Raw genomic sequence first — 56734 nt, forward strand, 5'->3', positions numbered from 1 at the left:
TGCGCGAGATTGCGGATATCGGTGCTGACGACCATGAAACCCTTGCCGAACTCGCCGGCGCGGGCGGCCTCGACCGAGCCGTTGACGGCGAGCATGTTGGTCTGCACGGACACCATCGTGATGGAATCCACGATCTTGTCGATGCGACGGGAGACCTCGGAAAGCCCGCCGATCTTCGCGCGGGTCTGGGCATTGGCGTCGAGCGAGGCGGAGACGCCCGCGATCAGGCCGTCGATCCCGGCGCTCGCCTCGCCGAGCAGCCGTTCGAGAGCGGTCCCGCGCTCCAGCGCGGCGCCGGCCCTCTGGCGGGTGACGTCGATGCCCTTGCGGATCTGCTCGATCGCGGCGCTCGACTGTTCGGCAGCGGCGCTCTGCGCATCGGCCCCTTGCGAGATCTGGTTGATCGCGACGAGGATCTGGGACGACGCGCGGTTGAGCTCCTCGACCGTGACCGACAGCTCCTCGGCGGTCGACGCGACCTCCTGGGCGCTCTTGGCGATATCCGTCGAGGTGCGCAGCTCGTCGGCGACCTCGCCGAGATTCTCCGCGGCCTTCTCGGCCTCGATCAGCGCGGCGGACTGCTCCTTCAGCGCGTTGAGGCTTTCCTCGCACGCCGCCGACTGTTCCTCCGCGCCGGCTGCGATCTGCTCGGCGCCCTTCTGGCTTTCCCGTGCCGCCAGCTCGGACTCCGTCGCGTATTTGGCGATCTCACGGCTTCCGTCCGCGATGACCGTCATGTCCTGGCGGACGCGGCTGATGTGCCCGCTGACGGTCTTGCCGCTCTCGACCTCGGCGCGGACCGCGTCGCTGGCCGCGCGGATGCCTTCGGCGATCGCCTGCACTTCGGACTGGATCTGCCCGATCAGGGCCGAGATCTCGCGGGCGCTCTTCTCCGAGACCTCGGCGAGGGTGCGCACCTCGTCGGCGACGACGGCGAAGCCGCGCCCGTGCTCTCCGGCGCGCGCCGCCTCGATGGCGGCGTTCAAGGCGAGGAGATTGGTCTGATCCGCGATGTGCGCGACCGTCTTGACGATCTCGCCGATGGCTCCGGCCTGCCGCTCGAGCTCCTCGACCACCCGAACCGAGGCGGCTTGCCGCTCCGAGGATGCGGAGATCGCGGAAATGGAGGCCTCGATCTGCTCGCGCACGGCACCCAGCTGGGTCTGCAGCTGCTCCGTGCCCAGCACCGATTCGTCGGCGGCAGCCCGACACCGCGCCACGATCTGGCTGAGGGTGGTCATGGCCTTGAGGGAGGATTGGGAACTGCCCGACGCCTCCTCGGCGGCCTGCGCGATCTGGTCCATCGCCTGCTTCAGTTGCTCGGAGGCGGCGGCGGCCTCCGTCACGCCCGATGCCAGCTCCGTCGTCGCGGAGGCGATGCGCTCCGCGGCCTGCTGCTGCCGGGCGAAGGTGCGGGCCCGCTTCTTCTGGGCATCCGCGGCACCGGCCGTCCCGCGGTTCCTCTCCGAAGCCGTCGACGCCGGCAGACGCTGCGCGACGTCGCGGACCATGTCGCCGACCGGGCCGCCCTGTCCTGCGCCCAGAGCCGAAGAGGTCGCCGGATGCTTCGTTCCCAGAGAATGCGTCTTTACCAGTGCCATTGCGGCCCCCTGCCACGGAAGAGGCGCCGAGAGCCCCCGTGGCCTCTGAACACCCAGGACAAAATGCGCCGGGGAGGATTAACGGAAGGTTTAACTGACAGTATTGCCATGTTTCTATATCATAAGTAATTATTCTTATTGGCTTACCATCTCGTATAATCCAACAAAAAATATGTAGAGTTTGATCATAATGCCTGATTGCTTCCAATTTTTGGTAGACATCAACAACGATCTAAAAGACATTTGCCCTAAACTGATGTCATCCCCGCGAGCATGACTGCAGATCACCCTTCGTGTCCGTCAAATTCCGATCGGACAGTCCTCGCGCAGGACGACCGGTTGCGCTCGCCAACTTTACAACCGGACGGCTTCTTCTAAGATCATGGCTCTCCGCCCCGGATCGACGTCGCGACGGGAACCCGCGAGATGCGATCGCCTCCCGGTTCTGGGATCCGTCGCGATGGCATCGACGCTTTGCGACAAGCCATTGCAGGATTCGCCACCGCCGGTCGCAGACCCTCTGGACATGCGCCCCGGGGGATGGCGACCTCGATTTCGGCTCGACGATGGAGCATCCGTGACCAAGCCCTCCCTGCCGTTCGATCTCGATCTTCTCCGCGTCTTCGAAGCGGTCGCCGAATGTGGAGGCTTCACGCGGGCGGCGACGTGCATCGGGCGAACGCAGTCGACCGTCAGTCTCGCGATCAAGCGGCTGGAGGATCGCCTTGGGCGACGCGTGTTCGAACGCGCCGGCGGCGGTCTCCATCTGACGGAAGCCGGCGAGACCCTTCTCCCCTATGCCAAGGCGATGCTGAAGCTCGGCGAGGATGCACGCCTGCGCCTCTCGGAACCGGCGGTCGCGGGCAAGGTTCGCCTGGGAACGCCGGAGGACTTCGCGACCGTCCACCTGCCCGAGGTTCTCGCGCGCTTCGCCTCGGCGCATCCCGGCGTCGTCCTCGACGTCACCTGCGACTTCACGCTGCATCTTCTCGACGGCTTCTCGAAGGGCCAGTACGACCTCGTGCTCCTCAAGCGCGAGCCGCAGGGTCCATCCGGCGGCGTCTCCATCTGGCGCGAGGTCCTGATCTGGACGGCGTCCGCCAGCTTCCAGCTGCGACCCGACGAGCCGCTGCCCCTGGTGCTGGCCCCGGCGCCGGACCTCTATCGCAAGCGCGCGCTCGCCAGCCTCGATGCGATCGGCCGTCCCTGGCGCGTCGTCTACACCAGTTCCAGTCTGGCCGGGCTGCAGGCGGCGGTGCGCGCGGGACTGGGGCTGACCGTGCTTCCCAAGGAGATGGTGCCGCCGGGTTTCCTCGATCTTGGACCGGAACACGGCCTACCCATCCTCCCGGATGCCGAGATCGCCCTCTACCGCGCTCCGGGAAGCCCCTCCAAGGCCACCGTCCTCCTCGCCGAGCACATCGTTCACTGCCTGGAGGTGGCGATCCCGCGGGGGCATTGACGACATCAATGGGCATCATCGGCCGTTGCAATCTCGCAGAGACCGGCAAGACCCCCCATATCCGGATCAACCCGGGTCCGGGCCCCTCTGGCGAGCCGACATGCCGGCCACCTCGCGATGTCGGACCGTTTCAGTCGCTTCGCCGGCGCGCGAGACCATCGACATGCAGGACATCATCGCATCCCTCATTTCGTTCTTCCTGATCCAGCCGATCCAGGCGGAGATGACCGAGCGTCTCTCCGCCGCGAGAGCGCCGGTCGAGCTGGTCGAGACGTTGACGGGCTGCATCGCGGATGCGGGACCCGCGGTCGTGCGACGCGCGAGCGACGATCCGCTCTGGGCGATCGGCAGCGCGGCCGGCATCCTCGTCGGCCTGACCGCGCCGGACGCGGTTCTCGTCGAGGCAGCGCCGGGCTGCGCGCAGGCCGTCTCGGCCGTGCGCCCCTATCTCGACGAGGGCGAGGCCTGATCGCGGCCGGCGCATCGCGCTGACGCAGGCGCAAGGGGCGGCCGAAGATCTTCGCCGCACCTGATCCTCGCGGGGTCGGGTGACCGATCCCCTCGTCTCAATCCCTGATCCGGGCCCCTCTGGCGGGAGCCGTCGGCTCTCTCGCCATGTCGGATCGCTCTTCGACGCAACGGTCGACACGGAGCAGATCGAATGGACCTCGCTTTCCTTTTCCTCGACTGGCTGGGCAAGCCGGCCTGGATGTGGCTCGCCTTCCTGGCGATCGTCATCGCCCTTCTCGTCTTCGACCTCGGCGTCCTCAACAAGACGGACCACGAGATCGGAGTCGCGGAAAGCCTCACATTGTCGTCCCTGTACATCGGGCTCGGCCTCGCCTTCGGCGCGTGGGTCTGGTGGTATCTCGGGGCCGAGTCCGGCATGAACTACCTGACGGGATTCGTCGTCGAGAAGACGCTGGCGATGGACAACGTCTTCGTCATCGCGATGATCTTCTCCTTCTTCGCGGTTCCGCGCATGTACCAGCACCGCGTCCTGTTCTGGGGCATTCTCGGCGTCATCGTGCTGCGGGCCATCATGATCGGGTTCGGCGCGGCGATCGTGACGAACTTCTCCTGGGTGCTCTACGTCTTCGCCGCCTTCCTCGTGGCCACCGGCGTCAAGATGCTGATGTTCGGCGAGAAGGAGCGTCCGCTCGGCGACAATCCGCTGGTCCGGCTGATGAAGCGCCGGCTCAACGTCGCCGGGGAGCACCACGGCGAGCGGTTCTTCGTGCGACTGCCCCATCCCGTGACGGGCCGGTCGACCTGGTTCGTCACACCGCTCTTCATGGCGCTGGTGATGGTCGAGGTGGCGGACGTCATCTTCGCGGTCGACTCCGTGCCTGCGATCTTCGCGATCACCACGGACCCGTTCATCGTCTACACGTCGAACATCTTCGCCATCCTCGGCCTGCGCGCGCTCTACTTCGCCCTGGCCGCCATGATACACCGCTTCAGCTACCTCAAGCCGGCGCTCGCCTTCGTGCTGATCTTCATCGGCTCCAAGATCTTCCTCGCCGACCTTCTCGGCATCGAAAAATTCCCGCCGCAGGTCTCGCTCGGGGTCACCTTCGCCATTCTCGCCGCGGGCATCGCCTACAGCCTGTGGAAGACGCGCGGGACGAACGGGGAAGGCCGGGCCGAGACCGCCTGACGAGGATGTAAGCCGCAGGAATGATCATCGACCGCTCCCCGTCCGCCAGCGCACGGGGAGCGACATGGCGGGCAGCCGCCCGCCCGCCGGCCCGACGCCGCGAAGCCTTCCAGCCATCCCTGGGCCGAGCGCGCCGCCGCCGGGCCGGACGAGATCGTGGACGATGACGGATATGATGGCGGGAACCGGTTGCGACCCGTTGACTATGCCCGCGCGACGGAGCGCAATGCCGGCGGATTTCGGGTGGACGGAATTCGGGTGGACGGGATCGTCGGTGCGACGTGGGACGCATCGGCCATCGTCTTGCGATGGAACGGGTCGTGATGTCGGATGCTCCGGCCAGCGAACGTCCGGGAGCTTGCGGGACGCCATCGCTGAGGACGGGAACGGCGCGCGCGCGCGAAAGAGAGAGCATGTGACCAAGGATCGTCGCTTCAGGGGAATCTCGCTGGCGCAGGTGGAGAGCGTCCAAGCGCTGGAGGACGGCTCGATCAGCGTTCTCGGCGTGAGCGGTTCGGGAGATGCCGTCGTCCTGACGGTCCACCGGGCCGCCCTCGACGAACTCCTGTCGGGCCTTGATCATCCCAAGCCCGCCCCCTCTCACGAGGGCGGGCAGTAGGACCTTCGCTCACCCGGCGCCTTTCGCGCGCGTTTCAGGCGCGGCGTCCGTTGCTCCGGGCCCGGTCTTTCCCAAAGCCTCCAGGCGCCCGGACGATCAGCGCCTCGCGGCAGCGGATCGCAACTCGTCCGAGAGCCGGGACAATCCCGGAACGAGGGGCAGCAGCGTCGCCTGGACGGAGTGGTAGATGTCGGGCTTGCCCGCGAACTGCCGGGCGACGGGTCGTCCTTCGTCGTCGATCTCGGGAAACCAGCCGCCATGCTCGTGGTCGATGAGGCTGCGATCGGCAAACCGCCAGAGCCGCCGATAGCGCTCCTCGTCGGCGGGCTGGGGCGCGAGCTTCATCAGCGCCGACAGCGCGCCGATCGCCTCGGTCACCGGCCACCAGTAGCGGTCCGAGACGAGCGGGCGTCCGTCGCCCGCGACCGTGTAGACGAAGCCGCCGTCGGCCTCGCGCCACGCGTCGGAAAAGGCCTGCTCGAACAGGCGGCGGGCCCGCGCGGGCGCCTCGGCGTCGCGGCGTCCGGCGAGATCCCAGTGCTGGAGCGTGAGGCGAGACAATTCGAAGGAATGGCCCGGCGTCGTCCCGGCCGGCCGGAACATCGGATTGCCGCGATAGTCGGGATCGGGCGTCCAGTCTTCGTTGTAATGTTCCGGCAATCGGAGGCCATGGGCCGGACCGATGCGACCGACGAAGAAATCGAGGATGCGGCCCGCCCGATCGAGAAAGAGCGTCTCGCCGGTCGCCTCGTAGGCGGTCACCAGCGCTTCGACGCCGTGCATGTTGGCGTTCATGCCGCGATAGGTCGAGAACGGCGTCCAGTCCCGGTTGAACTCGTCGCGGAAGAGGCCGGTCGCCTCGTCCCAATAGTGCCGGTCCAGCACCTCGGCCGCATCGGCGAGGAGCCGGTCGGCGTCGGGATGGCCGACGAGCTTGGCGCTTGCGGCGGCAAGCAGCACGAAGACATGGCCATAGGCGAGCTTCACCCCGTCCACGATCTCGCGGCCGCGGATCGAGGCGGCATAGCCGCCGTGCAGATCGTCGCGGTGCCCGTTCCAGAGATGGTCCATGCCGCCGTCGATCACGGCGTCGGCGCCTTCGAGGCCGAACGCCTTTCCCAGCGCGTAGGAATGGACGAGACGGGTCGTCGAATGCAGTTCCTGGAGCGCATCGGGAAAGGGCGTGCCGTCGCGATCGAGGACGTCGAAGCCGCCGTCGGCTCTCAGGCTTTTGCGAAAGAACGCGAACTGGCGCTCCGCATCCGCGGCGAGCCAGCGGCGGTGCGTCTCATCCTGCCGCCAGACTCCGCCCGGTCCCGGCGTTCCCAGCCGATCCCCGCTCGGCGATGACGCCTCCGTCCGTTCCACCATCGGTCCCTCCCCCGTCGAACCCCTATGTCGTCCGCCGGATCGGCGGACATCGGTTCGCCCCCGTCGATGCCATTCCCCGGCCGGCCGGCGCAAGACCCGCCGGGGCGAGCTGGCGCCCACCGGCACGCCCGGCGGGTCTTGGGCTTCCCCGCCCCGGCGGCGATTCCGGCTCGAAGCGCGTCAAGACGCTTCGTCCCCTCGCAAACTTCGGCTAGGATGCCGCGATGAGCAACGTGCACAAGTTTCAGCCCCGCAAGCCGGGCGACAAGACGCGCGGAGCGGCCGGCGCCCCGCCCAAGGGGCCGTCCTCCGGCCGACCCGAAGCTTCGACACCGGGCCGTCCGGGCGCCGCGCGACGCGTCGACCCGACCGGGCGACCCGGTCCGGCGAAGCGCCCCGATCCCGCCCAGCGCAATGCGGCGGTCGTCATGATCGGCATCGGGCTGATCATCGGGATCTCCCTTCTCGCCGGCAATCTCGCGCCCTGACGGAACGTCGGGCGAGGCAGCGACCCTCGGGCGATTCTCGGGTGGACGGATCCTCTCGGGAGCCGGCCGGAGCCGGGACCGGTCCCTCGCCTCGCGGAACGGTATCCGGGCCTACTCCGCCGCGACGAGATGCCCGCCGCCGACGTCGCGAAGATCGAAGCGCGCGGGCGGATCGTTCGGGCGCCGAACGGCGCTCGGAATGTCGCCCGCCATCCGCGCGAAGGCCGGGCGTCGACGCGAGGGATCGGGAACCGGCACGGCATCGATCAGTCGGCGCGTGTAGGAATGGCGGGGATCGCCGAAGATCTGAGCGCGCGTGCCCGTCTCCACGATCTGCCCGAGATACATGACCGCGACCCGGTCGGAGATGTTCTCGACGACGGCCATGTCGTGGCTGATGAAGAGATAGGCGATGCCGAACTCGGCCTGGAGCTCCTTCAGGAGTTCGAGCACGCGCTTCTGCACCGACACGTCCAGCGCCGAGACGCTCTCGTCGGCGATGATGAGCTTGGGGCGGAGCGCCAGCGCCCGCGCGATGCAGATGCGCTGGCGCTGGCCGCCGGAGAACTGGTGCGGATAGCGCCGCATCGCATCGGGCTGAAGCCCGACGCGCTCGAAGAGGGAGGCGACGCGCTCGCGGCGCTCGCCTGCCGAACCGATTTTATGGATGACGAGCGGCTCGCCGACGAGATCGCCCACGCGGCAGCGCGGATCAAGCGAGGCGAACGGATCCTGGAAGATCATCTGCACGTCGCGGCGGAGCGCCTTGCGCTCGGGCACCGTCAGGTCTTGCGCGGAGCGCCCGGCGACCGCGAGCCGGCCGTCATAGGCGACGAGCCCGGCGATCGCCTTGGCCGTCGTCGACTTGCCGCAACCCGATTCCCCGACGAGGCTGAGCGTCCGGTTCGCCTCGATGTCGAAGGAAATGCCTGCGACGGCATGGACCTCCGCCACGGTGCGGCCGAACAGCCCGCCCTTCAGCGGGAAGCGCACCGTGAGGTCCCGGATCTCGGCGACGGGCGCGGTGCGCCCCGCGCCCGGTGTCCCGTTCGCGCTTCCGCCGGCCTCGTCCTGGAGGCCGCCCGTGCCCATGCGCGGCACCGCCGCGAGGAGGGCCCTCGTGTAGTCCTCCTGCGGCCGGGCGAAGAGCGGCGCGACCGCGCCGGTCTCGACCATGCGCCCCTCGCGCATCACGACGACGCGGTCCGCCATTTCCGCGACGACGCCCATGTCGTGCGTGATGAGGATGATCGCCGTGCCGCGCTCGGCCTGGATCTCCTTGAGGAGGCCGAGCACCTCGGCCTGGATGGTGACGTCGAGCGCGGTCGTCGGCTCGTCGGCGATCAGGACGTCCGGCTCCAGCGCCAGCGCCATGGCGATCATCACGCGCTGGCGCATGCCACCCGACAGCTCGTGCGGATATTGCCCCATCCGCCGCTCGGCCTCGGGAATGCGCACCGCCTTCAACGCGGCAAGCGCCAGACCGCGCGCCTCGCCGGAGCGAAGCGGCCGATGCGCCTCGATCGCCTCCGTCAGCTGGCGGCCGATGGTCAGAACCGGATTGAGCGAGGTCATCGGCTCCTGGAAGATCATCGCGATCCGGTCGCCCCGCACCCGCCGCATCGCCCGCTCGTCGAGCGCCACGAGATCCTCGCCGCCCAGACGGATCGCGCCCCTCGCCACCACGGGTCCCGGCTGCGGCAGGAGACCCATGATCGCGAGCGAGGTCAGCGACTTGCCCGAACCCGATTCACCCGCGATGCAGAGCGTCTCGCCGCGCCCGAGCGTGAAAGACAGGCCATCCACGAGCACGCGGCGCCGCTCGCCCGTCCCGACCGCGATCGTCAGGCCCTCGACGGACAGGACTCGATCCGAGGACGCCGCCGAAGCGCCGTCCCCGCGCGCAAGAGCCGGCACGCTCGTCACTCGAACACGACCCGCGGGAAGTAGAACGAGACGACCCAGTTCGGCATGTCGACGATCTCGGAAATGCGCAGGTCGCCGCACGTCGAGACGAGCATGTAGGCGTCGACGGGGGCCAGATTGTAGCGCCCCGCCAGAAGCTCCACCATGTCGGCCACCGCCTGCCGCGCGCCGGTCATGAGGTCCGGGCCGACGCCCGTCGTCACCTCGTATCCCTTCGCGTCGAGATGGCGCGTGACCGGCCCCGCCGTCGTGAAGCGCGGCATCTTGAGGTTCGCGCCCTTCACGAGATCGAGCGTCAGGACCGTGTTCATCGGGCTTTCGATCGCCGTGCCGCAGACCTCCCCGTCGCCTTGCGCGGCATGGGTGTCGCCGACCGAAAAGAGCGCGCCCGCCACCTCCACCGGCAGGTAGAGGACGGTGCCCGCGCTGAGATCCCGAATGTCGAGATTGCCGCCGACCCGGCGCGGGGGAACGACCGAATGGTGCCCCGCCTCTGCCGGCGCATTGCCGATCGTTCCCGCGAAGGGCTTCAGCGGAACCCGCCCGTGCGGACCGAAGGCCGCCGGCGAAAGGCTCTGGGGATCATAGGACCAGATCGTCAACGCCGGATTGGTGAACTGGTCGGCGAGGAGGCCGAAGCCCGGAATGTTCGCCGTCCAGCCGAAGCCGGACGGCTTGAAGCCCTCGATCGTGACCTTCAGCGCGTCGCCGAGCTCGGCCCCCTCCACGAAGATCGGTCCGGAGACCGGATTGATCCGCGAGAAGTCGAGCGTCTTCACGTCCTCGACGGTCGAAGCCGGCGTCAGCTGTCCGGCCGAGGAATCCCGGCACTCGAACTCGATCGTGGCTCCCGGCGCCACACGCAGCGCCGGCTCGATCGTGTTGTCCCAGCCGAAATGATGCTGCCGGCCGTGGATCGTATAATCGCAGGCTTTGCACATCTCACTTGGTCTCGACGTACTTGTAGTTCATCGGCGTGTTGACCGGATCGATGTAGAGCGCGTCGTCGCCGCCCATCTTGTCCGAGCGCATCGTGTAGCGCTTCTCGTTGAAGACGGGGACCCAGGGCGCGTCCGCCATCACGCCCTTGTAGACCTCGCCCCAGGCCTTGGCCCGGTCGGCGGCCTTGGCGGGATCGACCATCGCGTCGGCCTCGGCGGCCTTGGCGTCGAGATCGGCATTGCAGTACTTCGCCCAATTCCAGCCGCCCTCGGCCGCGCCCGAGCAGCCGAGGATCGGGCCGTAGAAGTTGGACGGGTCGGGGAAGTCGGCGATCCAGGCCATGCCGCCCGACCAGATCATCGGCGCGCCCTCGGCCGAGCCGCCGGCGGCGATGACGTTCGCCTGGGCAAGCGACTGGATGGAGGCCTTGATGCCGACCGCGGCGAGATCCTGCTGGATCGCCTGCGCGATGCGCGGCTGCGGATCGACATTGGCGACGAAGAGCTCGGTCTCGAAGCCGCCCTCGTGGCCGGCCTCCGCGAGCAGCTTCTTGGCCGCCTCGACGTCGTACTTGTAGCCCTCAAAGCCCTCGACATAGCCGGGCATGGTGGGCGGCAGCGGCTGGTTGGCAGGCGTCGCGCGGCCATTGATGATCTGCACGATGCGATCCTTGTTGATCGCCATGTTGACGGCCTGACGCACCTTCAGATCGTCGAAGGGCGCGGCCTTGGTGTTCATGGTGATGTAGCCGGTGTGGAGCTGCACGCCCTCCACGACCCGGCCGGCCTCGGTCGGATTGCCCATCACCTCGCGGAACTTCGCCGGCGGAATGCCGTCGCCGGGAACGTCGACCTCGCCGTTCTGGACGCGCAGCAGCGAGACGACCGGCTCCTGGCCGATCTCGAAATTGATCTCGTCGAGCTTGGGCGCGCCCTCGCGGTAGTAGTCGGGATTCTTCACCAGCTGCAGCTTCTGCCCGAGCGTCCATTCGGCGAGCTTGAAGGCGCCCGTCCCGACGGGCTTGCGGCCGAAATCGGCGCCGGACGCCTCGACCTCCTCCTTCGGCACGATGAAGGCGAAGTTCAGCGCCATGACCGACAGGAAGGTCGCGTCGGGGCGCGACAGCGTCACCTCCACCGTCTTCGGGTCGACGATCTTGACGCCGGAGAGCTCGGTCGACTCGCCCGACTGCATCTTGTCGAAGCCCGCGATCGAGCCGAGGAAGCCCGCGCCCGGCGACTGCGTCTTCGGGTTGGTCGTCCGCTCGAAGGAGTATTTGACGTCCTCGGCCGTCATCGTCCGGCCGTTGTGGAATTTCACGCCGTCCCGCAGCTTGAACGTGAAGACCGTGCCGTCGGCGGAGATCTCGTAGCTCTCGGCGAGGCCCGGCCGGAGGGTCGCGGTGCCCGGTTCGTAGTCCATGAGGCCGTCGAAGATCGCCTTGATCATCGAGAAGTTCTGCCAGTCGTAGCCGATCGCGGGATCGAGGGTCGCGATGTCGTCCTTGTAGGTGACCGTGATCGAGCCGCCTTCGGCCGCCGGCGCGACGGACGGCAGGGCGAGAAGCGAGACGGAGAGAGCGAGCGCGGCGAGGCTATGCTTCAGAAGAGACGTCATGGATCGGTCCTTTCCCATGGGGCGACGAGGGTCACTGGAGCTTGATGCGGGGGTCGACGAAGGGTGCGACGAGGTCGGCGAGGAGATTGCCGAGGACGATGGCGACGGCCGAGACCAGCGTGACGCCCATGATGATGGGAAGGTCGACGCGCTGGATCGCCTGCCAGGCGAGCTGTCCGATGCCGGGCCAGCCGAAGACGCTCTCCACGACCACGATGCCGCTCATGAAGAGGCCGATGTCGATGCCGATCATCGCGATGACGGGCAGGATCGCGTTCGGGAGCGCATGGCGCAGGAGGATGGTCCAGCGGCGCAGGCCCTTGGCGCGCGCGGTGCGGATGTAGTCCTGGCGCAGGACGTCCACCATCGAGGAGCGCATCATCCGCGAATACCAGCCCGCGCCGAGAAGGCCGAGCGTCAGGGCCGGCAGGACGAGATGCGAGACCGTGCCGTAGCCGCCGATCGGAAACCAGCCGAGCTTCACCGCGAAGACGTAGAGGAGGAGGAGGCCGACCACGAACTGCGGCGCCGACACCGTGACGAAGGAGCCGACCATCAGCGCGTGATCGCTCGCCCGGCCCCGCCGCACGGCCGCCGCGATGCCCATGGTGAGGCCGATGGCGAGTTCGCAGAGGATCGCGGCGACCATCAGGAGAAGGCTCGCCGGCAGACGCGATCCGATGAGGGCCGAGACCTCCGAGCGCTGGAGATAGGAGCGCCCGAGATCGCCCTGGAGGAGCTGGGCGAGATAGCGCCCGTACTGGACGAGGAAGGGCTGGTCGAGGCCGAGCTGCGTGCGGATGTTGGCGACCTGCGCGGCGCTCGCCGTTCGCCCCGCGATCTGCCGGGCGGGATCGGCCGGCAGGAGGTACAGGAGCGCGAAGGTGATCAGCGAGACGCCGAGGAGGATGAGCGCGGCCTGGAACAGCCGGCGCAGGAGATAGATCGCCATCAGTCGCGTCCCTCCTCGGTCGGATCGAGCGCGTCGCGCAACCCGTCGCCGACGAGATTGAAGGCGAGCGCGAGGAGAAGGATCGCCGCGCCGGGGAAGAAGACGAGCCAGGGCGCGGACTGGAAGTAGGTCTGGTTCTCGAAGATGATGTTGCCCCAGGAGGCGTCCGGCGGCTGCACGCCGACGCCGAGGAAGGACAGGGTCGCCTCCAGAAGCACCGTCGTCGAGATGCCGAGCGTGCCGTAGACGATGACGGTCGAGGTGAGATGCGGCAGGATGTGGCGGAAGAGGATGCGCGCCGAGCCCGCGCCCAGCGTCTTCTCCGCCGCGATGAACTCGCGCTCGCCGAGCGATCGCGTCTCGGAATAGACGACCCGCGCCACCTGAACCCAGTTCACCAGCGCGATGACGAGCGCGACGATCCAGAGGCTCGGCCGCAGCACCGCGGCGAGGCAGATGGCGAGGAGGAGAGCGGGAAACGCCATCATCAGGTCGGTGAAGCGCATCAGGACCGTGCCGACGATTCCTCGGAAATAGCCGGCGACGACGCCGACGAAGGTGCCGATGAGGAGCGCCGCGCCGTTGGCGACGACGCCGATGATCAGCGAGTTCCGCGCGCCGTAGAGGATGCGCGAAAGGAGATCGCGGCCGAGGAGATCGGTGCCGAGCCAGTAGGTCGACGAGGGCGGCAGCGGCGAGCCTTCCAGCGTCAGGCCGTCGAAGAACTGCTCGTTGGGATCGAAGGGCGCGACATGCGGCGCCAGAACGGCCGAGACGACGACGACCGTGATGATGAGAAGCCCGAGCACGGCGAGCTTGCGCTGGAGGAGCCGGCGCAGGAGGCCGCGCTCGGCAGGTGCGCAGGGCGGCGGAAGCGCGGCCGGGGCGGGCGTGACGAGGGCGCTCATGCCGGAGCTCCCCTGCTCTTGATGTCCCGGCTCTCCGCGTCCCGGCCCTTCAGCTCGACCACCCGCCGCGCGGCCTCCTCCATCGTCACCTGCCACGTGGTGGCGAGCGTGCGCAGCTGTCCGTAGGCTTGGTCCTCTCCCGTCGCGGCGGAGGACAGCGCGACGACGGCGCGCACGATCGTCTGCCGCTCGGCGACGCGGTCCTTCAGGCTGGCGATCTCGGCGGCGAGGCGGCGGCGCTCGTCGAAGGCGCGCCTTGCGATGAGGAGCGCGGAATAGACCCCGGCATTGCCGACGGGCTTCACGATCTGGACGTCGGCCTTCTGCGACAGCGCCCATTCGATCCGGCCGGGCGCTTCCGAGCCGATCAGCGCCACCAGCGGCATCGGCGCCTCGCCCGGGCGCCAGGGAAATTGCTCGTCGAAGCCGAGATCGACGTCGAAGAACAGGAAGTCCGCGCCGGCCGCGGAGGCCGGCAGATCCGGCCAGGCCTGGTCCACGTCGAGCCCGATCGCGGCGAGCTGACGCGCCAGTCCCTCGATGCCGGCATGGGGCCGGTGCAGGATCACCGCCTTCGCGCCGCCGAGATTGGGAATGCGGGCGCGCCGGGTCATCGCACGAGCCTCAAGGGTGCGCGGAAGGTCGCCGCGGGGTCGTAGCGGGAGAGGTAGGGATCCGGCTCGACGAGGCTCGGAGCCTCCTCGATGACGTCGAAACGCTCCCCCCGGATGCGGCCGATCTTGACGGGAAGACTGGCGTGCTGCGTGGCGGGATCGATGCGGATCGTGCCGAGCACGGTCGCGATCGGCCGCCCCGAAACGGCGCGCCGCACGGCGGCGGGATCGTCCGTGCCGGCTATCTCGATCGCGTCCGCGAGCGCGATCACCGCGGCATGGGCCGCCGCCTCGAAGCTCGATCGGGGACCCGAACCGCCGTCATGGATGAAGGGAAGGCAGGACAGATGCCCCTCCCCATGCGGGACGATCGAGGGAAGCTCCTGTTCGGTGAGATTGCAGGAGACGATCGGCCGGCGCTCCGCGCGGAACCGCTCGTCCTCCCGCCCGAGCGCGGCATAGGCCTCGAAGAAGGCGTAGGAGGACGGACCGATGAGCGTGTTGAGAACGAAGTCCGGCACCGTCGCGCGGATCTCCTCGATGAGGCGGGAGACGTCGGTGTCGCCGAGCGGCAAATAGCGCTCGCCCCGGATCTCGCCGCCCGCATCGGCGACGAGATCGCGCGCGATGCGGTTCATCTCCCAGCCCCAGATGTAGTTCGAGCCGACCAGGAACGGGCTGCGGCCGTGGCGGGCCGCGACATGGGCGACGAGCGGCACGAGGTGCTGGTTCGGCGAGGCGTTCATGTAGACGACGTGGTCGTTGGTCTCGAACCCCTCGTAGGGCGCGCCGTACCAGAGCAGCCCGCCATGCCGCTCCAGGGCCGGAATGACCTCCTTCCGGCTCCAGGAGGTGATGCAGCCGACGACGTGACGCGCCTGCGTCCTCGTCAGGAGTTCGGTGCAGAGCGGCGCATAGGCATCGATGCGCCCTTCCGGATCGCGCTCGATCGCCCGGAAGGCGACCGCCCGCCCGGCATCGGCATTGACGGCCTCGATCCCGCCGAGAGCGCCGGCGCGCCCCGCCCGTCCGAGCAGCTCGTAGCTGCCGGAGCGCGAGAAGAGAACGCCGATGTCGATCTGCCGCTTCACTCGAAAGAAACCCCGAAACGAAAAAGCCCCGTGATCGCGCCACCCGATGAAGGGAAGACGGAGATCGACGGGGCTTGATTGCCGTCCGGCATCCAAGGCCGGTATGTGAGGAGAGCTTACTGGCTGCCATGGCCAAGTCAAGCAGTCCTGATGCGACAATACACATGCTCAAATCATAGGCGGCCGATCGTCGGGGGGTGCGGGACCAGACGGCGGGAACACCGTCAGTCGAGGGCCGCGTTGCGCGATTCCACGTCGACCAGCGCCACGCAGAGGGCGGCCGCCGCCAGCACGGCCGAGATGACGACCAGCGCCAGCACGAAGTTCGCGACCATGATCGGCACGATGATCGAGGGCGCGAGAAGGCCGCCGACGCGGGCGACGGCGCCGGCCGTGCCCATGCCGCTCGCGCGCAGATCCGTCGGGTAGATTTCCGGGGTGAAGGCGTAGATCGCGCCCCAGGTGCCGAGGAGCGAGAAGCTCATGAGGAGGGTCGAGCCGACGACGAGGGCCGGGCTCTGTCCGAGGCTGTAGAGGAGGCAGCCCGCCGCGCTGAGGAGGAGGAAACCGATCAGCGTCGGCCTGCGGCCCCAGCGCTCCACACCATAGGCGGCGAGCGCATAGCCGGGAAGCTGCACCAGCGCGATGAGGACGAGGAACATCTGCCCGCGCAGGAAGCCGAAACCCTCTCCGGAGAGGCGCACCGGCAGATAGACGAAGATCCCGTAATAGGAGATCGAGATCAGGAACCAGGCGAGAAGAAGAAAGACCGAGCGGCGGCGCAGGAGCGGCGAGAAGAGCGCCGAAAAGGGCGCCCGCCGGTGCATCTCCGGCGTCAACTCGCCGATCACCGCGCCGCTGCCGTTCGCCGTGGCCACCCGCTGCAGAACGGCGCGCGCTTCGGCCGAGCGACCCTGCCGGTTGAGATAGCGCGGCGATTCCGGGATCTGGAGGCGCAGGACGACGCCGATGAGAGCGGGAATGCCGGTGAAGAAGAAGATCGTGCGCCAGGCTTCGCCGCCCTGCGAGCCCGCGCCCAGCGCCAGCAGCGCCAGCAGCACCGTGCCGAGCGCCCAGAAGGATTCCAGCAGCACCAGCCAGCGCCCGCGCCGGTCGGCGGGCAGGAACTCGGCGAGCATCGTGTAGTCCACCGGCAGGGTCGCCCCGACGCCGATGCCGGTGAGGAAGCGCAGCGCCAGAAGCCAGCCCAGATCGGGCGCGAAGGCCGAGGCGATGCCGAAGACGGCATCGATCAGGATCGCGATCATCAGGACCGGCCGGCGGCCGATCCGGTCGGCGAGCCGGCCGAATACGAAGGCGCCGATCAGCATGCCGACGAAGAACAGCGTTCCCGTCTGCAGCGCCTGCGGAATGGTGACGCCGAAGCTCTTGGCGATCGAGGGCGCGCTGAAGCCGATGGCGAGGACCTGCATCGCATCGGCCGCCCAGACGAGGCCGAAGATCACGAAGAGGCGTTGCTGGAACCGGCCGACGCCGGCGGCGCCGATGCCCTCTTCGACGGTGATGGTGCTGGTCGACATGGACGATCCGATCCCGTGACGCTCTGACTTCGAGATCGCGGCGCGACTCGATGATGCCCCTCTAGCAGCCGAACGAGACGCAGAGAAACTGACGATCGACCCATCGCGTCGACGCCGCGAAGCCGTCGGCCGACCTCTCGGTCCGCCTCACGTCCCCAGCGAGGGCCACGTATCGGAGAGCCGATAGCCGTCCGGCCAGGGATCGTCGGGGTCGAGCATCAGTTGGCTCGTGCCCGTGATCCAACCGCGACCGGATATCTCCGGAAGGATCGCGGGCCGGCCGCCGAGCACCGTTTCCCCGACGATCCGGCAGTGAAACTCCGAGTCCATGACGGAGACGCCGACGAAGGTCTCGCCGAGGCCGAGTTCGCCCCGCGCCCGAAGGACCGCCATTCGCGCGGAGCATCCGGTGCCGGTCGGCGAACGGTCGAGCTTGCCCGGCCGGATCGCGACGGTGTTGCGCCCCCGCGCCACGCCGCCCTCGCGCGTCACCGGCGCGGTGAACTGGCAGAAGGAAATGTGATCCCAGCCGGGATTCTCGGGATGGACGAAGCCGATCTGCTCGTTCGCCGCCCGCGTGATGCGCATGCCGGTCTCGGCGAGATCGCGCGCCTCGTCCGGCCGGATCTGAAAGCCCAGCGCTGCGGCATCGACGAGAACGAAGCTGTCGCCGCCATAGGCCGTGTCCACCGCGAGCGAGCCGATCCCCTCGACCTCGATTCTCTGGTCCAGCCTGTCGGCGAAGGAGGGCACGTTGCGCACCGCGATGCGCACCGCCTTGCCGTCCCGGCAATGTGCGGTGATCGCGACCGGACCGCCCGGCGCCTCGAGGACGAAGCGCGTTTCCGGCTCCTCCATCGGGATGATGCCGCTGTCGAGGAGGACGGTCGCCACGCAGATCGCGTTCGAGCCCGACATGGGCGGCGTGTCGGCGGGCTCCATGATGATGAAGCCCATCGCCGCGTCCGGATGCTTCGGCGGGACGAGGAGGTTCACATGCCGGAAGACACCGCCGCGCGGCTCGTTGAGGACGAAGCGGCGAAGCCGGTCGTCCCTTGCGATGAAGCGCGACTGCTCCCAGAGCGTTTCGCCCGGCGGCGGGGCGACGCCGCCGACGATGACGTCCCCGACCTCCCCTTCCGCATGGCAGCCGACGATGTGGATGACCTTGGTCGAGCGCATGGGCGGCACCTCGCAGGCGTCGGAAGGACCGATCGGGATCGGACGGACTGAGCGGGCCTCAGGCCGTCCAGCCGCCGTCGACGATGTGGATGTGTCCGGTCGTGTAGGTCGCGCCGAGGAGATAGACGACGAGGTCGGCGATCTCGGCGGGCTGCCCGATGCGACCGATCGGCTGGCGGGCGATGAAGGCCGCGCGGGCGCCCTCGTAGTCGCCGCCGGCCGAAAGACGCTGCTGGAGCGAGGGACTTTCCACCGTGCCGGGGCAGATGGCGTTGCAGCGGATGCCGCGGCCGACGAAATCCGCCGAGACCGACTTCGTCAGGCCGATGACGGCCGCCTTGGTGGCGGAATAGGCGAAGCGGTTCGGCACCGCCTTCACCGAGGAGGCGACCGAGGCCATGTTGACGATCGCGCCCTGGCCGCGCTCCAGCATGCCGGGGAGCACCGCCTGGATCGTGCGGACCATCGCCTTCACGTTGAGGTCGAAGGCGAAGTCGAGATCGGCGTCGGAGGTTTCGAGGATCGAGCCGCCATGCACGACGCCCGCGCAGTTGAAGAGCCCGTCGACCGTGCCGATCTCGGCGACCAGCGCCTCGACGGCCGCGCGGTCGAGAACGTCGAGCCGCGCCGTCCGGATGTTGGCAAGTCCCGAAAGCTCGGCCAGCGCGGCTTCGTTGATGTCGGTCGCGACGACCTGACCGCCCGCGGCGGCGATGGCCTCGGCGCTCGCCCGCCCGATGCCCTGGCCGGCGGCGGTGACGAGAATGGTCTGACCCGACAGGTCCGTCATGTCTGTTCCTTCCAGGACAAGCGTCGAAACGGTTCGAGGCCGCGCGGGTGGCGGCTCACGCAGCGCGGGATACTAGAAGACCAAGCGCTGAGCGAGCGCAATCCGCCGCCGTGCCTGCACCGTCCCGAACCTTGTTCCTGTCCGTGCCGGACCGGAACCGGCCGCAAGATGCCGAGCCCCTTCGCGCGACGGCCCGGCATCGCGGCCGGGCCATCGTTGAAGGACGATCTTCGGCGGGCGGCTTTTGCCGCGTCCTATTGCGGCATCTCGATCTGCATCTTGACCTCGCCCTTCGGCGCGGACGCGGCGATCTCGAAGGCATGCACGCTCTCGTCGAAGGAAAAGCGGCGCGTGATCAGCGGCTTCACGTCGATCGAGCCCGACGACAGCATGGCGACGCAGCGCGGGAAGACATGGGCATAGCGGAAGACATGCTCGACGCGCGCCTCGCGCACCATGGCCTTGCCGACGTCGTAGGCGACGCTCTCGGTCTGCGAGCCGATGAAGACGACGCGGCCCGCCGGGCAGAGCGGATCGAAGACGCCGGCCGCGGCCCGGGCATTGCCCGAACATTCGAAGACGATCTCGACGCCCCAATGGTCGGTTGCCGAAAGGATCGCCTTCGCGGCGTCCTCGCGCGCGACGTTGATCGGCGTGATCGGCCCCAGGGAGGCCGCGATCTCCAGCTTGCTGTCGTCGACATCGGTGACGAAGACGCGCGCGCAGCCGGCCGCGAGCGCCGAAAGCGCCGTGACGAGGCCGATCGGGCCGGCGCCGATCACGAGCGCGTTGTCGCCGGGCTTCACCTGTGCCTTCGTCGCGGCGTGAACGCCGACCGCCAGCGGCTCGACCATCGCGGCTTCCGCGAAGGAGACGTTGTCGGGCAGCTTGAAGGTAAAGGCTTCAGGATGCACGACGGTCGGGCGCAGCACGCCGTGGATCGGCGGCGTCGCCCAGAAGCGCACCGCGGGATCGACGTTGTACTGCCCCATCCGCGTCGCGCGGCTCATCGGATCGGGAATGCCGGGTTCCATGCAGACGCGGTCGCCGACCTTCAGCGTCGTGACCTCGGAGCCCGCCTCGATGACCGTTCCGGACGCTTCGTGGCCGAGGATCATCGGCGCCTTCACCTGGAAGACGCCCGTGCCGCCATGCGTGTAATAGTGGACGTCCGAGCCGCAGATGCCGACGGTATGGAGCTTGATGCGCACGTCGCGCGGCCCCATCGTCTCGTCGGCCTCGATCGGGAAATCGCGAAGCGAGAGCTTCATCTTCTCTTCGAGCACCAGTGCCTTCATGAGGCCTCTCCCATGTTCAGTTCGGCGTCGGCGCCGGGAGCGAGGCCCGGCGACGGGACCTTTCCGGAGCGTCAGCCCTTCCAGATGATCAGGACGCCGACGACGAGCGACAGGATATGCGCGCCGGTCAGCGGGATCGACGCTTCGAGGAATCGCATCCAGAAGAGTTCGATCGCGACGAACAGATAGATGCCGATGAAGAGCCGGTCGAACCAATTGGTGACGATCGGCAGGAATCCGTGCCGGGGTGCGGCGGCCTTGATGCCGCGCGCCTCCTCGTCCGCGGCGTCGAGATCGACGAGATGGTCCATCGCATCACTCCTTGACGGCGCCGAAGGTCAGGCCGGCCACGATGTGCCGCTGCACGACGGAGAAGATGACGAGCGCGGGAATGAGCGTGATGATGGCGATGGAGGCCATCGTGCCCCATTCCGTGCCGGTGGAGGTCACGTATTCGGACAGGCCCGTCGTGATCGTGCGCGCGTTGAAGCTCGTCAGCGTCGCGGCGAGCAGGAACTCGTTCCACGCGAAGACCCAGGTGAGGATCAGCGTCACCGCCAGGCCCGGCCGCGCCAGCGGGAAGATCACCTTCGAGACGACCTGCCAGGTCGTCGCGCCGTCGATGGCGGCGGCCTCGTCGAGCTCCTTCGGGATGCCGTCGATCGTCGGCCGGAGCGTCCAGATGGCGAAGGGCAGGTTGAAGGTGCAGTAGAGGAGGATCATGCCGATCCGCGTGTCGTAAAGCTTCCAGTCCCCGATCGTGAAGACCTGCGTGAACAGGAGGAAGAACGGCAGGAGGAAGACGGCTGCCGGCGCCATGCGGTTGGTGATCGTCCAGAAGAAGATGTTCTCCTTGCCCGGCAGGTCGTAGCGCGAGAGCGCATAGCAGGCCATGAAGGCGAGCAGCGTGACGAGCACCGCATTGCCCGACGAGATGATGATCGAGTTGATCATGTAGCGCTGCAGCGTCGGGTTGTTGAGGACGTTGACGTAGTTCTTCCAGTAGATCGTGTCGAGGAAGACGCTGGGCGTCGTGAAGAGGTCGACCGCCGGCTTCACGGAGATGACGAAGAGCCAGTAGATCGGAAACAGCGTCGCCAGGCTGAGAAGGGTCCAGCAGACGATCGAGAGAAGCGGACGGTCCTTGCGCATCAGGCTCGGCTCCGGGAGGTGCGAGGCGCGACGAGGCCGACATAGAGGAGCCAGCACATGACGAGCGTGAGATAGAGGACGATGATCGAGATCGCCGAGCCGTAGCCGTAGTCGGTCTTGGGGAAGACCACCTTCCAGATGTGGAGGCCGAGATAGCGCGTGGCGGCGCCCGGGCCCCCGCCGGTCAGCATCCAGACCTCGTCGACGGTGCGCAGCGCGTCCATCATGCGGATGAAGACGGTGGCGAGGATCGCCGGCCGGATCATCGGAAGCGTGATGTACCAGAAGATCTGCCGCCGGCTGGCCCCGTCGATCTGCGCCTGCTCGAAAGGCTCCTTCGGCAGCGACACGAGGGCGGCGAGCAAGGTCAGCGTGACCAGCGGCGTCCAGTGCCAGATGTCCATCACGACGGTGAGGATGAAGGCCGCGTTCGCATCGCGCCCGATGTTCAGGTCGTAGCCGAACCAGGCCTGCACGTAATAGGGAATGATGCCGATCGACGGCGTCGTCATCAGGCGCCAGACCGAGCCCACGACGATCGGCGCGACGATCAGGGGCAGCGTGTGGATCGTGCGGAAGAAACCCTTGCCGGGAAAATCGCGCATGAACATCTGCGCCAGGAAATAGCCGATCACCACCTCGCTGAAGACCGCGAAGAAGGCGAATTTCAACGTGTAGAGGATCGAGGTCAGGAATTCCTGGTCGAAGACGAGGCGTCGGAAGTTCCGCGCCCCGTTGTAGATCATGTCCGGGCTCGCGCCGAACGGGTTCCATTGGTGGAACGCGACATAGAGGACGTAGATGAAGGGAAGGATCCCGAACAAGGCGAGGATCAGTATCGTGGGGGCCAGCAGAAGCCATCCCACTCTGTTGGAACGCATGAGGACCACCCTTGGCGAGGACGCTTCGTCGCGACGATCCGCGCGGCCGGCGCGCGGCGGGAGGATCGCCGCCTCGAGGGCGGCGATCCCGTCTGGAGCGTTCGACTACTTGCGGTAGCCGAGGTTGGTCAGTTCCTCCTCGGCGGCCGCCGCCATCTTGTCGAGGCCCTCGTCGGGCGCGACCTCGCCGATGAGGATCTGGTAGAAGATCGGCGCCGTCGCCTCGCGCACCTGGGCGTGGAACGGATAGGGCGGCGCGCCCGCGAAGAGCTTCCCGTCGTTCTTCAGCATCGTGTAGTAGCCGCCGAGCTCGGCATCCATCTTCATGACGCCGGGATCGTCGTAGGTCGCGGTGTTGGTGATGCGCGGCGCGGCGACGGCCCAGCCGCCCTGCACCGAATCCTGGCCGATATACTGGAGGAAGAGGAGCGAGGCCTCGCGGTTCTTCGACGTGACGGGCAGGCCGAAGGCGCCGCCGTCGTAATAGCCGATGTAACCCTTGCCGGCCGCGGCCTCTTCCATGACGCCGGGCGCGGTGGGCGGCAGGGCGACGCCGACCTTTCCGACGACCTTCGACTTCTCCGCGTCCGATGCGATCCAGGCCGCGTTCTCGCCGTAGACGAGGCCTTGCGCGGCGCGTCCGGCCGCGAAGGTCGTGCCGACCTCGGTCCAGGTGGAGGCGGCCGACTCGGGCGGCGCGATGTCGCGCAGGTGCAGCCAGTATTTCAACGCGGCCTTGGACTTGTCGCTGTTCATCGTGCCGCCGTTGGCGACCGAGGCGGCGTAGTTGTTGTTCGCGTCGATGCCCCAATTGTAGACGCCGTAGGTCGGCGCGATCGACTCGAAGAACTCGTACCAGGAGGCGGGATGGCCGGTATGGGCCTGCGCCGTCGTGCCCCAGAGTTGTTCGCCCTTCTCCTTGCCGTATTCGGTGAAGAATTCCGCGATCTGCGTATACTCTTCATGCGTCTTGGCGGGCGCGAGGTCCTTGCCGGTCTTGGCCTTGAAGGCTTCCTTGACGGCCGGATCGTCGAACAGGTCCTTCCGATAGAGGTAGACCTTGATGAAGGCCTCCATCGGCACGCCGAACAGATCGCCGTCCTTGTTCTTGAAGTAGTTGGCGAAGGTCGTGAAGTGCGTCTCGTCGAATTCCGGCGCCTTCAGCGATGCGTCGTCCTTCAGCGCCTTGGTGATGTCGACGAGGAAGTCGCGGGCGAGATAGGCGTAGATGATGTCCTGCTCGATATAGACCATGTCATAGATGCCGGTCTTGGCCTCCATGTCCTTGATGGCCTTGTCGTACATCTGATCCCAGGAGGTCGTCTCGATCTCGACCTTGATGCCGGTCTTCTTCTCGAATTCCGGCGCGAGAACGTCCTTGATGTAGTTCGAGGGCGGCGTGCTTTCGGTGACGCCGTGAAGGGTCACGCCCTTGAACTTCGCACCCGCATCCGACCAGAAGTCGGCCCGCGCCGGCGCGGCGCCGGCCATGAGGCCCACCACCAGGGCGGCCAGACCCAATCCCACTGCACGTCCTGCTGTCCGTCGCATCGTCGTTCCTCCCCAAAAACCTCGATCCCACGCGGATCGCTCTCCCTGTCCGGTTTCGCGGCCCTCCCGAGGGACTGCCGACGCCTCCTCCTCCAAGGAACCCGGACCCGGCCCGTCCGCTCTCAGTCGTCAGGCCACCCGATCGTCTAACGCATCTTCCCCGGCGGTTCAAGATTTGTTGCGATATGATCCAAATAAGGTCGCGCCCTGTCCTCGCACTGCCGTAGCGTCGAAGCCGTCGCCTCGCGACGAAAATCAGCCGGTTGGGTGAAATCAGCCCGTCGAAACAGATCGTCGGACATGCAACCTGCGGGGCCCAAGCAGGGAGCGATCTCGCAAGTGCTCATTTGCATTGCGATATTCTGCTGCAATGCAAGGCAGACAGCCGATATCGCGTTTCAAATCGAATCCTTCGTTGGCGCGACGGCAGAGCTCCAAAGACTGCTGGGCGCGCGCGAGCAAGCCAGAGGCCGCAGACTTGACTTTTGCCCATGATCAGCTTTTTGTTGCAAACAACAACAATAAAAGGCGGGAGGCTTGAGCGATGCGGCGCTTGGGAATTCATTCGTTCGTCTGGACCGGAGGGGGGACGCAGGACGAACTGGAACGGGCGATGGATCGGTCCGCCGAATGCGGCTACCGGCTGATCGAGCTGGCCTATCTGAGGCCCGACAGGTTCGATCTCGACCGCCTCGCCCAGCGCTCCCGCGCGCTCGACCTCGACATCGCGGTGACGATGGGCCTGTCGCCCGACACCGACATCTCAAGCGAGGATGCCGGCGCCGTCGGCCGCGGCGAAGCGCTCCTCGCCGATGCCGTGAGGGCGGTGCGCGACGTCGGCGGCTCCAAGCTCGGCGGCATCCTCTATTCGGCCCATGGCAAATACGCCTCCCAGCCGACCGACCGCGGGAGGAAGAACGCGGTCGCGGCCATCGCCAGAACGGCCGACATCGCCAAGGCCGCCGGCGTCGATCTCGTGCTGGAGGTCGTGAACCGGTTCGAGACCAACCTTCTCAACACGACCGCGCAGGGACTGGCCTTCATCGCCGCGACCGGCTCCGACCATGTGCGGCTCCATCTCGACACGTTCCACATGAACATCGAGGAGGCCAATCCCGCCGCCGCGATCCGCCTGGCCGGCGACAAGATCGGCTACTTCCACATCGGCGAGAGCAATCGCGGCTATCTTGGCGACGGCACGATCGACTTCGACCTTATCTTCGACGCCCTTCTCGACATCGATTACGGCCGGGACATCACGTTCGAGTCCTTCTCGAGCGCCGTCGTCGACGAAGGCCTCTCCAAGGCCTGCGCGATCTGGCGGGACACCTGGACCGAGAGCATGCCGCTTGCCCGGCACGCCAGGACCTTCATCGAGATGAAGCGCGAGGAGGCCGCCCGCCGCCGCCGGACGAACGCCCGCCCCTGACGGCGGCATGTCCCGCTCGCCGATGGCCGCGCGGGCCGCGCGCGGACAACGCGACCGGGACAATGCTATAAGCCATGCCACCGTCCGGCCGCGCCTCGTGCGGCCGGATCACCTCGGAGACACCGAACCCTTGGACGATCTCGCCTCCATCGCCAGCTCGCCGCGCCGGGTGCGGCAGAGCAACGAGGTCGCCGCCCTCCGCGCGCTCCACCAGTTCGGCCGCCTCAGCCGGGCGGAACTCGCGCGCAAGCTGAAGCTGAACCGCTCCTCCTCCGGCCACATCATCGCAGGGCTCACCGCCGACGGACTCGTGCGCGAGGTCGTGCGCGAGACGCCATCCGACCAGCCGGAGCGCGCCGGCCCCGGACGGGCGGGCCGTCCCGGCATCCTCCTTCAGCTCGTGCCGGAGGCGATCTTCTTTCTCGGCGTGGAGATCGGCGTCGAGCACATCAGCGTCGTGGAACTGGACCTGGAAGCCAAGATCGTCGGCACCAGCGTCGAGCCGCTGGACGGCCCCTCCATCGGCGTGGAGGCGGCGGTCGAGCGCGCGGTGAGCCAAGCCTTCAAGGCGATCCCGAGAGAGCGATGGGACCGCTGCGAGGGCGTCGGCGTATCCGTTCCGGCCCAGATGGACAAGACGGGTCTCGTGCGGGTCGCCCCGCTGCTCGGCTGGCGCGAGATCCGACCCGCCGAGATCGTCCGCAGCGCCCTGCCGATCAAGGTTCCGGTGCTCGCCGAGAACGATGCGAACGCCTTCGCGATCGGGGCGACCTATGGCCAGGAATCCTCGATTTCGGGCGTCACGCTCTTCCTCGTCATGGAAAGCGGGGTCGGCGGCGGCATCATCGTCGACGGCACGCTCCTGCGTGGAGCCCACGGCCTTGCCGGCGAGATCGGGCATCTGCGGGGCGCCGGCGCGGACCGCGACCGCATGCTGGAGGAGATCGTCGGGCTCGAGGCCATGAAGCGCGCCTATCGCGCGGCGAGCGGCCTGCCCAAGGCGAGCTTCGAGCGCTTCGTTTCCGACGTGCGCGACCGCGTGCCGGCGGCGGTGACCGTCGCGGAAGACTGGGCGAAGGCGCTCGCCTTCGGCATCGTTCAGGCCTGCCGGATCATCGACCCCGACCGCATCGTCCTCGGCGGATCCGGCGCGGCGCTCTATCCCCTCGTCGCCACCCGCGTCGCGTCCCACATGGCGCGCTCCCAGGAGGCGAGCTTTCCGATCCCCTCCATCACCGTCTACGGCGAAGCCGCCTTCGGAGCCGCCTTCGGCGCGGCCTGCATGATGCACCAGAAGTACCTGTCCCTTGAAAGCCAACGCTACGCCGAGGAACAGCCGGACGCCCTCGCGGTCGAATCCGGTGGGCATGCCGCCTGACGTTGCCGGTATCGCGTCGCTCGCGGGCAGATGAGAGAAACCGGGGTCAATCCCGACCCGATATGTTGCGCTCTAATACAAACGAGAATACGAAGAACGCGAAAACGACGCATCGCCGTCGAGCGGGCAGGTCCCGCAAGGGCCCGGGCGGAACGACCGGCACGGGCGGCGGAACCGGAAAACCGGCCGCGAAGGGGGAGACGCCGGTGACGATCCGATCCAAGCGCCATCGGGTGCATCATGGCTAGGGGCCGGGACCTTGCTCCGGACGCCCTCGGCCCGACGATCGTGATCGGCGAGATCCTCGTCGAGATCATGGCGACGACGCGCGGGCTCGGTTTCCTCGAACCGATCCCCCTGCTCGGGCCCTATCCGAGCGGCGCGCCCGCGATCTTCATCGACCAGTGCGCGAAGGTCGGCGGCTCCGCGGGCATCGTCGCCACGGTCGGCGACGACGATTTCGGCCGCATCAACGTGGCCCGCCTTCAGGCGGACGGCTGCGATGTCTCGGCCATCCGGGTCAGTTCAGATCATCCGACGGGCAGCGCCTTCGTGCGCTATCGCGAGGACGGCTCGCGCGATTTCGTCTACAACATCGGCACGTCCGCCGCGGCCCGGATCTCGCTGACGCCGGAAGCCCAATCCCTCTTCGAGCGCGCCGGCCATCTCCACGTCATGGGCACGGCCTTCGCCATTCCCGGCGCCTTCGAGATGATCGAAGCGGCGCTGTCCGCCGTCGTGGCGCGCGGCGGCAGCGTCTCGCTCGATCCGAATCTTCGCAAGGAACTGATGGGCCAGGGCCAGACGGCGGAGCGCTTCGCGAGCCTCGTCGACCGCGCCGACCTCGTCCTGCCCTCCGGCGACGAGCTCTTCGTCGCGGCCGGTCTCGACGCCGAAGACCCAAGCGAGGCGGAGGCGGTCGCCGCGCTCTTCGCGCGCGGCGTCGGCGAGATCGCGCTGAAGCGGGGCGAGCACGGATCGACGGTCTTTCGCGCCGATGGCGCTCGCGTCGACGCCCCCGCCTTCGCCGTCGAGGAGGTGGACCCGACGGGGGCGGGCGACTGTTTCGGCGGCGCCTATGTGGCCTGCCGGCGTCTGGGGCTCGGCCCGGCCGAGGCGCTCGACTATGCCAACGCGGCCGGCGCGCGGAACGTCGCCGTGCGCGGACCCATGGAGGGCGCGGGCACCCGCGCCGAACTCGACGCCTTCATCGCCCGAACACCACGACGAAGCTGACGCCGGCCGCCGCGCGGGCGCGCTGACCGGCTCTTGAAACGAGGGAGAAACGATCATGTCACTCGGACAATTCCGGCTCGACGGGAAGGTCGCGCTGATCACCGGCGGCAATCGCGGGATCGGCCTCGCCGTCGCGGAGATCTTCGGCGAGGCCGGCGCAAAATCCGTGCTGACCGCCCGCCGCGACCACCCGGAAGGCGAGGCGCTTCTCCGCGACAAGGGCTACGAGTTCGACTTCGTCTCGGCCGACGCGACCGATCCCGAAACGCCCGAACGTCTCGTCCGGCACACGCTGGAGCGCTTCGGGCGGGTCGACATCCTCGTCAACAATGCCGGCGTCGCGCAGCACGGCGGAACGGAGGAGTTCGACGACGAGAAGCTGGAGAAGATCCTCTCCACCAACGTCACCCAGGTCTTCCGCTTCTCCCGCGCCGCCCTCCCCGCCATGCGCCGGCAAGGCGAGGGCGTCATCCTCAATGTCGGCTCCATGTCGGGCTTCGCCACCAACATTCCCCAGCACCAGGTCGCCTACAACGGCTCCAAAGCCGCGGTTCACATGATGACCAAGAGTCTGGCCAGCGAGGTCGCGGCCGAGAACATCCGCGTCAACGCGGTCGCGCCGGGCTATATCGACACCGACATGTCGCGCGGCGGCTTCACCAATCCCGACTGGGATCCGGTCTGGCGCGGCCGCACCCCGATGGGCCGCTACGGCAGCGCCGAGGAGGTCGCCAACTGCGTCCTGTTCCTCTGCTCGCCGGCCGCGAGCTACGTCACGGGATCGGTGCTTCTCATCGACGGCGGCTACACCACGCGCTGACCGGCGCCGGGTCCAGACCGCATCATCCAGTTCAGAACGAGACGGTCGCTCCGGGCGGGCGACGACACGACAAAGGGGAGAAGTGCCATGAGCCAGGAACTGTCGGGCAAGGTCGTCGCGATCACCGGCGCGGCGTCGGGAATCGGTCTCGCCTGCGCCAAGGCTTACGTCGAGGCGGGCGCGCGCGTCTTCCTCGTCGACCGGGCCGTCGACCAGCTGGAGCGCGTCTGCGGCGAACTCGGCGAGACCGCCATTCCCCTCGTCGTCGACCTTCTCGATCCCCAAAGCATCGAGACGATGATGCCGGCGATCCTCGCCAAGGCCGGACAGCTCGACGTGTTCCACGCCAATGCCGGCTCCTATGTCGGCGGCTTCCTCCTCGACAGCCATCCCGACGAGTGGGACCGGATGTTGACCTTGAACGTCAACGCCGTGTTCCGCACGGTCCACGCGGTCCTGCCGCACATGGTCGAGCGCAAGACCGGCGACGTCATCGTGACGAGCTCGGTCGCCGGTCACGAGCCGATCCAGTGGGAGCCGATCTACACAGCCTCCAAGAACGCCACCTACGCCTTCGTCCACACCGTGCGCCGGCAGTTCGCCCAGCACGGCATCCGCGTCGGCGCGGTCTCGCCGGGCCCGGTCCTCACCGCGCTGGTCCAGGACTGGCCGAAGGAGAATCTCGACAAGGCCATCGCCGCCGGCAACCTCATGGATCCGAAGGAAATCGCCGACGCCGTCATGTTCATGCTGACGCGCCCGCGCACCGTGACGATCCGCGACATCGTGATCCTGCCCGCCGGCTTCGACGTCTGAGCGCCGGCAACCGCATGCAAGACAAGGAACATCCCATGCATCTCAAACGATTCCGCGTCGACGGCGCGGTGGCGGTGATCACGGGCGGCGGGCGTGGCATCGGCCTTGCCTGCGCCGAACAGCTGGCGGAAGCCGGCGCGCGCCTCGTGCTGATCGAGCCGGACAAGGCATCCGGCGAGGCCGGCCGCGACACGCTTCTCGCCAAGGGTTTCGAAGCCGAGGCGATCGTCGGCGACGTCACCTCCTCGCAGCGCATGGCCGAGATCGCCGACGAGCTCGCCGCGCGCGGCACGCCCGCGACGATCCTCGTCAACAATGCCGGCATCGGCCAGAGCGGCATCGCGTCCGAGGAGGTCGGCGACGCCGACTGGCTGCGGATGATGGACGTCAACGTCAACGGCGTCTTCTGGTGCTCGCGCGCCTTCGGCCGGCACATGCTGGCGATGAAGCGCGGCGCGATCGTCAATCTCGGCTCCATGTCCGGCACGATCTGCAACCGGCCCCAGCCGCAGACGCCCTACAACGTCTCCAAGGCCGCCGTGCACCACATGACGCGCTCCATGGCCGCGGAATGGGCGCCGCACGGCGTTCGCGTCAACGCCGTCGCGCCGACCTACATCGAGACGCCGATGGTCAACGCCAATCCCGCCAACGCGCCGCGCATTCCGGTCTGGCTGAACGACACGCCGATGGGCCGCATGGGCCAGGCGGAGGAGGTCGCGAGCGCCGTGCTCTTCCTCGCCTCCGACGCCGCGAGCCTGATGACCGGGGCCATCGTTCCCGTCGACGGCGGCTTCACCTGCTGGTAGGCGAACGCGCCGCCGCCGCCGCAGCGACGCCGGCACCCCCGTGCGGCGTCGCTGCGGCGGCCCACCCGATTTCCGGAGCCCTGCCGATGACCCGCGCGCTTCCTCCCACGCTCCGGCGGCGCCTCGTCCGGAACGCCGCCGGCATCGCCTCGGTCTGCTCGGCCCATCCCCTCGTGATCGAAGCGGCGCTTCGGCATGGCGCGGCCGGCGGACGCGACGTGCTGATCGAGGCCACCTGCAACCAGGTGAACCAGGACGGCGGCTATACCGGCATGACGCCCGCCGGTTTTCGCGCCTTCGTCGCGGGCATCGCGGCCGATGTCGGCTTCCCCGCGGAGCGCCTGATCCTGGGTGGCGACCATCTGGGGCCGAACCCCTGGAAGCACCTTGCCGCGCACGAGGCCATGGCGAAGGCCGAGACGATGATCGAGGCCTTCGCGGCGGCAGGCTTCGTCAAGCTGCATCTTGACACGTCGATGGGCTGCGCCGGCGAACCCGCGGCTCTGGACGACGACACCACGGCGACACGCGCCGCCCGTCTCGCCGCCGCCGCGGAGCGCGCCGCGTCCGATGCCGGCGCCCCTCCCCCGATCTACGTCGTCGGCACCGAGGTGCCGGTCCCCGGCGGCGCCTTCGAGGCGCTGGATCACTTGGAGGTCACCGCGCCCGATGCCGTGCGCCGGACGCTCGACGTCCATCGCCGCGCCTTCGCGGATCTCGGCCTCGAAGCGGCCTTCGAGCGCGCCGTCGCCGTCGTGGTCCAGCCGGGCGTCGAGTTCGGCAACACCGAGGTCATCGCCTACGATCCGGAACAGGCGCGCGACCTCAGCGCCGCCCTGCCGGATCTCGGCGACATCGTCTTCGAGGCGCATTCGACCGACTATCAGACCGAGCAGGCCCTCGCCGCCCTCGTCGGCGACGGGTTCGCCATCCTGAAGGTCGGGCCCTGGCTGACCTTCGCCTTGCGCGAAGCGCTCTACGGTCTCGACCACATCGCCGCGATCCTCGATCCCGAGGAGACGGGCGAGCGCCTGCCGGAAGCCCTGGAGCGGATCATGCTCGAAGCGCCCGGCCACTGGCGGAAGTATTATCCGGGAACGCCGGCGGAGCAGCGCCTGCAGCGGCACTTCTCCTTCAGCGACCGCATCCGCTATTACTGGCCCGAGCCCGAGGCCCGCGCCGCCGTCGAACGGCTGACGACGCGCCTCGGCGATCGCGAGATCCCGCTTCCGCTGGTCAGCCAGCATCTCGGCCATCTCTACGACGGGGTGGCGGAGGGGCGCGTCCGGCCGGTGGCCCGCGAGCTTCTGATCGCGAGCGTCACCCGCGTCCTCGCCCTCTACGACCGGGCCATCGGCGCGGCGCTGTAGCGCCGGGCACCGGCGACGCAGAGGACGACGATCGCCGTCGCCGCGACCATCGACGGCGCCACGGGCTCTCCGAGAATTAGCGCCGCCAGGGCGAGGCCGAAGAAGGGCTGGAGCAGCTGCAGTTGCCCGACCCCCGCGATGCCGCCGAGCGCAAGGCCCCGATACCAGAAGACGAAGCCGACGAGCATCGAGAAGACCGAGACATAGGCGAGCCCGAGCCAGGCCGGCAGCCCGATCCTCGTCCCGGCGGCGGGCAGCGTGAGAAGCGCCACGGTCGCCATGGCCGGCAGCGCGAGGACGAGCGCCCAGGAGATCACCTGCCAGCCGCCGAGCCGGCGCGACAGGCGCGCGCCTTCGGCATAGCCGAGACCGCAGAGAAGCACCGCCGCGACCATCAGGACATCGCCCGTGAGCGACGCCGCGCCGCTCTGCGACAGGGCGAAGCCCGCGACGGACGCCGCTCCGATCGTCGAGAAGAGCCAGAAGGCCGGCCGAGGCCGCTCGCCGCCGCGCAGAACTCCGAACAAGGCGGTCGCGAGCGGCAGGAGGCCGATGAAGACGATCGAATGCGCGGCGGTGACATGCCGGAGCGCCAGCGCTGTGAGAAGCGGGAAGCCGATCACGACCCCGGCAGCCACGACCGCGAGCGGGCCGAGATCGCCGCGCGCCGGGCGCGTTTGCCGGAGGACGAGGAGCAGGGCGGCGCCGAGAAGCGCCGCGATCACGGCGCGCGCCGAGGTCAGGAAGACCGGCGAGAACCCGCCGAGGGCGACGCGCGTCGCCGGAAGCGAGCCGCTGAAGATGACGACCCCGAGGAGCCCGCTGCCCCAACCCGCTGTCGAACGTTCCATGGCCGATCTCCCTTTGCCGGGAGAGCGATAGGCCGCGATCTCTGGCAAAGACAGGCACGCTCCCATACGGTCGAGACGAACTGTAGGGCCAACGGAGACCACACGCTTGGAACGCGAGCACGATTCGGCGGTGACGGCGGCAGTCCCGCGCACCCGCGCGCTGATGGACGAGATCCGGCGACGCATGGCGGCGCGAAGCCTCAATCCCGGCGAGCGCCTGCCCTCGATCCGGGGCTTTGCCGCGGCGATGGGCGTGTCGCCGTCGACGGTGGTCGAGGCCTATGATCGTCTGGCCGCCGAGGGCCTGATACGATCCCGGCCGGGCTCCGGCTTCTTCGTGGAGGGCGCCGTTCCGCCCTTGGCTCTTTCGGAGGTGGAACCGCGGCGCGACCGCACGATCGACCCGTTCTGGGTCTCGCGCCAGTCGCTCGATGCACGGCCCGCGACGCTGCGGCCCGGCTGCGGCTGGCTGCCGGCGGACTGGATGCCGGAGGCCGCGATCCGCCGCGCCATCCGCCGGCTCGGGCGGGCCGAGCCGGGCCTTCTGGCCGATTACGGGCCGACGCGGGGATCGCTCGCGCTGCGCAGCCTGCTCGCGCGCCAGTTCGCGATGGAGGGGATCAAGGCCGGCGCCGACGAGATCCTTCTGACGGCGACCGGCACGCAGGCGCTCGACCTTCTCTGCCGCCTTCTCCTCCAGCCCGGCGACGCCGTCCTTCTCGACGATCCCGGCTACTTCAACGTCCAGGCTCTCCTGCGCGCGCACCGCGTTCGGATCGTCAGCGTCCCGCACACGCCGGCCGGCCCCGATGCCGCCCGCTTCGCCGAGATCGTCGCACGGGAGAAGCCGCGGCTCTACATCACCAATTCCGCGATCCACAATCCGACCGGCGCTTCGCTCTCTCCCCAAACGGCGCATCGTGTTCTGGTCGCGGCCGCCGCGAACGGCATCGTCATCGTCGAAGACGAGATCTTCGCGGATTTCGAACCCGATCCCTCGCCCCGCTATGCGGTTCTGGCCGGGCTCGGTCGTTGCGGCGGGGGCAGCGGGGGCGCGAGCGCCGACGTCGTTCGGATCGGCAGCTTTTCCAAGACCCTCTCGGCCTCGATCCGCTGCGGCTACATCGCCGCACGCGCGGACTGGATCGAGGGGCTGATCGATCTGCAGGTCGAGACGAATTTCGGCGGACCGAGCCCGATCGCGGCCGAACTGGTCGTCTCGACCCTGAGCGACGGAAGCTATCGCAAGCATCTTTCGGCGCTCCGCCTGCGGCTGGCCCGTCGCCGACAGGAGGTCGCGACCGCCCTGGCGGCGATCGGCATCCGGCCCTGGACGATCCCGCGCGGCGGCTTTTCCCTCTGGTGCCGCCTGCCGGACGCGCGCGACGCCGGAGAGGTCGCCACCGCCGCCTTGACGCACGACGTCGTCCTCGCGCCGGGCAACGTCTTCAGCCCCGGCCGATCGGCCGGCGACCTCATGCGCTTCAACGTCGCGCAGATGGACGACCGGGTCATGGACGTCCTGCGGCGCTGCCTCGCCGCCACACCCGTCGCCTTGGAACCCGCGGCATCGCCGTTCGATGAACCCGCCCCGTCGATCCGGCCCGATCCGATCCGCGTGGCCGGCGACGGGTAACGCGTGACGTCGGCGTGACGCTGAAGCGGCGACGCGGACCCTGGCGAAGTTTCGGGGCCGCCACGGTTCTCAAGACGGTTCCGACGCCCTACAACCATTTTCGATTTCAATTGTTCACGATGCACATGTCCGGACGACCCCTCAGCGATCACCTGTCCCATCTCCTGCTCCAGGCCAATCGCCAGATGACGCGCCGGCTGACGGCCGATGGCGTTTCCGTGGACCAGTGGCGCATCCTGAAGGTTCTGTCGGAGCGGCAAGGCGTGACCATGGGCGCCATCGCCGAAGAGTTGACGCTGAACGCCCCGACCGCGACCAAGCTGATCGACCGCATGGTCCAGGAAGCGCTGGTCTATCGCGGTCCCGATCCGCTGGACCGCCGGAAGGTCCTCGTCTTCCTCGCGGAAAAGGGCACGCGACTCCTCGTCGCGCAGAACCGGCAGGTCGACGAACAGGAAAGCTCGGTCGAGACCACCCTCGGCAACGAGGATTCCCGCAAGCTGAAGGACATGCTGGAGAGCTTCATCCGCCAGATGGGCTGATGCCGGAGCCCGCCCACGGCGCCGTTGCAGATCGTGGCGGCTCGAACGGGGCACCGCCTTTCTCGACCGCGGCCTCGCCGCTCATCGAGACCGGTCCGGTCAGCCCGGCATGCCGGTTTTGGCCGAGATCTCGTCGGCCGCCACGAGGATCACCTCGCCGTCGAGAAGCGGCTCGGCGATGGAGAAGAAGACGGCGACGGCCGCAGAACTGTTGTGCCGGTCCATCGCCGCCGCATTCGCGAACCGCTCGTAGGTCGTGAAGACGCGGGGCGAGGCGCCGTCCTGCGAGACGAAGAAATCGATCGTCTCCGGCTCGTTCGCGGCCACGTGCGCCGCCACGTCGAGTAGCGCGCGGCGCATCACCGCCTCGGCGCCCGCCTTGACGCGGATGATCGCGCTGATCGTCTTCATGCAGGCTCTCCCAAGGCATCGGCTCGACGAACTGGACGCACGGCGCTCTAGAACGTCTTCCAGTCGCCGTCGGCCTCGAAGGCGCTGGCGGCCTGATAGATCGTCGCCTCGCTCCAGTCCCGGCCGGTCAGCATCAGGCCGACCGGCAGTCCCTCGACGAGGCCGCAGGGGATCGACATCGAGGGATGGCCCGTGACGTCCATGGGCGAGGTCGAGGCGACCATCTCGAAAGCCCGCGCGACGATCTCTTCCAGCGAGGCGTCCTTCTCCGGAAGCTTCGTCGCCACGCAGGGCAATGTCGGGCAGAGCAGGAGGTCGTAGGAGGCGAAGGCCTGCTCGTAGGCGATCTTCATCCGGCGCGAGAGGTTCTGGGCCTTGCCGTAATAGCGGCCGCGATAATGGCTGATGCCCCATTGGCCGACGAGCATGGAAAGCTTCAGCGTCTTGGAAAGCTCGTCCGCCCGCTCGCGCCAAGCCGAATGCGCGTCCATCAGGCCGACATCGTAGAAGCCCTTCCAATTGAAACCCATGCCGTTGCCGAACATCATCTGCATCGTCAGGCCCTCGAGCCCGATCGGGTTCCAGACCGCGGCGGCAAGCCGGTGTTCGGGGATCGAGACCTCCTCGACGGTGGCGCCCATCGCCGCGAAGCGCGCGGCGCCCGCGCGCACCTTGTCGGCGACCGAACCCTGCATGCCGGGGATCTCGAAACCCTCCTTCAGGATGCCGATCCGGAGCCCCTCCGCGCCCTTGCCGAGCGCCTCGGTGTAAGAGGAGACCTGCGGGGCGTATTGCCGGGGATCGAGTCCGTCCGGCCCGGCGAGCACTTCCAGGAGCAGCGCGTTGTCCGCCACGGTCGCCGTCATCGGGCCGGTGTGGTCGATCGTGGATTCGATCGGCATGACGCCGGTATAGGGCACGAGGCCGTGCGTGCCCTTCATGCCGTAGATGCCGCAATAGGAGGCGGGAATGCGGATCGAGCCGCCCTGGTCGCCGCCGATCGCCATGTCCGCCTCGCCCGCCGCGACCAACGCGCCGGAGCCCGAGGAGGAGCCGCCGGCGGAATAGCCGAGCTTGTGCGGATTGTGGACCGGGCCGGGATCGGACGTGTGGCTGCCTCCCGACAGGCAGAAATGCTCGCAGACCGCCTTGCCGAGGATCGTCGCCCCGGCATCCAGCATGCGCGTGACGATGGTCGCGTCGCAGATCGGCACGAAACCCTCGAGCGTCGCCGCTCCGTTCATCATGGGGACGCCGGCGAGCGAGACATTGTCCTTGAGGACGACGGTCTTGCCGGCGAGCTTGCCCTCGGGCGCGCCCTTCACCTCGCTCTTGTAGTACCAGGCGCCGTACCGGTTCTCCTCGCCGACCGGCCGGTAGCCGGGCGTGCGGGGATAGGCGACGGGAGGCACGAAGTCCGGCAGGGCGTCGACGACGTCGTAGGCGTCGAAATTGGCCTGCATCAGCGCGAGATAATCGCCGGCCTCGGCGTCGGTCATGGTCATGCCGAGGCTGGCGGCGAGTTCGACCACCTGGTCGGCATTGGGGCGGGTGATGGGCATGCGTCCTCCTTCTCGCCGGAAGCGAGTTCGGTTCGGTGCTTCGAGGGGTGGGAGCGGCGGCCCGGAAGGGCCGCCGGGACTGGAGCGGATCGGCGGTCTTCGGAGCCGCCGAACGTCCGGAGGTCAGGCGGCGGCCATGCCGACGCGTCCGGAGAGAAGATCCTCGCGCGCGACCTCGCCGGTGATCCGGCCCTTCTGGATGCCGAGGACGCGATCGGAGAGTTGGGTGATGAAGTCGAGATTCTGCTCGACGATGATCATCGAGAGGGACCAGCGCTTCTTCAGGCCGAGCAGCGTCTCGATGATCTCCTCGATGATCGAGGGCTGGATGCCCTCCGTCGGCTCGTCGAGAAGGATGAGCTTCGGCTTGGTGCAGAGGCAGCGGGCGAGCGCCAGAAGCTGCTGCTCGCCGCCGGACAGCGCGCCGCCGCGCCGGTCGAGAAGGCGCACCAGCCGGGGAAAGTCGGCGAGCACGTCCTCGATGATGGTCGGGTCCTCGCGCGGGGCGCTGGCGAGCCCCATCCGCAGGTTCTCCTGGACCGACAGCGTCGCAAAGATCTCGCGCCCCTGCGGCACGAGGCCGAGGCCGAGACGCGACCGCTCGTGGGTGGGACGCCTAGTGATGTCGGCCCCGGAAAAGCGCACCGTCCCGGCGGTGGCCGGCAGCTGGCCCATCAGCGTCTTCATGAGCGTCGTCTTGCCCATGCCGTTATGGCCGAGAATGCCGAGATACTCGCCCTCCGCCATGTGAAAATCCACGCCGGCGAGGATCGGCACGCGCCCGTAGCTGGCCCTGAGGCCGGAGACGTCCAAGAGCGCACCCATCAGGCCGCCACCTTCTTGCCGAGATAGACGTCGCGCACGCGCGGATCGGCCAGCACGGTGCCGATGTCGTCCTCCATCATGACCCGGCCCTGGTGGAACACGGTGACCTTGCGGGCGATCATCTTGATGAACTCCATGTCGTGCTCCACGACGACGATCGCGCGCGTCAGGTTGATCTCGCGGATGATCTCGGCGGTGCGGTGGGTTTCCTCGTCGGTCATGCCGGCGGCGGGTTCGTCGAGAAGGATCAGCTCGGGATCGCCGGCGAGAACCGTGCCGATCTCCACCCATTGGCGCTGGCCGTGGCTGAGTTGGCCGACGATCGCGGACGCGCGCTGCGTCAGCCGGATCTTCTCCAGGATCTCGTCGACGACGCCCTTCACCGTGCGGGGCGTCGCCGCGCGGCGGGCGGAGAGCCAGATGTTCTCGCGCACGCTGAGGCCGTTGAAGACGTTGGGTACCTGCGTCTTGATGCCGATGCCCATCCGGGCGATCTCGTGGCTCGGCCGGCCGGCGACCGGCTGGCCGCGAAAGGCGATCGTGCCGGAGGTCGGCACGAGCTGGCCGGTCAGCATCTTGAAGAAGGTGCTCTTGCCGGCCCCGTTCGGCCCGATCAGGCAGCGCAGCTCCATTTCGCCGAGGCTGAAGGTGACGCCGTCATTGGCGACGACGCCGCCGAAGCGCATGGTGAGGTCGCGGGTTTCCAGAAGCGGGACGAGCTCGGCCATCTCACTTCGCCCCCAAGGGCCGGGCCCCGAGGCCCTGCGGGTCAGCAAGCGCCGCCGTCTTCGACCGGCTGCGCGAACCGAGGCGATGCCGGAGACCGGAAAGCCCGTCGCGCAGCGTCGGCACGATGCCCTTCGGCAGGAGAAGCACGAAGGCGACGAGAATGATCCCGAGCACTAGATTGGCGTTGAACGTCTGCTGCGAGCCGATCTGGCTGACGAGATACTGGATGAGGAAGCAGCCGAGGATCGGGCCGATGAGCGTGCCGAGCCCGCCGATCGTGATCCAGATGATGATCTCGGCCGAGAGCGAGAGCGAGAAGATCGTCGGTCCGACGAAGGCGCCCCAGTTGACGTAGAGCGCACCGGCCAGCCCCGCGATCGCGCCCCCGAGGACGAAGACGCCGAGCTTCACGAGGCGGGGATCGTAACCGAGCAGCGCGGCGCGCGTCTCGTTCTCGCGCACCGCCACCGCGACGCGGCCGAACGGGCTCGCGAGGACGAGACGCATCAGGCAATAGACCGCGATCAGCGCGCCGCCGGTCACCCACCAGGACGCCTCCGGCGAAAGGATCTGCTCGGGCTGGTAGGGCATGTTGAAGGTCGGCACGGCGGGAATGCCGTTGAACCCGCCGAGCCGCGCCGTACCGATCGTATAGGCGTCGCTCGAGGTGGAGTTCACGACGTTGAAGAGCACCAGCGTCACGGTGAGGGTGATGACGCCGAGATAGACCTCGCTGATCCGGCCGTAGAAGACGAAATAGCCGAGCGCTCCGGCAAACAGGGCGGGCACGAGCACGGCGAGGAGGATGGCGTTGGTCGAGTCGCCGAAGTTGATCGCGGCGATGGCGTAGGCATAGCCGCCGAGGCCGAAGAAGGCGGTCTGGCCGAAGGACAGGATGCCGCCGAAGCCCCAGATGAAGGCGAGGCTGAGCGAGAGCACGCCCATGGCGGCGAACAGCGTCACCTGCATCAGCGCGAAGAGGTCCATGTGGCTCGGCAGGATCGCCACGATGACGACCGCCGCGAGGACCGCGATCGACTGGAGGATGATCGTCTGCATGTCCGACATCACAGCGTGCCCTTGAAGAAGCGACCGGAAATGCCCTGCGGCAGGAGGCGGATCAGGAGGATGGCCGACAGGAAGAGGATGACCTCGCCGTAGACCGGCGTCGTGAGATAGGCGCCCATCTGATTGACGAAGCCGAAGAGGCCGGCGGCCGACAGCGTGCCCGAGACGATCGCGGCGCCTCCGCCGACCACGGTGATGAAGCTCTTGGCGACGAAGGCCGAGCCCATGACGGGCGTGATGCCCGAGACCGGCGCGAGCAGCCCGCCCGCAAGCCCGGTGACGGCCGCCCCGATGCCGAAGGTCGCCATGTAGACGCGGGCGGGATGGACGCCGAGCGTCGCGGCCATGCCGGGATTTTGCATGACGGCACGGGCGACGAGGCCGAAGCGCGTGAAGCGCATGACGCCGTAGACGAGCGCCATCATCAGGACGGCCATGGCGAGGAGGAAGATCGTATACCAGCTGGACCGGTATCCGCCGATCTCGAAGCCGCCGAGCGGCGTCGGCACACCGTTGATCGTGTTGCCGAAGATGGTCGTGACGAGGCCGATGAGAAAGAGGCTGAGGCCCCAGGTCGCCAGCATGGAATCCACGAGGCGCCCGTAGAGGAAGCGGATCAGGCATCGCTCGATGACGAGCCCGACGAGCCCGACGAAAAGCGGCGCGACGACCAGCATCGCGATCCAGATATTGACGCCGTGGTTGGCCGAGATGACCGTCGCATAGGCGCCGAGCATGACGAACTCGCCATGGGCGAGATTGATGATCTTCATCATCCCGAAGATGATCGCGAGTCCGAGGCAGAGCAGGAAGAGCGAGGCCGCGCCGTTGACGACGTCGAGCGCGAGAATGACGGCAAGATCCATGGGTGGGCCTGCTCAAGGATGGAGGACGGCGGCGCGCAGAAGGCCTGCGCGCACGGAGTTCCGATCGAGATCGAAGGTCTCGGATCGAGAGCCGAAGCGCCAGATCGAGATCCGAAGCATCAGATCGAGATCCGAAACATCAGATCGAGATCTCGTACTGCTTGTTCTCGGTCGGGTTCGTCACGAGGTCGCAGACGGCCGCGGTGTCGAGCGGCTTGGCGTCCGGATAGGTCTCAAGGACGCTCCACTTGCGCGCCTTCACGTCGGCGAGGAAGGCGTTGCGCGTGACGTGATGGGTCGGATGGTCGATCGTGACCTTGCCGCTCGGCCCTTCGAAGGAAAGGCCCGTCTCCAGCGCCTCGATCACCGCCATGCGCTCGATCGTGCCGGCCTTCTTGACGCCCTCGACCCAGAGGTGGAAGCCCTCGTAGGTGCCGCAGGCGAGCTCGCTGATATAGGGAATGTCGGGCGACATCGTCTTGAGAGCGCCGACATAGGCCGTGCTGGCCGGCGTCGTCAGCTCCTCGAAATACCCGTAGGCGCCGATGACGCCCTCGCTCTCCGCCGCATCGAGGGTGGACGGCTCGTTGACGAGGCCGAAGGTGGTGGAGGCGATCGGGATCTGGCTCTTCATGCCGGCCGATGTCCATTGCCGGTAGAAGGCGGTGTGGTTGCCGCCGACGAGCGCGGAGAGGATGAGATCGGGTTTCGCCGCCTGGATCTTGGAAATGGTCGGGCCGAAATTGGTCACGTCCAGCGGGAAGAAGTCGACCGACAGCGTCTCGCCGCCATGATCCTTCACATATTTCTGCATCCACTTGGCGGTGATCTGGCCGTAATTGTAGTCGGCCGCGATGATGTAGACCTTCTTGCCGCTCTTCCCCATCGCATAGGGCACGAGCTTCTCGACGGTTTGAGCGGGCGTCGTGCCGGTGCAGAACGTGTTGCGGTCGCAGACGCCCCCTTCGTAGAGCGTGTTGTAGAAGTAGAGCGTGCGGAAGCGCGAGAAGGTCGGGCGCACCGCCTCGCGCGAGGCCGAGGTGATGCCGCCGTGGACGACCGCCACCTTGTCGCGCACGGCGAGTTGCTGGGCGTATTGCGAGTACATCTGGATGTTCGACTGGGTGTCGTAATGCACGAGCTTCAACGGTCGGCCGAGCAATCCTCCGGAAGCGTTCACCTCCGAAATGCCGAGCTCCAGACTCCTGACCATCGGCACGCCGGACGCCGCGATGGGGCCCGACTGGTCGTGCAGGGAGCCGACGAGGATCGGATCCTCGGCGAAGGCATTGCGGATGAAGGCAGGAGAGGCGAGTGCGGCGCCGGCCCAGGCAGACGTGCGAAGAAAGGAACGACGTGAGAAATCCATGATGGAGCGCCCCGAGAGCTAAGCCGAAGCCGGCAGACCTCATTAATTCACTCTACAATATTTCCCTTTGCAACGACTTTTTGCGGTGCAGCGTGCTTTTCGCACGCACATGCGAGCCTTGCTCAAAGCGTGGGCAAAACGGTGAACTCATAGCCGTCGACACGCGCAAAATGGATGCGCGGGCGTGCGCCGGTGACAGGAGCGCGCACGTCGCCGCGGGCGGTTCGGCTCTGGCAGGCGCGGCCGAGACCTTCGACGACGGCACTCGCCCGCGTCGAATCCGCAGCGCCCATCAGCGAGGCGAGGCAGTGCAGACCCTCGTAGCAGGACTGGCCGAAGGCGTTGGCGGGCGGCGCGCTGGCGCCGTGGAGGTCGTGATATTGTTCGAGGAACGCGCCGTTGTTCCGCGTGTCGAGGGCTTGGAAGTAAGCGGAGGAGACGTAGAGGTTCTCCGTCGCGTTCTCGTCCAGCCCGTAGACGATCGTCTCGTCCACCGCCGAGGTGAAGCGCAGGGTCCGGGCGGCAAGACCGGCCTCCGCGAAGGCCCGATGAAAGGCGACGGCTTCCGATCCGAGGAAATACGGCAGCACGACATCGGCTCTCTGGCGGGACATGGAGTCCAGAAGTCTCCCGAAATCCCGGTCGCCGAAGGCCATGTAGCGCTCGCCGACCACCGCGCTCCCGGCTTCGCGGATCAATGTCTTGGCGATGGCGAGGCTTTCCCGCGGCCAGACGTAATCGCTCCCGCACAGGAAGAAGCGCCGCGCGCCGCGTCGCTCCGCGAGCCAGCGGATGGCGGGCTCGAGAAGCTCGCGTGCGGTCTCGCCGGTCGTCACGACGCTGCGGTCGCGTTCGCACCCCTCGAATTGCGGCGTGTAGACGAAGGGCACGCGTCGATCGACCGCATCGCAGACCGGCCGGCGCGCGAAGCTGGGAAACATCCCGACGATGGCGTCGACCTCCTCGACCGCGACCGCCTCGTCCGCGGCATCGGCAGCGCTCCGGGCCGTCGATCCCGCGTCGATCGTCAGAAGCTCAACCGGCTGGCGCAGGATGCCCGATCCGCGATTGAGTTCCGAGACGGCAAGCTGCGCGCAGGCGACCGCCGACGGCGCCCAGAGGCCGCTCGGGCCCGTCTGCGGCACAAGGAGCCCGATCCGGATCATTCCGTCACCCTCCCAGGGACGACGCCGGGCGAAGCGGAACCGAAGGACGGGATCGAGAGCAGGAACACCGTTCGCATCCCAAACGACATGCAGGCTTCATGCCAACCCGGTCCGCGGCGTCGACGGCTCTGCCGTCAAGGCGAAAGCCGGGTGGGAGCGCGCGCAAGCCCTGCGGGCCGACGACGGACGGATGCCGGGCGTCCGCCGCGCCGCCTTATTTCGAGGCGACCGTCGCCGGCATCGGCTGGACGGGCATGCCCGCGCCGATCTTTTGGAGATTGCCCGTGATGATGCGGTCGCCTTCCGCGATGCCCTCTGCGACCACGAGGTCACCCTCGGACTGGCCGAGGGTCACGGCCTTCTGCTCGACCTTGTTGTCCTTGCCGATCACGTAGACATACTTGCCGAGCTGCCCGGAGCCGACCGCGACGCTCGGCACCATCAGGACGCCCGGCTCGTCGCGGATCTTGAGGCTCGCGCGGACATACTGTCCCGGCAGGAGCAGGAATGTCTTGTTGCGGATCGTCGCCCGCGCCGAGATCGTTCCGGTTTGCGGGTCCACCATGTTGTCGACGAAGCTGAGTTCGCCCTCGTGCTGGAGCCCGTCCACGCCGGGCAGCGTCACGGTCACGCTCACCGGCCCCTCCCCGCGCGCCTTGACGATCTCGGCGAGATCGCCTTCGCTCGGGTTGAAGGTCACGTAGATCGGATCGAGTTGCACGAGCGTGTTCAGCGCCATGCCGCCCGCGCCGATGAGCGTGCCGACCGGCGCCTTGTCGCGGCTGAGCCGCCCGGCGAAGGGCGCCCGGATCTCGGTATAGCCGAGGTTCAGCTCCGCCGAACGGATGGCGGCCCGGCTGATCGCGAGCGCGGCCTCCGCCTGGCGGCGCGTGCTGACGCGAAGGTCCGCCGTGTCCCGGGCGAGCGAGCCGCTCTGGACGAGCGAAGAAGAGCGCTCGGAGGTCGCCCTGGCATAGTCGAGCGCCGCGGCGTCCCGGTCGGCCACGGCGCTCGCCTGCGCCAGGGTCGCCTCGAAGTCGCGCGAATCGAGCCGGTAGAGAAGCGCGCCGGCCGCCACGTCCGCCCCGTCCGGAAACAGCTGTTCCGACACGAAGCCGCCGACCTTGGACTGCAGCGCGACGGAACGGATGGCCTCGGTGCGCGCGGCATAGTCGAGGACGACCGGAACCGTCTTCTTCACGACCGCGACTGTCGGCACGGGCATCGGCGGCGGGGCGGCGGGCGCGGCGACCGCCGGCGTCTCCGTGGCGGCCAGCGATGGGAGGGAGACACGGTTGCGCCAGGCCATGTCGGCGCCGATGCCGAGCACCACGACGACGCCGAGCGTCACGACGAACTTCACGAGTTTCATGGGGAGAACTCCAGCACTATTCCGCCGGAACGGCGTCGACGGCGTGGGAAGGGACGGGCGCGCGGCGCTCCCGCCAGCGCTCGATCAGGGCGTAGAAGACCGGGACGAAGAGCAGCGTGAGGATCGTCGCGGCGAGCATGCCGCCGAAGACGGTGGTGCCGATCGACTGCCGGCTCGCCGCGCCGGCGCCGGTCGCCCGGACCAGCGGCACGACGCCGAGGATGAAGGCGAAGGCCGTCATCAGGATCGGCCGCAGCCGCAGCCGCGCGGCGTCCTTGGCAGCCTCCACGATGGTGAGCCCCTCTTCGCGCCGCCGCTTGGCGAATTCCACGATCAGGATCGCGTTCTTGGCGGCGAGGCCGATCAGCATCACGAAGCCGATCTGCGAATAGACGTCGATCTGCAGCCCCCGCCATTGCAGCGCGGCCACCGCGCCGAACAGCGCGAGCGGCACGGCGAGAAGCACCATGAACGGCATCGACCAACTCTCGTACTGCGCCGCGAGGATCAGGAAGACGAAGACGAGGGCCAGTCCGAAGATGACGCTGGCGAGCGACCCCGCCTTCAACTCCTGGAAGGTGATGCCTGTCCATTCGAAGGTGAAGTCGCGCGGCAGCGCGACCGCGGCCGCCCGCTCCATCGCCACCACCGCGTCCGCCGAGGAATAGCCCGGCGCGGGGCCGCCGTTGATCAGGGCGGAAGCGTAGTTGTTGTAGTGCGGCACGGTCTCCGGACCGACGATCGGCTTCAGCGTGCCCAGGGTCGACAGCGGCACCATGCCGCCCTCCGCGTTGCGCACGTAGAGGCGCGACAGATCGGACGCATTGGCGCGCGCGGCCTGCTCGGCCTGCAGCGTCACGCGGAAGGTGCGACCGAAGAGGTTGAAGTCGTTGACGTAGAGCGATCCGAAGAAGATCTGCAGCGTGTTGAACACGTCGGGCAGGTCGAGCCCGAGGAGCTTGGTCTTGTTGCGGTCGAGATCGAAGTCGAACTGCGGCGTCGAGGTCGAGAAGGACGAAAAGAGCTGGTAGGGGTTCAGCTCCGGCTGCTGGCGCGCTTCCGCCAGGACCGCCTGGACCGCCTCGTTCAGCGCCACGCTGCCCCGCCCGGCGAGATCCTCCACCTGGAACTCGAAGCCGCCGGTGGCGCCGAGGCCGGGGATCGAGGGCGGGTCGAAGGACAGCGCGAAGGCGTCGGGGATCGCCATCAGCTTGCCGCGGACCTCCTCCACGATCCTCGAGGCGTTCTGTTCGGGGCCTCGCTCCTCCCAGGGCTTGAGGATCGCGAACTCGACCGCCGAATTCGACTGCGCCGCGCTCGTCAGGAAGTTCAACCCCGAGATCGAGCCGACGATCTCGACGCCGGGCGTGGCTTCCAGGATCTCGCGCACATCGCTCGCCACCTTGTCGGTGCGCTCCAGGGAGGCGCCGTCGGGCAGCTGGATCACGACGAAGAAATAACCCTGGTCCTCGACCGGCAGGAAGGTCGAGGGCAGCGTCTTCCAGATCTGGTAGGTTCCTCCGAGCGTCAGCGCGAAGGCGACGAGCACGACGACCCACCAGCGGATCAAGCCGCCGACGAGCCGCGCATAGGCGTGGCTCAGACGATCGAAGGCCGTGTTGAACCAGCGGAAGGCGAAGAACTTCACCTCCGGCCGGTGCTTGAGGAAGGCCGCGCTGAGCGCCGGGCTCAAAGTCAGGGAGTTGAAGGCCGAGATGCCGACCGAGATCGCGACCGTCAGCGCGAACTGGTTGTAGAGCCGGCCCGCGACGCCGGGAATGAACGCGACGGGGATGAACACGGCCATCAGCACGGCGGTCGTCGCGATGATGGGGCCCGTCACCTCCTTCATGGCGAGGCGCGTCGCCTCCATGGGGGGATGGCCGGCCTCCAGCTGCCGCTCGACGTTTTCCACGACCACGATCGCGTCGTCGACCACGAGGCCGATCGCGAGCACCATGCCGAGAAGGCTCAGCATGTTCAGAGAGAAGCCGAGCAATTCCATCACCACGAGCGTGGCGACGAGCGAGACGGGAATGGCGATAACGGGAATGAGCGTCGTGCGCCAGCTCTGCAGGAACACGAAGACGACGAGCACCACGAGCACGAGCGCCTCGCCGAGCGTCACCAGCACGTCGTGCATGGAGGCCGACACGAACCGCGTCGTGTCGTAATGCATGGCGTAGGCGATGCCCTTGGGAAAGCGCTCGGACAATTCCTCCATCTTCGCCTTCACGCTCGCCTGGAGATCCAGCGCGTTCGAGCCCGGCATCTGGTACACCGCGAGGATGACCGTCGGGTCCGTCCCGAAGAAGGCGGTGGAAGCGTATTGCAGCGAGCCGAGCTCGATCCGCGCGACGTCGCGCAGAAGGATCGCCGAGCCCGCCGCCGGATTGGCGCGAACGACGATCTCGCCGAACTCCGCGGGGTCGCTGAGACGGCCGACCGCGTTCACCTGCATCTCGAAGGGCGTGCCGGCGGGCGCGGGCGACTGGCCGATCTTGCCGGCCGCGACCTGCACGTTCTGCTCGGCGACCGCGCGCTGCACGTCGACGGCGGTGACGCCGAGATTGGCCATGCGGTCGGGATCGAGCCAGATCCGCATGGAATAGCGCCGCTCGCCGAAGATCTGGACGTCGCCGACGCCCGCCACCCGCTTCAGCGGATCCGCGACCTGGAGGAAGGCGTAGTTCGACAGCGCCACCGGATCGAGCGACCCGTCGGGCGAGGTGAGATTGACGATGAGCGCGAAGTTCGGATTCTGCTTTTTGACCGTCACGCCGCTCTGGTTGACGATCGCCGGCAAGGCGGAGGCCGCCTGCGAGACCCGGTTCTGTACGTCGACGGCCGCGATATCGAGGGAATAGCCGATCTCGAAGGTGACGGTGATGGTCGCCGAGCCGTCGTTCGAGCTCGACGAGGACATGTAGGTCATGCCCTGCACGCCGTTGATCTGCTGCTCCAGCGGCGTCGTCACCGTATCGGCGACGACCTGCGCGCCGGCGCCCGGATATTGCGCGGAGACCACGACCTGCGGCGGCGTGATGTCGGGAAACTGGGAGACGGGCAGCAGGAAGTAGCAGATGGCGCCCGCCAGGACCATGACGATGGCGATGGCGGACGCGAAGATCGGCCGACGCGTGAAGAAATCTACCATATCGGTTCCGATCGAATGGGATCTGTGTCGAGGGAGCCGGGACGGCTCAGCCCCAGACGGCCCGAGCCGCCGTCTCGCCGCTGCCGGCGCACAGGTGCGACCAACTGGAGCCACGACGCTCCTGCGGGGAAGCGGGACGGCGACCGTCGGCTTCCATCTTCAGGAGGCTGCGCCGAAGACGATGGGGATTGACGCCGTCGGCCAGCATCAGCGCCTTCACCGCGGGGTCGGCCAGGATCTCGTCGATCGTCGGCTCGTCATGCGCGCAGTTTGCCATGTCATCAACTCCCTGTGTCGGCCTCTTTCGCACGCTGCATCTTTGCAGCCAGTGCGTTACGGACCATCTGTCTTGAAACCCGACCTCTCGGGTGTTACAGGTCAGTACCACTGTTAAGTGACAGATCGGTAACATCCCGTCAAGAGGCGGCAGCCAACGGAGTTCGACAGCTGCAATGACCGACACCGCGCCCACCTCCGGCCGCCCGAAGGACCGCATTCTCGGGACGGCGCGATCCCTGTTCCGCCGATGCGGCATCCGAGGGACGGGTGTCGACGCGATCGCGGAGAGCGCGGGCACCAACAAGATGACGCTCTACCGGCATTTTCAGTCGAAGGACGCGCTGATCGTCGCCTGTCTCCAGGAAGCGGCTCACGATGCGGACGCGCTGTGGGACACGGTCGAGGGCTCCGCGCCCGGCAATCCGCGCGAGCAGCTGGAAACCTGGGTGCGACTCGTGGAGGGCTCCCTCCACGACAATCGGGGCTGCGAGGTCTCGAACGCGGCGGTCGAGCTTCCCGAGGCCTGCGACGTCGTCCGGCAGACCATCTCGGACTTCAAGCGCCTCCAGCGCGCCCGCCTCGCCAAGCTCTGCGAGGACGCCGGCATTCGGGAGGCCGAACGCCTTGCCGATACGCTCGGCCTGATGGTGGAGGGCGCGCGCGTCAGCCGTCAGGCGATGGGCGAAGACGGTCCCGGCAGCCGCTTCTCGGACTGCGCGCGGTCGGCCATCGACCATTTCGTTCTACAGAGCGCGCCCGCCGGCGGCACGCCCTGACGAGGACGTCTCTCAAGCTTTGAAACGACGAAGCCCTCGCCAGGACGAGGGCTTTTGCTTGTCGGGATGAGGCTTGGATTTACGCGAAGACGACGGCGCTCGACGGCGCCCCCCTCTGTCCTGCCGGACATCTGCCCCTCGAGGGGGAGATCGGCAGCTTCCAGGGGCGTCGGTCATTCTGAAATGCCGTCAACGAGACGGATCTCCCCCCTTGAGGGGGAGATGCCGGCGGGCAGAGGGGGGCGCCTCCCGCCGCCGGTCGACGTCCTCAGATCGTGACGCTCACCCGCGATCCAATCCCGCTTCCGCCGCGAAGCGCTTCAGCGAACGGTGGCCGAGCGATTGATAGTCCAGCGGATTGCGAACCGCCGAATCCTGCTCGGCCTCGATGACGAGCCAGCCTTGGTAGCCGTGCTCGGCCGCGACCTTCAGCACCGAAACGAAGTCCACCGCACCCTCCGCGTCGCCCGGCACCGTGAACACGCCGCGCCGCACACCCTCGAGGAAGGATAGATTCTCCGCCGCCACCTGTTTCGCGATGTCGGGGCGAACGTTCTTGGCATGGATGTGCCGGACGCGTCCCATGTGCTTGCGCGCGACCTCGGCCGGGTCCGAGCCGCCGAACCAGGCATGGCCGGTGTCGAGAAGCAGCTTCGTCGCCGGGCCGGTGTTCGCCATCAGAAGGTCGATCTCCTCGCCGGTCTGTACGATCGAGCCCATGTGATGGTGATAGACGAGCGCGATGCCCTGGATCGCGCAATAGGCGGCGAGCTGCTCCAGCTTGGCGCCGAAGCTCTTGAACGCATCGGGCGAAAGCGTCGGGCGGTCGCGCAGCACCGCCTTGGTGTCGTCCCCATGGATCGTGTTCGAGCACTCGCAGACGATGCAGACCTCCGACCCGTTGGCCGCGAGGAGATCGAGATGCGGCTGGATCGCCGCCTTTTCCGTCTCGATGTCGTTGACGAGAAGGTTGGTCGAGTGCCAGCCGGAGACGAAGACGAGGCCGTATTCGGCGAGCTTGGCCTTCAGTTCCTCCGGGTCGGAGGGCATGAGATGGCCCTTCTCGATGCCGTCGAAGCCGATGGTCCGGCAGTCGGAAAGGCAATCCTCGAGCGTCAGGTGCCCGCCGATGGAAAAATCGTCGTCGTTGGTCCAGGCGATGGGATTGGTGCCGTAGCGGATCATGGGATCGGGTCTTTCGAAGAGGGACGAAGGGGCGACGGGTGTCATCCGAGCCGCTGAGCCGTGCGCGCCTTCTCGTAGCCGCGGCGCGCCTCCAGCACCTGCTCTCGCGCCGAAACCTCCGGCACCGCGACGTCCCACCAGTGGCCGCCGGCCTCGGTGGTCGCGAGATGGTCGGTGTCGATGGCGATCAGAACCGGGCGGGTTTCCGATTTCGTCTCGGCGAGCGCGCGTTCGAGTTCCGCGATCGAGGCGACCTTGCGCGTCACCGCGCCCATCGCGCTCGCATGCGCGGCGAAGTCGATTTTCGGCAGGTCGACGTGATGGGCGTCGGTGAGCATGTTGTTGAAGTTCGCGCCGCCGGTGGCCATCTGGAGCCGGTTGATGCAGGCATAGCCGCCATTGTCGAGAAGGACGATCGTCAGCTTCGCTCCGATCATGACGGCGGAATAGATCTCCGAGTTCAGCATCATGTAGGAGCCGTCGCCGACCATCACGACGACGTCCGCGTCCGGCCGGGCGAGCTTCACGCCGAGGCCGCCGGCGATCTCGTAGCCCATGGTCGAGAACCCGTATTCCATGTGGTAGCCGCCGGGAGCCTCCGCCTGCCAGAGCTTGTGGAGCTCGCCCGGCAAGCCGCCCGCCGCGCAGACGAGGACGGTGTCCGGCCCGTTGCGGGCCCGGTGGATCGCGCCGATCACCTCGGCATCGGACGGCAGGACCGCATTGGTCGGCGCGATCGCCGCCTCGCTCGCCGCCATCCATTCGGCTTTGCCCGCCTTCGCCTTGTCGGTCCAGGCCGCATCCGTCCGGTAGGAGCCGAGGGCCGCCCTCAGCGCCTCGATCCCGACGCGGGCATCCGCGACGAGCGGCAGCGCCTCGTGCTTGCCGGCGTCGAAGGCCTGGACGTTCAGGCCGACGAGCCGGACGCCCTCGCCCTGGAAGAGCGCCCAGGAGCCCGTCGTGAAATCGGCGAGGCGCGTGCCGACGGCGAGAACGAGATCGGCCTCGGCGGCCAGCGCGTTCGAGGCCGAGGACCCGGTGACGCCGACCGCGCCCATGTTCAACGGATGCGAATGCGCCAGCGAGGACTTGCCGCCATGCGTCTCGGCGACGGGAATGCCGTGCGTCTCGGCGAAGGTCTTCAGCGCGTCCGTCGCCTGCGAATAGAGAACGCCGCCGCCGGCGATGACGATCGGGCGCTTGGCGGCCTTCAGGGCGGAAACGGCAGGGGCGAGCTCGTCCTCGTCGGGGCGGGCGCGGCGCGGCGTCCAGACCCTCTCATCGAAGAAGCTCTGGGGATAGTCGAAGGCCTCGGCCTGCACGTCCTGGCAGAGCGCGAGCGTCACCGGTCCGCACTCCGCGGGATCGGTCAGGACCTGCATGGCGCGGCGCAAAGCCGGCACGATCTGCTCGGGACGGGTGATCCGGTCGAAATAGCGCGAGACCGGCTTGAAGCAGTCGGTCGCCGAGACCGTGCCGTCGCCGAAATCCTCGACCTGCTGGAGCACGGGATCGGGCAGGCGGTTGGCGAAGACGTCGCCCGGCAGGAGCAGCACCGGCAGCCGGTTGGCATGGGCCATGGCCGCCGAGGTCACCATGTTCATGGCGCCCGGCCCAATCGAGGTCGTGCAGGCCATGAAGCGACGGCGGAAGCTCGCCTTGGCGAAGGCGACGGCCGCGTTCGCCATGCCCTGCTCGTTCTGCGCGCGGTAGGTCGTGATCTCGGCCCGGACGCCATGCAGCGCCTCGCCGAGGCCGGCGACGTTGCCATGGCCGAAAATCGCGAAGACGCCGCCGAAGATCGGCAGCTTTTCGCCATCGATCACCGTCATCTGCCGCGTCAGGAACCGGGCCACGGCCTGCGCCATGGTGAGACGCACCTGTGTTATCGTCATCGGATCGATCCTCCCAGCGGCCGCCTCCCGGCTCCGCTCCGGCGGCCTTCGGCCTGCCGCATCATGATATCCAGCGCAAGCGTTCCGGCGGGCCGGTCAGGCCGCGGCCGTGCGCCCCGCCTCGACCCAGGCATCGCAGAGCGTCCGGTAGCGCGCCGCCATGTCGGCGACGGCGGCGCGATCGTCGATCTCGCCGGCGAACCAGCGCCGGGCGGCCTCCACCCAGAGCGTCCGGCCGACCGCGAAGCCGCGCACGCTCTTCGACGTCCGCGCGGCGGCGAAGCCCTCGCGCAGCGCCTCCACCGGCGCTTCGAGCCCGAGCAGCAGCACGCCGCGGCAATAGGGATCCCGCGCCGCGATGACCGCGTCGATCGCGGCCCATGCGGCCTCGCTCGCCTGCGGCTCCAGCTTCCACCAGTCGGGCGTCAGACCCGCATCGTAAAGCTCGGTGAGGGCGCGAGAAATGGTGTCGTCGCCGAGCGCGCCGTTCTTGCCGGCGATGATCTCGATCAGGATCTCGCGGCCGACCTTGCGCGCGGCCTCGAAGGCGGCGCGGAGCTTCTCCACCTGCTCGGCCTTCAGGTCCGATGGGTCGTCCGGATGGTAGAAGCAGAGGACCTTGATGCAATGGTCCACCGGCCAGTCGATCAGCCGGGAGCCGAGATCCTGGCTGAACTCGAAGCGCAGCGGGCGCGAGCCCGGCAGCTCGATCGGCTTGCCGACCCAGAAGTCCGGCTCCCGCGCGGCGGAAAAGAGGGCGTCGCGGCCGTATTTGTCGTCGAGAAGCATGCCGTAGCCGGGCCGCTTCTCCGCAACCCGCGCCGCCGCCTCGACGGCCAGCACCTTGAACCTTGGAATGCGCTGCAGCTGCGCTGCGTCGCCGGCGGCGATGTCCTCGAGCTGCGAGCGGTGGTCGATCGCGAAGGCCATGAGATCGGGGATCGCGCGGCGCCGCGTCGTCGCCCAATGCACGTGGTTGATCGCGGCGTCCTTGCGCAGGGCGCGCTCCTGGGAGCCGTGCCGGAGGAAGTATTGCAGCTCCTCCCAGGTCGGGATTTCCGGCGCGCAGAGAAGGCGCGAGACCGCGAAGGCCCCGCAGGCATTCGCCCAGGTCGCGGACGTCGCGTGCGGCTCGCCCCGGAGCCAACCCCGCAGGAAGCCGGACAGGAAGGCGTCGCCTGCGCCGAGCACGTTGTAGACCTCGATCGGGAAGCCCCGGCCGACAATGCCCTCTTCGAGATCGGCCGGAATGTCACCCTCGTAGACGATGCAGCCCATCGGGCCGCGCTTCAGGACGATCGTCGCCCTCGAATGCCGGCGAATGGTCTTCAGCGCCGACACCAGATCCGTCTCGCCCGACGCGATGAGGACCTCCTCCTCCGTGCCGACGATGAGGTCGCAGTCGGCCAGAACGGTCCGCATGTGCGCCGAGACCGCCTCGGACGCGATGTAGCGGTTGTCGCCGGCATCGTGGCCGGCCAGCCCCCAGAGGTTCGGACGATAGTCGATGTCGAGCACGACACGCGCGCCGTTGGCCTTGGCGATCCGCATCGCCTTGCGCTGGGCCGCATCGGTGTTGGGCTTGGCGAAATGCGTGCCGGTGACGAGGACCGCCTTCGCGCGGCCGATGAAGGCCTCGTCGACATCGGCTTCGCACAGCGCCACGTCGGCGCAGTCGTGACGGTAGAAGAGCAGCGGAAAGGACGTGTCGCTTTCCACCGAGAGGATCGCGAGCGCCGTCAGACGCTCGGGATCGGTCGTGATCCCCGCGGTCTCGACGCCCTCGCGGATCAGCTGTTCGCGGATGAACCGGCCGAACTGTTCGTTGCCGACGCGCGTCAGAAGCGCCGAGCGCAGGCCGAGCCGCGCCGTTCCGACGGCGATGTTGGTGGGGCAGCCGCCGACGGATTTGGCGAAGCTCGCGACGTCCTCGAGCCGCGTGCCGATCTGCTGTCCGTAGAGATCGACCGAGGCGCGGCCGATCGTGACGATGTCCAGCTCTCCATCCGTCCGGTTCATGCGTTCCTCCTCGGGTGGACCTCGCGCGAAGCATCCGCACCCACCCTGTCGGCCGCATGAAACATAAAGAATGACGGTCGGTCAATGTAGAATTTTTGTTCTATTTCAGACATCGCGCTGTTCCCCTCTCACGCTCTCTGCCCGACCAACAGCGAGTCGCCCGAAAATGCCGCAGCGAAACCCTCCGCCTCCCGGCGCACGAAATCGGCCAGAACCCGGATGCGCGGCGCGCTGGCGAGATCCTCGTGGAAGCTCATCCAGTAATCGCGCTCGAGATGGATCGCTTCGGGAAGGATCGCGACGAGATCGGGATGCCGATGCGCGATGAAATGGGGCAGGATGCACAGGCCGAAGCCCGAAAGCGTCGCCTGCAGCTGGGCCTGGATGCTGGAGCTTTGATAGCCGGCGCGCATGCCCGGCAGGATCTCCTGGAGATAGTCGAGGCCCGGCGTGAAGATCATGTCCTCGACGTAGCCGATCAGGGGATGGCCCTTCGTCTCCGCCGCCGTCCCGATCGCTCCCTGCGCCGCGAGATAGCCGCGCGAGGCGTAGAGGAAGAGCCGATAGCGCGCGATGCGTTCGCTCGAATAGGGGCCACCCGTCGGAGCGCTGAGGGTGACGGACAGATCGGCCTCGCGCCGCGACAGGGAGACGATCTGCTGGAGCGTCACGAATTCGACCAGCAGTCCCGGATGGGACCGCGCGAAGCGCGGCAGGCGCTCGGCGAGGAAGAAATTGCCGAAACCCTCCGGCGTGGAGAGCCGCGCGACGCCGCGTGTCCACTCGCCCGAGCCGAGGATGGTCTCGCCGAAGCCCTCGACCTCGCGCTCCATCGCCTCGGCATGGCCGACCAGCCGCTCGCCGAGGATCGTCAGCGTGTAGCCGCGCGGCGAGCGCTCGAAGAGGCGCATGGCGAGCGCCTGCTCCAGCCGGTCGATCCGCCGCGACACGGTGACGTGGTTGGAGCGCAGCCGGCGCGCAGCGGCGGACAGTTGGCCCGTCCTCGCGACGGCGAGGAAATGCCGGAGATCGTCCCAGTCGAACCGCATGCCCCCGCCCCCGCCCCGCGTTGATCTGACCATTTTCGTACAGGACATGCACGAAAGATGCCATTCTGATGTGGCCGAGCCGATGTTAGCGTTCGCGTGTCGGCACGACCCGCTGGGAGGCGGAGCGGTGCGGATGGCTCGGGATTGCGTGCGACAGACACGCGCCGGGCCGGGAGGAGGATCGACGGCCACCCGCATCGCCTTATGCCCCGGTCGCGGACCGGCGCGGACCGGCGACGCGACGGGAGCCGTCCTGTCTCGTCCCGAAGCCTGATCGAACGATCCGACGACCTTGGGAGGACTTCATGAAACGTCTGGCAGCCGCGACCTTCGCCCTTCTCGCATCGACGGCCTTGCCCGCCGCCGCGCAGGAGGTCTCCGACGATGTCGTCAAGATCGGCATCCTGAACGACCAGTCCGGCGTCTACGCCGATTTCGGCGGACGCTGGTCTTTCGAAGCGGCCAAGATGGCGGTCGAGGATTTCGGCGGAACCGTGCTCGGCAAGCCGATCGAGGTGATCACGGCCGACCACCAGAACAAGCCCGACATCGCGTCCAACATTGCGCGCCAGTGGTACGACACCGAGAAGGTCGACACGATCATGGAGCTGACGACCTCCTCGGTCGCGCTCGCCGTGCAGGGCCTCTCCAAGGAGAAGAAGAAGATCGACATCGTCACCGGCGCGGCGACCACCGATCTGACCGGCAAGGCCTGCAGCCCCTACGGCTTCCACTGGGCCTACGACACGCATGCCCTGGCCGTCGGCACGGGCGGAGCCCTCGTCAAGCAGGGCGGCGACAGCTGGTTCTTCCTGACCGCGGACTATGCCTTCGGCTATTCGCTGGAGGAGCAGACCTCCAACTTCGTCAAGGCGAACGGCGGCCAGGTCCTCGGCTCGGTCCGCCACCCCCTGGCGAACACCGACTTCTCCTCGTTCCTCCTCCAGGCGCAGTCCTCGGGCGCCAAGGTGATCGGCATGGCCAATGCCGGCCTCGACACCGCCAATGCCGTGAAGCAGGCGGCCGAGTTCGGCATCGTGGCCGGCGGTCAGCGACTGGCCGCCCTCCTCTTCACGCTGGCCGAGGTCCATGGACTCGGGCTCGAAGCCGCGCAGGGCCTGTCGCTGACGGAGGGGTTCTACTGGGACCGCGACGACGAATCGCGCGCCTTCGCGCAGCGCTTCTTCGAGCGCACCCAGCGCATGCCGAACATGATCCAGGCCGGCACCTATTCCGCGGTCTCGCAGTACCTCAAGGCCATCGACAAGGCCAAGACCGACGCGACCGAGCCGGTCGCTGCCGCCCTGCACGAGATGCCGGTCGAGGACGTCTTCGCGCGCGGCGGCAAGGTCGCCAAGAACGGGCGCATGATCTACGACATGTACCTTCTCGAGGTGAAGACGCCGGCCGAGAGCACCAAGCCCTGGGATTACTTCAAGGTCCTCGCCACGGTTCCCGGCGATCAGGCCTATGTCGATCCCGCCAAGAGCGGCTGCTCGCTGGTCACGCCTTGATCCCTCGGTCGACGGGACGAGAGCGCCGATGAGTGCGACCCATCCCTCCGCGAACGCGGCCAAACACGGGCTCCCCCTCGCGGGGGCGTCCGGCCAGCCGCTCGCGCGCGGCGAAACCGTCCTGTCGTGCCGGGATCTCCGGCGCGACTTCGGCGGCTTCACCGCGGTGAAGGACGTCGATCTCGACGTGCGCCATGCCGAAGTCCACGCCCTGATCGGTCCGAACGGGGCGGGCAAGACGACCGTCTTCAACCTCCTGACGAAGTTCCTGCAGCCGACCGCGGGCACGATCACGCTGCTCGGCGAGGACGTGACGAAGACCCCGCCCGCAGCGGTCGCGAGGAAGGGCCTCGTGCGCTCCTTCCAGATCTCCGCGACCTTTCCCCATCTGACCATCCTCGAGAACGTGCGCGTCGCGCTGCAGCGGCAGAACGGGCTCGCCGTCCAGTTCTGGCGCTCGCTCTCCGTCCTCGACCGGCTCGACGCCCGCGCGATGGAGCTGATCGAGGCCGTCGGCCTCGCCGATGTCCGTCATCGTCCGGCGGCGAGCCTCTCCTACGGCCGCAAGCGCGTGCTCGAAATCGCGACGACGCTGGCGCTGGAGCCGAAGGTGCTTCTCCTCGACGAGCCGATGGCCGGCATGGGTCACGAGGACGTGGAGAAGGTGGCCGACATCATCCGCGAGGTGGCGAAAAGCCATGCCGTGCTGATGGTCGAGCACAATCTGAAGGTCGTCGCCGATCTCTGCGACCGCGTCACCGTTCTCCAGCGCGGCGAGATCCTGGCGGCCGGCGACTACCGGACGGTCGCCGCCGACGAGCGCGTGCGCACCGCCTATATGGGAACCGACCATGCGTGAGCCCGCGCCCTCCCCGATCGGCGGCCGGGCTCCCCTCCTCAGCCTTCGCGACGTCAAGGGCTGGTACGGCGAGAGCCTAGCGCTGCACGGCATCGATCTC

The 56734-nt window shown here is 68.0% G+C and carries 51 protein-coding genes (2 of these 51 running past the window's edge); 18 read left to right on the top strand and 33 right to left on the bottom strand.

The genetic code is table 11. The annotated features are described in order from the left end of the window. Nucleotides 1-1601, bottom strand: the 5' portion of a protein-coding gene (locus ASG43_RS13835) for a methyl-accepting chemotaxis protein (protein ID WP_082490909.1). It extends 400 nt beyond the left edge of the window; 1601 of the gene's 2001 nt are visible here — the first part of the coding sequence; its start codon is at nt 1599-1601; its stop codon lies off the left edge, out of view. 577 nt (nt 1602-2178) lie between these two features. On the opposite strand from ASG43_RS13835, the gene ASG43_RS13840 reads away from it, so the two are divergent. From ASG43_RS13840 to ASG43_RS13855, 4 genes are all read left to right on the top strand, one after another. Next, nucleotides 2179-3063 carry a LysR substrate-binding domain-containing protein gene (locus ASG43_RS13840; protein ID WP_244488100.1) on the top strand — a complete coding sequence of 295 codons (885 nt, stop codon included), beginning with the start codon at nt 2179-2181 and terminating at the stop codon, nt 3061-3063. Between the two features lie 163 nt (nt 3064-3226). Continuing rightward, nucleotides 3227-3532: a hypothetical protein gene (locus tag ASG43_RS13845; RefSeq protein ID WP_156386711.1), complete on the top strand. Its 306-nt coding sequence runs from the start codon at nt 3227-3229 to the stop codon at nt 3530-3532. A gap of 192 nt (nt 3533-3724) precedes the next feature. After that, entirely contained in the window at nt 3725-4723 is a 999-nt protein-coding gene (locus ASG43_RS13850; RefSeq protein ID WP_056506016.1) for a TerC family protein, read from the top strand. Nucleotides 4724-5138: 415 nt separating this feature from the next. Next, complete coding sequence (locus tag ASG43_RS13855) at nt 5139-5342, top strand: hypothetical protein (RefSeq protein ID WP_056506019.1); 204 nt, start codon at nt 5139-5141, stop codon at nt 5340-5342. 96 nt (nt 5343-5438) lie between these two features. On the opposite strand, the gene ASG43_RS13860 is transcribed toward ASG43_RS13855, so the two are convergent. Further along, entirely contained in the window at nt 5439-6713 is a 1275-nt protein-coding gene (locus ASG43_RS13860; protein ID WP_056506021.1) for an AGE family epimerase/isomerase, read from the bottom strand. 224 nt (nt 6714-6937) lie between these two features. Between ASG43_RS13860 and ASG43_RS13865 the strand changes: the two genes are divergently transcribed. Continuing rightward, complete coding sequence (locus tag ASG43_RS13865) at nt 6938-7201, top strand: hypothetical protein (RefSeq protein WP_056506024.1); 264 nt, start codon at nt 6938-6940, stop codon at nt 7199-7201. Nucleotides 7202-7312: 111 nt separating this feature from the next. Here ASG43_RS13865 and ASG43_RS13870 read toward each other — a convergent pair whose 3' ends face one another. The 15 genes from ASG43_RS13870 to ASG43_RS13940 all read right to left on the bottom strand — a co-directional run bounded on the left by ASG43_RS13870 (nt 7313) and on the right by ASG43_RS13940 (nt 23586). After that, nucleotides 7313-9118, bottom strand: a complete 1806-nt coding sequence (locus tag ASG43_RS13870) for an ABC transporter ATP-binding protein (protein WP_082490911.1) — start codon at nt 9116-9118, stop codon at nt 7313-7315. Nucleotides 9119-9123: 5 nt separating this feature from the next. Further along, nucleotides 9124-10068: an acetamidase/formamidase family protein gene (locus ASG43_RS13875; RefSeq protein ID WP_056506026.1), complete on the bottom strand. Its 945-nt coding sequence runs from the start codon at nt 10066-10068 to the stop codon at nt 9124-9126. Nucleotide 10069: 1 nt separating this feature from the next. Further along, on the bottom strand, nt 10070-11674 hold the full coding sequence (locus ASG43_RS13880; protein ID WP_162244730.1) for an ABC transporter substrate-binding protein: 1605 nt from the start codon (nt 11672-11674) through the stop codon (nt 10070-10072). A gap of 43 nt (nt 11675-11717) precedes the next feature. Next, complete coding sequence (locus ASG43_RS13885; protein ID WP_056506033.1) at nt 11718-12638, bottom strand: ABC transporter permease; 921 nt, start codon at nt 12636-12638, stop codon at nt 11718-11720. Further along, nucleotides 12638-13546 carry an ABC transporter permease gene (locus ASG43_RS13890; RefSeq protein WP_056506035.1) on the bottom strand — a complete coding sequence of 303 codons (909 nt, stop codon included), beginning with the start codon at nt 13544-13546 and terminating at the stop codon, nt 12638-12640. Before ASG43_RS13890 ends, ASG43_RS13885 begins: the two co-directional genes overlap by 1 nt. Further along, nucleotides 13543-14160: an ANTAR domain-containing protein gene (locus tag ASG43_RS13895; RefSeq protein WP_056506038.1), complete on the bottom strand. Its 618-nt coding sequence runs from the start codon at nt 14158-14160 to the stop codon at nt 13543-13545. The genes ASG43_RS13890 and ASG43_RS13895 overlap by 4 nt, the downstream gene beginning before the upstream one ends. Then, a complete protein-coding gene (locus ASG43_RS13900; RefSeq protein WP_056506041.1) occupies nt 14157-15251 on the bottom strand; it encodes a transporter substrate-binding protein in 1095 nt (364 codons plus the stop codon). Before ASG43_RS13900 ends, ASG43_RS13895 begins: the two co-directional genes overlap by 4 nt. A gap of 224 nt (nt 15252-15475) precedes the next feature. Further along, complete coding sequence (locus ASG43_RS13905) at nt 15476-16792, bottom strand: MFS transporter (protein WP_056506044.1); 1317 nt, start codon at nt 16790-16792, stop codon at nt 15476-15478. Between the two features lie 147 nt (nt 16793-16939). Continuing rightward, nucleotides 16940-17974: a proline racemase family protein gene (locus tag ASG43_RS13910; protein WP_056506047.1), complete on the bottom strand. Its 1035-nt coding sequence runs from the start codon at nt 17972-17974 to the stop codon at nt 16940-16942. A 58-nt stretch (nt 17975-18032) separates the two neighbouring features. Beyond that, complete coding sequence (locus tag ASG43_RS13915; RefSeq protein ID WP_056506050.1) at nt 18033-18764, bottom strand: SDR family oxidoreductase; 732 nt, start codon at nt 18762-18764, stop codon at nt 18033-18035. Nucleotides 18765-19018: 254 nt separating this feature from the next. Beyond that, nucleotides 19019-20062: an NAD(P)-dependent alcohol dehydrogenase gene (locus ASG43_RS13920; RefSeq protein ID WP_056506052.1), complete on the bottom strand. Its 1044-nt coding sequence runs from the start codon at nt 20060-20062 to the stop codon at nt 19019-19021. A gap of 71 nt (nt 20063-20133) precedes the next feature. Beyond that, nucleotides 20134-20373: a DUF2160 family membrane protein gene (locus ASG43_RS13925; protein ID WP_056506055.1), complete on the bottom strand. Its 240-nt coding sequence runs from the start codon at nt 20371-20373 to the stop codon at nt 20134-20136. A 4-nt stretch (nt 20374-20377) separates the two neighbouring features. Continuing rightward, on the bottom strand, nt 20378-21214 hold the full coding sequence (locus tag ASG43_RS13930) for a carbohydrate ABC transporter permease (RefSeq protein ID WP_056506057.1): 837 nt from the start codon (nt 21212-21214) through the stop codon (nt 20378-20380). Continuing rightward, nucleotides 21214-22095, bottom strand: a complete 882-nt coding sequence (locus ASG43_RS13935) for a sugar ABC transporter permease (RefSeq protein ID WP_056506711.1) — start codon at nt 22093-22095, stop codon at nt 21214-21216. The genes ASG43_RS13930 and ASG43_RS13935 overlap by 1 nt, the downstream gene beginning before the upstream one ends. A gap of 105 nt (nt 22096-22200) precedes the next feature. Beyond that, nucleotides 22201-23586 carry an extracellular solute-binding protein gene (locus ASG43_RS13940; RefSeq protein WP_244488112.1) on the bottom strand — a complete coding sequence of 462 codons (1386 nt, stop codon included), beginning with the start codon at nt 23584-23586 and terminating at the stop codon, nt 22201-22203. A gap of 604 nt (nt 23587-24190) precedes the next feature. Between ASG43_RS13940 and ASG43_RS13945 the strand changes: the two genes are divergently transcribed. From ASG43_RS13945 to ASG43_RS13975, 7 genes are all read left to right on the top strand, one after another. After that, a complete protein-coding gene (locus ASG43_RS13945; RefSeq protein WP_056506063.1) occupies nt 24191-25075 on the top strand; it encodes a sugar phosphate isomerase/epimerase in 885 nt (294 codons plus the stop codon). A gap of 130 nt (nt 25076-25205) precedes the next feature. Beyond that, nucleotides 25206-26453: an ROK family transcriptional regulator gene (locus ASG43_RS13950; RefSeq protein ID WP_056506713.1), complete on the top strand. Its 1248-nt coding sequence runs from the start codon at nt 25206-25208 to the stop codon at nt 26451-26453. Nucleotides 26454-26693: 240 nt separating this feature from the next. Further along, entirely contained in the window at nt 26694-27689 is a 996-nt protein-coding gene (locus ASG43_RS13955; RefSeq protein WP_056506065.1) for a sugar kinase, read from the top strand. Nucleotides 27690-27744: 55 nt separating this feature from the next. Continuing rightward, a complete protein-coding gene (locus ASG43_RS13960; RefSeq protein ID WP_056506068.1) occupies nt 27745-28509 on the top strand; it encodes a 3-oxoacyl-ACP reductase family protein in 765 nt (254 codons plus the stop codon). An 87-nt stretch (nt 28510-28596) separates the two neighbouring features. Next, nucleotides 28597-29325 (top strand): SDR family oxidoreductase, encoded by a 729-nt coding sequence (locus tag ASG43_RS13965; protein ID WP_056506070.1) that lies wholly within the window; start codon nt 28597-28599, stop codon nt 29323-29325. Nucleotides 29326-29360: 35 nt separating this feature from the next. Continuing rightward, nucleotides 29361-30134 (top strand): SDR family oxidoreductase, encoded by a 774-nt coding sequence (locus tag ASG43_RS13970; protein WP_056506715.1) that lies wholly within the window; start codon nt 29361-29363, stop codon nt 30132-30134. A gap of 86 nt (nt 30135-30220) precedes the next feature. Further along, a complete protein-coding gene (locus ASG43_RS13975) occupies nt 30221-31504 on the top strand; it encodes a D-tagatose-bisphosphate aldolase, class II, non-catalytic subunit (RefSeq protein ID WP_056506072.1) in 1284 nt (427 codons plus the stop codon). On the opposite strand, the gene ASG43_RS13980 is transcribed toward ASG43_RS13975, so the two are convergent. Beyond that, nucleotides 31474-32355, bottom strand: a complete 882-nt coding sequence (locus tag ASG43_RS13980) for a DMT family transporter (RefSeq protein ID WP_056506075.1) — start codon at nt 32353-32355, stop codon at nt 31474-31476. The genes ASG43_RS13975 and ASG43_RS13980 overlap by 31 nt on opposite strands. A 163-nt stretch (nt 32356-32518) precedes the next feature. On the opposite strand from ASG43_RS13980, the gene ASG43_RS13985 reads away from it, so the two are divergent. Together ASG43_RS13985 and ASG43_RS13990 are read left to right on the top strand one after the other, a co-directional pair. Beyond that, on the top strand, nt 32519-33991 hold the full coding sequence (locus tag ASG43_RS13985; protein ID WP_056506716.1) for a PLP-dependent aminotransferase family protein: 1473 nt from the start codon (nt 32519-32521) through the stop codon (nt 33989-33991). Nucleotides 33992-34116: 125 nt separating this feature from the next. Continuing rightward, nucleotides 34117-34533, top strand: a complete 417-nt coding sequence (locus ASG43_RS13990) for a MarR family transcriptional regulator (protein ID WP_056506718.1) — start codon at nt 34117-34119, stop codon at nt 34531-34533. Between the two features lie 99 nt (nt 34534-34632). On the opposite strand, the gene ASG43_RS13995 is transcribed toward ASG43_RS13990, so the two are convergent. From ASG43_RS13995 to ASG43_RS14045, 11 genes are all read right to left on the bottom strand, one after another. Further along, nucleotides 34633-34944: an antibiotic biosynthesis monooxygenase gene (locus tag ASG43_RS13995; protein WP_056506078.1), complete on the bottom strand. Its 312-nt coding sequence runs from the start codon at nt 34942-34944 to the stop codon at nt 34633-34635. A gap of 47 nt (nt 34945-34991) precedes the next feature. Next, complete coding sequence (locus tag ASG43_RS23310; RefSeq protein ID WP_056506081.1) at nt 34992-36506, bottom strand: amidase; 1515 nt, start codon at nt 36504-36506, stop codon at nt 34992-34994. A 123-nt stretch (nt 36507-36629) separates the two neighbouring features. Then, nucleotides 36630-37331 (bottom strand): ABC transporter ATP-binding protein, encoded by a 702-nt coding sequence (locus ASG43_RS23315; RefSeq protein ID WP_056506084.1) that lies wholly within the window; start codon nt 37329-37331, stop codon nt 36630-36632. After that, nucleotides 37331-38059, bottom strand: a complete 729-nt coding sequence (locus tag ASG43_RS14010; RefSeq protein WP_056506085.1) for an ATP-binding cassette domain-containing protein — start codon at nt 38057-38059, stop codon at nt 37331-37333. The genes ASG43_RS23315 and ASG43_RS14010 overlap by 1 nt, the downstream gene beginning before the upstream one ends. Before the next feature lies 1 nt (nt 38060). Further along, nucleotides 38061-39128: an urea ABC transporter gene (locus ASG43_RS14015; protein WP_056506088.1), complete on the bottom strand. Its 1068-nt coding sequence runs from the start codon at nt 39126-39128 to the stop codon at nt 38061-38063. Further along, nucleotides 39128-39994: a branched-chain amino acid ABC transporter permease gene (locus ASG43_RS14020; RefSeq protein WP_056506090.1), complete on the bottom strand. Its 867-nt coding sequence runs from the start codon at nt 39992-39994 to the stop codon at nt 39128-39130. The genes ASG43_RS14015 and ASG43_RS14020 overlap by 1 nt, the downstream gene beginning before the upstream one ends. 139 nt (nt 39995-40133) lie before the next feature. Next, nucleotides 40134-41363, bottom strand: a complete 1230-nt coding sequence (locus ASG43_RS14025) for an ABC transporter substrate-binding protein (RefSeq protein WP_056506093.1) — start codon at nt 41361-41363, stop codon at nt 40134-40136. Between the two features lie 122 nt (nt 41364-41485). Beyond that, on the bottom strand, nt 41486-42529 hold the full coding sequence (locus tag ASG43_RS14030) for a substrate-binding domain-containing protein (protein ID WP_056506096.1): 1044 nt from the start codon (nt 42527-42529) through the stop codon (nt 41486-41488). Between the two features lie 214 nt (nt 42530-42743). After that, nucleotides 42744-43901, bottom strand: coding sequence for an efflux RND transporter periplasmic adaptor subunit (locus tag ASG43_RS14035; RefSeq protein ID WP_056506100.1), 1158 nt, complete (start codon nt 43899-43901; stop codon nt 42744-42746). 16 nt (nt 43902-43917) lie between these two features. Continuing rightward, entirely contained in the window at nt 43918-47058 is a 3141-nt protein-coding gene (locus ASG43_RS14040; protein ID WP_056506104.1) for a multidrug efflux RND transporter permease subunit, read from the bottom strand. 46 nt (nt 47059-47104) lie between these two features. Further along, the gene (locus ASG43_RS14045) at nt 47105-47335 is read right to left on the bottom strand and encodes a hypothetical protein (RefSeq protein WP_056506107.1); all 231 of its coding nucleotides are present in this window, start codon (nt 47333-47335) and stop codon (nt 47105-47107) included. 175 nt (nt 47336-47510) lie between these two features. On the opposite strand from ASG43_RS14045, the gene ASG43_RS14050 reads away from it, so the two are divergent. After that, complete coding sequence (locus tag ASG43_RS14050; RefSeq protein WP_082490912.1) at nt 47511-48113, top strand: TetR/AcrR family transcriptional regulator; 603 nt, start codon at nt 47511-47513, stop codon at nt 48111-48113. A gap of 282 nt (nt 48114-48395) precedes the next feature. On the opposite strand, the gene iolE is transcribed toward ASG43_RS14050, so the two are convergent. The 4 genes from iolE to ASG43_RS14070 form a co-directional block, all read right to left on the bottom strand. Next, nucleotides 48396-49298, bottom strand: coding sequence for a myo-inosose-2 dehydratase (gene iolE / locus ASG43_RS14055; RefSeq protein WP_056506109.1), 903 nt, complete (start codon nt 49296-49298; stop codon nt 48396-48398). Between the two features lie 41 nt (nt 49299-49339). Next, a complete protein-coding gene (gene iolD, locus ASG43_RS14060) occupies nt 49340-51193 on the bottom strand; it encodes a 3D-(3,5/4)-trihydroxycyclohexane-1,2-dione acylhydrolase (decyclizing) (RefSeq protein WP_056506112.1) in 1854 nt (617 codons plus the stop codon). 96 nt (nt 51194-51289) lie between these two features. Continuing rightward, the gene (iolC, locus tag ASG43_RS14065) at nt 51290-53212 is read right to left on the bottom strand and encodes a 5-dehydro-2-deoxygluconokinase (protein ID WP_056506114.1); all 1923 of its coding nucleotides are present in this window, start codon (nt 53210-53212) and stop codon (nt 51290-51292) included. 128 nt (nt 53213-53340) lie between these two features. Further along, the gene (locus ASG43_RS14070) at nt 53341-54261 is read right to left on the bottom strand and encodes a LysR family transcriptional regulator (protein ID WP_056506117.1); all 921 of its coding nucleotides are present in this window, start codon (nt 54259-54261) and stop codon (nt 53341-53343) included. Nucleotides 54262-54566: 305 nt separating this feature from the next. Between ASG43_RS14070 and ASG43_RS14075 the strand changes: the two genes are divergently transcribed. The 3 genes in view from ASG43_RS14075 to ASG43_RS14085 are tightly spaced (at most 28 nt apart) and all read left to right on the top strand, a layout consistent with a single transcriptional unit that may run on beyond the window. Next, nucleotides 54567-55775, top strand: coding sequence for an ABC transporter substrate-binding protein (locus ASG43_RS14075; protein WP_056506120.1), 1209 nt, complete (start codon nt 54567-54569; stop codon nt 55773-55775). A 28-nt stretch (nt 55776-55803) separates the two neighbouring features. After that, nucleotides 55804-56634 carry an ABC transporter ATP-binding protein gene (locus tag ASG43_RS14080; protein ID WP_056506124.1) on the top strand — a complete coding sequence of 277 codons (831 nt, stop codon included), beginning with the start codon at nt 55804-55806 and terminating at the stop codon, nt 56632-56634. A 16-nt stretch (nt 56635-56650) separates the two neighbouring features. Further along, nucleotides 56651-56734 carry the 5' portion of an ABC transporter ATP-binding protein gene (locus ASG43_RS14085; protein WP_200939516.1) on the top strand. 627 nt of this gene lie beyond the right edge of the window, so 84 of the gene's 711 nt are visible here — the first part of the coding sequence; its start codon is at nt 56651-56653; its stop codon lies off the right edge, out of view.

This window comes from Aureimonas sp. Leaf454 (assembly GCF_001424685.1).
Taxonomy (GTDB): Bacteria; Pseudomonadota; Alphaproteobacteria; order Rhizobiales; family Rhizobiaceae; genus Plantimonas.

Excerpts from the sequence above, each read along its gene's own strand:
- iolE (WP_056506109.1), bottom strand. The coding sequence starts at position 49,298 with ATGATCCGCTACGGCACCAATCCCATCGCCTGGACCAACGACGACGAT.
- ASG43_RS13980 (WP_056506075.1), bottom strand. The coding sequence starts at position 32,355 with ATGGAACGTTCGACAGCGGGTTGGGGCAGCGGGCTCCTCGGGGTCGTC.
- ASG43_RS13995 (WP_056506078.1), bottom strand. The coding sequence starts at position 34,944 with ATGAAGACGATCAGCGCGATCATCCGCGTCAAGGCGGGCGCCGAGGCG.
- ASG43_RS23310 (WP_056506081.1), bottom strand. The coding sequence starts at position 36,506 with ATGCCCATCACCCGCCCCAATGCCGACCAGGTGGTCGAACTCGCCGCC.
- ASG43_RS13895 (WP_056506038.1), bottom strand. The coding sequence starts at position 14,160 with ATGACCCGGCGCGCCCGCATTCCCAATCTCGGCGGCGCGAAGGCGGTG.
- ASG43_RS13885 (WP_056506033.1), bottom strand. The coding sequence starts at position 12,638 with ATGGCGATCTATCTCCTGCGCCGGCTGTTCCAGGCCGCGCTCATCCTC.
- ASG43_RS13925 (WP_056506055.1), bottom strand. The coding sequence starts at position 20,373 with ATGGACCATCTCGTCGATCTCGACGCCGCGGACGAGGAGGCGCGCGGC.
- ASG43_RS14010 (WP_056506085.1), bottom strand. The coding sequence starts at position 38,059 with ATGGCCGAGCTCGTCCCGCTTCTGGAAACCCGCGACCTCACCATGCGC.
- ASG43_RS13985 (WP_056506716.1), top strand. The coding sequence starts at position 32,519 with ATGGACGAGATCCGGCGACGCATGGCGGCGCGAAGCCTCAATCCCGGC.
- ASG43_RS13930 (WP_056506057.1), bottom strand. The coding sequence starts at position 21,214 with ATGCGCAAGGACCGTCCGCTTCTCTCGATCGTCTGCTGGACCCTTCTC.
- ASG43_RS13975 (WP_056506072.1), top strand. The coding sequence starts at position 30,221 with ATGACCCGCGCGCTTCCTCCCACGCTCCGGCGGCGCCTCGTCCGGAAC.
- ASG43_RS14080 (WP_056506124.1), top strand. The coding sequence starts at position 55,804 with ATGAGTGCGACCCATCCCTCCGCGAACGCGGCCAAACACGGGCTCCCC.
- ASG43_RS14025 (WP_056506093.1), bottom strand. The coding sequence starts at position 41,363 with ATGGATTTCTCACGTCGTTCCTTTCTTCGCACGTCTGCCTGGGCCGGC.
- ASG43_RS23315 (WP_056506084.1), bottom strand. The coding sequence starts at position 37,331 with ATGGGTGCGCTCTTGGACGTCTCCGGCCTCAGGGCCAGCTACGGGCGC.
- ASG43_RS13920 (WP_056506052.1), bottom strand. The coding sequence starts at position 20,062 with ATGAAGGCACTGGTGCTCGAAGAGAAGATGAAGCTCTCGCTTCGCGAT.
- ASG43_RS14045 (WP_056506107.1), bottom strand. The coding sequence starts at position 47,335 with ATGGCAAACTGCGCGCATGACGAGCCGACGATCGACGAGATCCTGGCC.
- ASG43_RS13910 (WP_056506047.1), bottom strand. The coding sequence starts at position 17,974 with ATGCGCTCGACCAAGGTCATCCACATCGTCGGCTGCCATGCGGAAGGG.
- iolC (WP_056506114.1), bottom strand. The coding sequence starts at position 53,212 with ATGAACCGGACGGATGGAGAGCTGGACATCGTCACGATCGGCCGCGCC.
- ASG43_RS13875 (WP_056506026.1), bottom strand. The coding sequence starts at position 10,068 with ATGTGCAAAGCCTGCGATTATACGATCCACGGCCGGCAGCATCATTTC.
- ASG43_RS13940 (WP_244488112.1), bottom strand. The coding sequence starts at position 23,586 with ATGGCCGGCGCCGCGCCGGCGCGGGCCGACTTCTGGTCGGATGCGGGT.
- ASG43_RS14040 (WP_056506104.1), bottom strand. The coding sequence starts at position 47,058 with ATGGTAGATTTCTTCACGCGTCGGCCGATCTTCGCGTCCGCCATCGCC.
- ASG43_RS14035 (WP_056506100.1), bottom strand. The coding sequence starts at position 43,901 with ATGAAACTCGTGAAGTTCGTCGTGACGCTCGGCGTCGTCGTGGTGCTC.
- ASG43_RS13915 (WP_056506050.1), bottom strand. The coding sequence starts at position 18,764 with ATGACGGACCTGTCGGGTCAGACCATTCTCGTCACCGCCGCCGGCCAG.
- iolD (WP_056506112.1), bottom strand. The coding sequence starts at position 51,193 with ATGACGATAACACAGGTGCGTCTCACCATGGCGCAGGCCGTGGCCCGG.
- ASG43_RS13960 (WP_056506068.1), top strand. The coding sequence starts at position 27,745 with ATGTCACTCGGACAATTCCGGCTCGACGGGAAGGTCGCGCTGATCACC.
- ASG43_RS13955 (WP_056506065.1), top strand. The coding sequence starts at position 26,694 with ATGGCTAGGGGCCGGGACCTTGCTCCGGACGCCCTCGGCCCGACGATC.
- ASG43_RS14030 (WP_056506096.1), bottom strand. The coding sequence starts at position 42,529 with ATGATCCGGATCGGGCTCCTTGTGCCGCAGACGGGCCCGAGCGGCCTC.
- ASG43_RS13970 (WP_056506715.1), top strand. The coding sequence starts at position 29,361 with ATGCATCTCAAACGATTCCGCGTCGACGGCGCGGTGGCGGTGATCACG.
- ASG43_RS13860 (WP_056506021.1), bottom strand. The coding sequence starts at position 6,713 with ATGGTGGAACGGACGGAGGCGTCATCGCCGAGCGGGGATCGGCTGGGA.
- ASG43_RS13945 (WP_056506063.1), top strand. The coding sequence starts at position 24,191 with ATGCGGCGCTTGGGAATTCATTCGTTCGTCTGGACCGGAGGGGGGACG.
- ASG43_RS13850 (WP_056506016.1), top strand. The coding sequence starts at position 3,725 with ATGGACCTCGCTTTCCTTTTCCTCGACTGGCTGGGCAAGCCGGCCTGG.
- ASG43_RS13890 (WP_056506035.1), bottom strand. The coding sequence starts at position 13,546 with ATGAGCGCCCTCGTCACGCCCGCCCCGGCCGCGCTTCCGCCGCCCTGC.
- ASG43_RS14050 (WP_082490912.1), top strand. The coding sequence starts at position 47,511 with ATGACCGACACCGCGCCCACCTCCGGCCGCCCGAAGGACCGCATTCTC.
- ASG43_RS13905 (WP_056506044.1), bottom strand. The coding sequence starts at position 16,792 with ATGTCGACCAGCACCATCACCGTCGAAGAGGGCATCGGCGCCGCCGGC.
- ASG43_RS13845 (WP_156386711.1), top strand. The coding sequence starts at position 3,227 with ATGCAGGACATCATCGCATCCCTCATTTCGTTCTTCCTGATCCAGCCG.
- ASG43_RS14070 (WP_056506117.1), bottom strand. The coding sequence starts at position 54,261 with ATGCGGTTCGACTGGGACGATCTCCGGCATTTCCTCGCCGTCGCGAGG.
- ASG43_RS14020 (WP_056506090.1), bottom strand. The coding sequence starts at position 39,994 with ATGGATCTTGCCGTCATTCTCGCGCTCGACGTCGTCAACGGCGCGGCC.
- ASG43_RS13990 (WP_056506718.1), top strand. The coding sequence starts at position 34,117 with ATGTCCGGACGACCCCTCAGCGATCACCTGTCCCATCTCCTGCTCCAG.
- ASG43_RS14075 (WP_056506120.1), top strand. The coding sequence starts at position 54,567 with ATGAAACGTCTGGCAGCCGCGACCTTCGCCCTTCTCGCATCGACGGCC.
- ASG43_RS14015 (WP_056506088.1), bottom strand. The coding sequence starts at position 39,128 with ATGTCGGACATGCAGACGATCATCCTCCAGTCGATCGCGGTCCTCGCG.
- ASG43_RS13965 (WP_056506070.1), top strand. The coding sequence starts at position 28,597 with ATGAGCCAGGAACTGTCGGGCAAGGTCGTCGCGATCACCGGCGCGGCG.
- ASG43_RS13935 (WP_056506711.1), bottom strand. The coding sequence starts at position 22,095 with ATGCGTTCCAACAGAGTGGGATGGCTTCTGCTGGCCCCCACGATACTG.
- ASG43_RS13865 (WP_056506024.1), top strand. The coding sequence starts at position 6,938 with ATGAGCAACGTGCACAAGTTTCAGCCCCGCAAGCCGGGCGACAAGACG.